The sequence below is a fragment of the Streptosporangium sp. NPDC048886 genome (genome assembly GCF_055586905.1).
Window position 1 is genome coordinate 245,094 of record NZ_JBVJHH010000007.1, and the last position, 50,206, is coordinate 295,299.

The 50,206-nt window shown below is 71.5% G+C and carries 49 protein-coding genes and 2 pseudogenes (1 of these 51 running past the window's edge); 14 read left to right on the forward strand and 37 right to left on the reverse strand.

What is annotated here, in order from left to right; all coding sequences use genetic code 11:
• Positions 1-146 carry the 3' portion of a hypothetical protein gene (locus ACZ6R6_RS11200; RefSeq protein WP_470092263.1) on the forward strand. The gene continues 1,018 nt to the left of window position 1, outside the view, so only the last 146 of its 1,164 coding nucleotides appear in the window; the start codon falls outside the window, past its left edge; its stop codon occupies positions 144-146.
• A 25-nt stretch (positions 147-171) separates the two neighbouring features.
• On the opposite strand, the gene ACZ6R6_RS11205 is transcribed toward ACZ6R6_RS11200, so the two are convergent.
• Both ACZ6R6_RS11205 and ACZ6R6_RS11210 read right to left on the reverse strand, forming a co-directional pair.
• Complete coding sequence (locus tag ACZ6R6_RS11205) at positions 172-450, reverse strand: hypothetical protein (RefSeq protein ID WP_470092265.1); 279 nt, start codon at positions 448-450, stop codon at positions 172-174.
• 73 nt (positions 451-523) lie between these two features.
• Complete coding sequence (locus tag ACZ6R6_RS11210) at positions 524-1,717, reverse strand: carboxylesterase family protein (RefSeq protein WP_470092355.1); 1,194 nt, start codon at positions 1,715-1,717, stop codon at positions 524-526.
• A gap of 71 nt (positions 1,718-1,788) precedes the next feature.
• On the opposite strand from ACZ6R6_RS11210, the gene ACZ6R6_RS11215 reads away from it, so the two are divergent.
• The gene (locus ACZ6R6_RS11215; RefSeq protein ID WP_470092267.1) at positions 1,789-2,088 is read left to right on the forward strand and encodes a hypothetical protein; all 300 of its coding nucleotides are present in this window, start codon (positions 1,789-1,791) and stop codon (positions 2,086-2,088) included.
• A gap of 292 nt (positions 2,089-2,380) precedes the next feature.
• Here the strand turns inward: ACZ6R6_RS11215 and ACZ6R6_RS11220 are convergent, their stop codons facing one another.
• The 3 genes from ACZ6R6_RS11220 to add all read right to left on the reverse strand — a co-directional run bounded on the left by ACZ6R6_RS11220 (position 2,381) and on the right by add (position 4,174).
• Positions 2,381-2,713: a YnfA family protein gene (locus tag ACZ6R6_RS11220; protein WP_470092269.1), complete on the reverse strand. Its 333-nt coding sequence runs from the start codon at positions 2,711-2,713 to the stop codon at positions 2,381-2,383.
• 5 nt (positions 2,714-2,718) lie between these two features.
• Entirely contained in the window at positions 2,719-2,868 is a 150-nt protein-coding gene (locus tag ACZ6R6_RS11225) for a hypothetical protein (RefSeq protein WP_470092271.1), read from the reverse strand.
• 238 nt (positions 2,869-3,106) lie between these two features.
• Positions 3,107-4,174, reverse strand: coding sequence for an adenosine deaminase (add, locus tag ACZ6R6_RS11230; RefSeq protein WP_470092273.1), 1,068 nt, complete (start codon positions 4,172-4,174; stop codon positions 3,107-3,109).
• Positions 4,175-4,423: 249 nt separating this feature from the next.
• On the opposite strand from add, the pseudogene ACZ6R6_RS11235 reads away from it, so the two are divergent.
• Positions 4,424-4,960: pseudogene (locus tag ACZ6R6_RS11235) on the forward strand (Clp protease N-terminal domain-containing protein); the annotation flags it as partial.
• 117 nt (positions 4,961-5,077) lie between these two features.
• Here the strand turns inward: ACZ6R6_RS11235 and ACZ6R6_RS11240 are convergent.
• Entirely contained in the window at positions 5,078-6,112 is a 1,035-nt protein-coding gene (locus ACZ6R6_RS11240; RefSeq protein ID WP_470092275.1) for a GNAT family N-acetyltransferase, read from the reverse strand.
• A gap of 167 nt (positions 6,113-6,279) precedes the next feature.
• On the opposite strand from ACZ6R6_RS11240, the gene ACZ6R6_RS11245 reads away from it, so the two are divergent.
• From ACZ6R6_RS11245 to ACZ6R6_RS11260, 4 genes are all read left to right on the forward strand, one after another.
• Entirely contained in the window at positions 6,280-7,680 is a 1,401-nt protein-coding gene (locus ACZ6R6_RS11245; protein ID WP_470092277.1) for an NAD(P)/FAD-dependent oxidoreductase, read from the forward strand.
• A gap of 55 nt (positions 7,681-7,735) precedes the next feature.
• Positions 7,736-9,349, forward strand: coding sequence for an amidohydrolase (locus ACZ6R6_RS11250; RefSeq protein WP_470092279.1), 1,614 nt, complete (start codon positions 7,736-7,738; stop codon positions 9,347-9,349).
• A 114-nt stretch (positions 9,350-9,463) separates the two neighbouring features.
• Positions 9,464-10,723, forward strand: coding sequence for an MFS transporter (locus ACZ6R6_RS11255; RefSeq protein WP_470092281.1), 1,260 nt, complete (start codon positions 9,464-9,466; stop codon positions 10,721-10,723).
• A 41-nt stretch (positions 10,724-10,764) separates the two neighbouring features.
• On the forward strand, positions 10,765-11,127 hold the full coding sequence (locus ACZ6R6_RS11260) for a DUF488 domain-containing protein (protein ID WP_470092283.1): 363 nt from the start codon (positions 10,765-10,767) through the stop codon (positions 11,125-11,127).
• 42 nt (positions 11,128-11,169) lie between these two features.
• Here the strand turns inward: ACZ6R6_RS11260 and ACZ6R6_RS11265 are convergent, their stop codons facing one another.
• From ACZ6R6_RS11265 to ACZ6R6_RS11275, 3 genes and pseudogenes are all read right to left on the reverse strand, one after another.
• Positions 11,170-12,339: a UDP-N-acetylglucosamine--N-acetylmuramyl-(pentapeptide) pyrophosphoryl-undecaprenol N-acetylglucosamine transferase gene (locus tag ACZ6R6_RS11265; RefSeq protein ID WP_470092285.1), complete on the reverse strand. Its 1,170-nt coding sequence runs from the start codon at positions 12,337-12,339 to the stop codon at positions 11,170-11,172.
• Between the two features lie 295 nt (positions 12,340-12,634).
• Positions 12,635-13,693, reverse strand: a pseudogene (locus tag ACZ6R6_RS11270) (RNA polymerase sigma factor); the annotation flags it as partial.
• Positions 13,657-13,869 carry a hypothetical protein gene (locus ACZ6R6_RS11275; protein ID WP_470092287.1) on the reverse strand — a complete coding sequence of 71 codons (213 nt, stop codon included), beginning with the start codon at positions 13,867-13,869 and terminating at the stop codon, positions 13,657-13,659. The pseudogene ACZ6R6_RS11270 and the gene ACZ6R6_RS11275, both read right to left, overlap by 37 nt.
• A gap of 117 nt (positions 13,870-13,986) precedes the next feature.
• Here ACZ6R6_RS11275 and ACZ6R6_RS11280 point away from each other — a divergent pair, with 117 nt between their 5' ends.
• The gene (locus ACZ6R6_RS11280) at positions 13,987-14,634 is read left to right on the forward strand and encodes a TetR/AcrR family transcriptional regulator (protein ID WP_470092289.1); all 648 of its coding nucleotides are present in this window, start codon (positions 13,987-13,989) and stop codon (positions 14,632-14,634) included.
• Positions 14,635-14,890: 256 nt separating this feature from the next.
• Here ACZ6R6_RS11280 and ACZ6R6_RS11285 read toward each other — a convergent pair whose 3' ends face one another.
• The 12 genes from ACZ6R6_RS11285 to uvrA all read right to left on the reverse strand — a co-directional run bounded on the left by ACZ6R6_RS11285 (position 14,891) and on the right by uvrA (position 28,330).
• The gene (locus ACZ6R6_RS11285; RefSeq protein ID WP_012892502.1) at positions 14,891-15,238 is read right to left on the reverse strand and encodes an RNA polymerase-binding protein RbpA; all 348 of its coding nucleotides are present in this window, start codon (positions 15,236-15,238) and stop codon (positions 14,891-14,893) included.
• Between the two features lie 96 nt (positions 15,239-15,334).
• Positions 15,335-15,565: a preprotein translocase subunit SecG gene (gene secG / locus ACZ6R6_RS11290; RefSeq protein ID WP_306868819.1), complete on the reverse strand. Its 231-nt coding sequence runs from the start codon at positions 15,563-15,565 to the stop codon at positions 15,335-15,337.
• A gap of 134 nt (positions 15,566-15,699) precedes the next feature.
• Complete coding sequence (gene tpiA / locus ACZ6R6_RS11295; RefSeq protein ID WP_470092357.1) at positions 15,700-16,461, reverse strand: triose-phosphate isomerase; 762 nt, start codon at positions 16,459-16,461, stop codon at positions 15,700-15,702.
• A 121-nt stretch (positions 16,462-16,582) separates the two neighbouring features.
• Positions 16,583-17,770 (reverse strand): phosphoglycerate kinase, encoded by a 1,188-nt coding sequence (locus ACZ6R6_RS11300; RefSeq protein ID WP_470092292.1) that lies wholly within the window; start codon positions 17,768-17,770, stop codon positions 16,583-16,585.
• Positions 17,770-18,774, reverse strand: a complete 1,005-nt coding sequence (gap, locus tag ACZ6R6_RS11305; RefSeq protein WP_470092359.1) for a type I glyceraldehyde-3-phosphate dehydrogenase — start codon at positions 18,772-18,774, stop codon at positions 17,770-17,772. The genes ACZ6R6_RS11300 and gap overlap by 1 nt, the downstream gene beginning before the upstream one ends.
• A 650-nt stretch (positions 18,775-19,424) precedes the next feature.
• Positions 19,425-20,405, reverse strand: coding sequence for a DNA-binding protein WhiA (gene whiA, locus ACZ6R6_RS11310; protein ID WP_012892507.1), 981 nt, complete (start codon positions 20,403-20,405; stop codon positions 19,425-19,427).
• A gap of 92 nt (positions 20,406-20,497) precedes the next feature.
• Positions 20,498-21,433 carry a gluconeogenesis factor YvcK family protein gene (locus ACZ6R6_RS11315; protein ID WP_470092295.1) on the reverse strand — a complete coding sequence of 312 codons (936 nt, stop codon included), beginning with the start codon at positions 21,431-21,433 and terminating at the stop codon, positions 20,498-20,500.
• The gene (rapZ, locus tag ACZ6R6_RS11320; RefSeq protein WP_306868812.1) at positions 21,430-22,305 is read right to left on the reverse strand and encodes an RNase adapter RapZ; all 876 of its coding nucleotides are present in this window, start codon (positions 22,303-22,305) and stop codon (positions 21,430-21,432) included. Before rapZ ends, ACZ6R6_RS11315 begins: the two co-directional genes overlap by 4 nt.
• Entirely contained in the window at positions 22,302-24,275 is a 1,974-nt protein-coding gene (gene uvrC, locus ACZ6R6_RS11325; protein WP_470092361.1) for an excinuclease ABC subunit UvrC, read from the reverse strand. The genes rapZ and uvrC overlap by 4 nt, the downstream gene beginning before the upstream one ends.
• A gap of 139 nt (positions 24,276-24,414) precedes the next feature.
• On the reverse strand, positions 24,415-24,852 hold the full coding sequence (locus tag ACZ6R6_RS11330) for a Rieske (2Fe-2S) protein (protein ID WP_470092297.1): 438 nt from the start codon (positions 24,850-24,852) through the stop codon (positions 24,415-24,417).
• Between the two features lie 122 nt (positions 24,853-24,974).
• Positions 24,975-25,382, reverse strand: a complete 408-nt coding sequence (locus tag ACZ6R6_RS11335) for a Rieske (2Fe-2S) protein (RefSeq protein WP_470092299.1) — start codon at positions 25,380-25,382, stop codon at positions 24,975-24,977.
• Between the two features lie 107 nt (positions 25,383-25,489).
• Positions 25,490-28,330, reverse strand: a complete 2,841-nt coding sequence (uvrA, locus tag ACZ6R6_RS11340; RefSeq protein ID WP_470092301.1) for an excinuclease ABC subunit UvrA — start codon at positions 28,328-28,330, stop codon at positions 25,490-25,492.
• Positions 28,331-28,560: 230 nt separating this feature from the next.
• Between uvrA and ACZ6R6_RS11345 the strand changes: the two genes are divergently transcribed.
• Positions 28,561-29,367, forward strand: coding sequence for a maleylpyruvate isomerase family mycothiol-dependent enzyme (locus ACZ6R6_RS11345; protein ID WP_470092303.1), 807 nt, complete (start codon positions 28,561-28,563; stop codon positions 29,365-29,367).
• On the forward strand, positions 29,364-30,005 hold the full coding sequence (locus ACZ6R6_RS11350; protein WP_470092305.1) for an MBL fold metallo-hydrolase: 642 nt from the start codon (positions 29,364-29,366) through the stop codon (positions 30,003-30,005). Before ACZ6R6_RS11345 ends, ACZ6R6_RS11350 begins: the two co-directional genes overlap by 4 nt.
• Before the next feature lie 211 nt (positions 30,006-30,216).
• Here ACZ6R6_RS11350 and pssA read toward each other — a convergent pair whose 3' ends face one another.
• The 12 genes from pssA to ACZ6R6_RS11410 form a co-directional block, all read right to left on the reverse strand.
• The gene (gene pssA / locus ACZ6R6_RS11355) at positions 30,217-31,047 is read right to left on the reverse strand and encodes a CDP-diacylglycerol--serine O-phosphatidyltransferase (protein WP_306868802.1); all 831 of its coding nucleotides are present in this window, start codon (positions 31,045-31,047) and stop codon (positions 30,217-30,219) included.
• Positions 31,034-31,681: a phosphatidylserine decarboxylase gene (locus ACZ6R6_RS11360; protein WP_470092307.1), complete on the reverse strand. Its 648-nt coding sequence runs from the start codon at positions 31,679-31,681 to the stop codon at positions 31,034-31,036. Before ACZ6R6_RS11360 ends, pssA begins: the two co-directional genes overlap by 14 nt.
• Positions 31,682-31,809: 128 nt before the next feature.
• The gene (locus tag ACZ6R6_RS11365) at positions 31,810-32,802 is read right to left on the reverse strand and encodes a TerC family protein (protein WP_470092309.1); all 993 of its coding nucleotides are present in this window, start codon (positions 32,800-32,802) and stop codon (positions 31,810-31,812) included.
• A 196-nt stretch (positions 32,803-32,998) separates the two neighbouring features.
• Positions 32,999-34,120, reverse strand: coding sequence for a glycosyltransferase family 4 protein (locus ACZ6R6_RS11370; RefSeq protein ID WP_470092311.1), 1,122 nt, complete (start codon positions 34,118-34,120; stop codon positions 32,999-33,001).
• Positions 34,113-35,762, reverse strand: coding sequence for a murein biosynthesis integral membrane protein MurJ (murJ, locus tag ACZ6R6_RS11375; protein ID WP_470092313.1), 1,650 nt, complete (start codon positions 35,760-35,762; stop codon positions 34,113-34,115). Before murJ ends, ACZ6R6_RS11370 begins: the two co-directional genes overlap by 8 nt.
• Positions 35,759-36,625: a hypothetical protein gene (locus ACZ6R6_RS11380; RefSeq protein ID WP_470092315.1), complete on the reverse strand. Its 867-nt coding sequence runs from the start codon at positions 36,623-36,625 to the stop codon at positions 35,759-35,761. The genes murJ and ACZ6R6_RS11380 overlap by 4 nt, the downstream gene beginning before the upstream one ends.
• Positions 36,626-36,629: 4 nt before the next feature.
• A complete protein-coding gene (locus tag ACZ6R6_RS11385) occupies positions 36,630-37,601 on the reverse strand; it encodes a copper transporter (protein WP_470092319.1) in 972 nt (323 codons plus the stop codon).
• The gene (steA, locus tag ACZ6R6_RS11390; RefSeq protein ID WP_470092321.1) at positions 37,598-38,809 is read right to left on the reverse strand and encodes a putative cytokinetic ring protein SteA; all 1,212 of its coding nucleotides are present in this window, start codon (positions 38,807-38,809) and stop codon (positions 37,598-37,600) included. Before steA ends, ACZ6R6_RS11385 begins: the two co-directional genes overlap by 4 nt.
• 118 nt (positions 38,810-38,927) lie before the next feature.
• The gene (gene recN / locus ACZ6R6_RS11395; RefSeq protein WP_470092323.1) at positions 38,928-40,640 is read right to left on the reverse strand and encodes a DNA repair protein RecN; all 1,713 of its coding nucleotides are present in this window, start codon (positions 40,638-40,640) and stop codon (positions 38,928-38,930) included.
• A 90-nt stretch (positions 40,641-40,730) separates the two neighbouring features.
• Positions 40,731-41,636 (reverse strand): NAD kinase, encoded by a 906-nt coding sequence (locus tag ACZ6R6_RS11400; protein ID WP_470092325.1) that lies wholly within the window; start codon positions 41,634-41,636, stop codon positions 40,731-40,733.
• Between the two features lie 25 nt (positions 41,637-41,661).
• Entirely contained in the window at positions 41,662-42,480 is an 819-nt protein-coding gene (locus ACZ6R6_RS11405) for a TlyA family RNA methyltransferase (protein WP_470092327.1), read from the reverse strand.
• The gene (locus ACZ6R6_RS11410; RefSeq protein WP_470092329.1) at positions 42,477-42,650 is read right to left on the reverse strand and encodes a hypothetical protein; all 174 of its coding nucleotides are present in this window, start codon (positions 42,648-42,650) and stop codon (positions 42,477-42,479) included. Before ACZ6R6_RS11410 ends, ACZ6R6_RS11405 begins: the two co-directional genes overlap by 4 nt.
• Positions 42,651-43,195: 545 nt before the next feature.
• Between ACZ6R6_RS11410 and ACZ6R6_RS11415 the strand changes: the two genes are divergently transcribed.
• The gene (locus ACZ6R6_RS11415; protein ID WP_470092331.1) at positions 43,196-43,543 is read left to right on the forward strand and encodes an SCP2 sterol-binding domain-containing protein; all 348 of its coding nucleotides are present in this window, start codon (positions 43,196-43,198) and stop codon (positions 43,541-43,543) included.
• A 79-nt stretch (positions 43,544-43,622) separates the two neighbouring features.
• Here the strand turns inward: ACZ6R6_RS11415 and ACZ6R6_RS11420 are convergent, their stop codons facing one another.
• Both ACZ6R6_RS11420 and ACZ6R6_RS11425 read right to left on the reverse strand, forming a co-directional pair.
• Positions 43,623-44,639, reverse strand: coding sequence for an HAD-IIA family hydrolase (locus ACZ6R6_RS11420; RefSeq protein ID WP_470092333.1), 1,017 nt, complete (start codon positions 44,637-44,639; stop codon positions 43,623-43,625).
• A 25-nt stretch (positions 44,640-44,664) separates the two neighbouring features.
• Positions 44,665-45,114, reverse strand: coding sequence for a tetratricopeptide repeat protein (locus ACZ6R6_RS11425; protein WP_470092363.1), 450 nt, complete (start codon positions 45,112-45,114; stop codon positions 44,665-44,667).
• A 101-nt stretch (positions 45,115-45,215) separates the two neighbouring features.
• Here ACZ6R6_RS11425 and ACZ6R6_RS11430 point away from each other — a divergent pair, with 101 nt between their 5' ends.
• On the forward strand, positions 45,216-46,526 hold the full coding sequence (locus tag ACZ6R6_RS11430; protein WP_470092335.1) for a DUF1015 family protein: 1,311 nt from the start codon (positions 45,216-45,218) through the stop codon (positions 46,524-46,526).
• A 93-nt stretch (positions 46,527-46,619) separates the two neighbouring features.
• Here the strand turns inward: ACZ6R6_RS11430 and ACZ6R6_RS11435 are convergent, their stop codons facing one another.
• Positions 46,620-47,135, reverse strand: coding sequence for a single-stranded DNA-binding protein (locus ACZ6R6_RS11435; RefSeq protein ID WP_470092337.1), 516 nt, complete (start codon positions 47,133-47,135; stop codon positions 46,620-46,622).
• 110 nt (positions 47,136-47,245) lie between these two features.
• Here ACZ6R6_RS11435 and ACZ6R6_RS11440 point away from each other — a divergent pair, with 110 nt between their 5' ends.
• Positions 47,246-48,172, forward strand: coding sequence for an MBL fold metallo-hydrolase (locus tag ACZ6R6_RS11440; protein WP_306868772.1), 927 nt, complete (start codon positions 47,246-47,248; stop codon positions 48,170-48,172).
• A 51-nt stretch (positions 48,173-48,223) separates the two neighbouring features.
• Here the strand turns inward: ACZ6R6_RS11440 and ACZ6R6_RS11445 are convergent, their stop codons facing one another.
• Complete coding sequence (locus tag ACZ6R6_RS11445; RefSeq protein ID WP_470092339.1) at positions 48,224-49,174, reverse strand: hypothetical protein; 951 nt, start codon at positions 49,172-49,174, stop codon at positions 48,224-48,226.
• Between the two features lie 138 nt (positions 49,175-49,312).
• Between ACZ6R6_RS11445 and ACZ6R6_RS11450 the strand changes: the two genes are divergently transcribed.
• On the forward strand, positions 49,313-50,206 hold an 894-nt coding region (locus ACZ6R6_RS11450), incomplete at its 3' end, for a hypothetical protein (protein ID WP_470092341.1).

A 50,206-nucleotide genomic window follows, 5' to 3' on the forward strand; every position in this document is an offset into this window, starting at 1 on the left:
GAAAGGTGCTGGTCACCGGCCTCGTGACGGTCCTGGGGCATGACGGGCAGAACGGTTATGAGGTCCGTGACGCCACACCGGCCGAGGCAGCCCGCCTCCGCTGTGCGGAGGCGGCGTGGAGCGGGCCGGGCGAGATGACCGGATAACCCAGCCGTCAACCAGGGGTGCTGGTCATATCCGGCCGGAAACTCCCGCCAAGGGAGGGGTGCAAGTCGGTGGGATCCGTCGCAGGCGGTCCAGCCGTGCTGGGCGATGGAGCTTGGCCGGTGCGTTGCGGAGCTGGTTGACGCGTTCTCGGGCATCGGGGCCTTGGATGCCGGTGGTGACGGCGGAACCGGTGGCGCGGTAGGTGGTGTGCTGAAAGCCGCGAGCGATGCCGGGCGGCACGGCGTGCGGCTGCATGTCGCTGACGGATGCGCCCGTGAGGAACCCGGAGATCAGAACTGCCACAGCAGGCAGTACGGCGATGAGGACAGCCAGCCGCCACCTCGGCGAGATGGCGGATCCGGGTGTCGAATCGAGATCATCGGGGAGCGGACTCGGACCGTCGGTTTCGGTGGTCGGCCGCGAGATGTTCATGAGTCGTCGCGGCTGGTCTCGGTGCTTTCCGACGAATATCGGCGGGATGGGGCCAACAGGCGGCGTTCGCTGCGGTGACGAACGTGTCGAAGCGCATCGTGCAGCGGCGCGGTTCGGTGTACGCCTCCCACACCGGGACGCCCGGGGCGTTCGGATTCCCGGTGCGGACAAAGGCTGCCACGGCCCGCCGGAAGGCGTCGCCGATCGGTTCGACGCCGGCCAAGTCGACACCGCGGAACATGGGGGACGCCGACCAGGCAGGAAGATTGTCAAACAGCAGCGGAATGTCCACGATATGGCAGGCACCGAGGGCCGGTGATCTCCAGTCCACCTGGTAGACGGAGCCCGGATGACCGTGACGCGCACGCGCCTCGGCGACCTGAAGGGCCGGAAACCTGACTAGGCGATCGGTGGTGACATCGGCCAGGACTTGAGACGCGGACGCGCCCGGCCGCCGGGCCGCGTAGTGGCCATAGACCACCTGTGGGGCCGCGGCGGGCGCCAGGCGTTGAACGAGTCGCAGGACCGTATCCCGGGTAATGGCCGCGGACGCGGGGTCGATAGCCAGGAACGGGTTCATCTCCTCGGCGGTGGCGCCGATCAGGACGTCGACGCCGGGGGCGGCGCCGGCGGCGACGGCGACGGCGGGCAGAACAGGCCCAGGCAGCCCTGGGGCACCGGCAATCGGATGCATCGGCGGGGCCGGGGCGCCGATGCGTCGCCGGCCACCGTCGGCGACGAGCCGCTGGTATCCGATGACCAGCTCTTCGACCGGAAGGTCCCGCGAGCGGTGGGCCGTCGCGACACTCAGGCCCAGGAGACGCAGATACTCCTCCGCGACCTGTTCGGCTCCGTCCCGGGACGGCATCTCAATGCCGACAGGTCCGCTCTGGGCGAAGACCCGATGAAACAGGCCTGTCGCCACGGGAGAACTCAGGAGCGCCACGGCGGTCACCGCGCCTCCGGACTGACCCGCCACGGTGACGCGGCCGGGGTCGCCACCGAAGTCGGCGATGTTCTCCTGTACCCAGCGCAGCGCCGAGATCGCGTCCAGAAAACCCATGTTGCCCTCGGCGATGCCCGGGACACACAGGAAGCCCAGCGGACCGAGCCAGTAGTCCGGCGTGACGACGACGATGTCCTCGGCGACGGCAGGTTACGGCCGTGGTAGCCGGGCCAGGCGCTGGCGCCGCTGAGCCAGCCGGAGCCGTGGATCCAGACCAGCACGGCCCGGGGCTCGCCAGTGACGCCAGGAGTCCACTCTTCGCCGAGGCCATCGCACCCGTCAGACAGTGGTTCGTCCAACTCGTCGGAGCCCACCAGCACCGTGGCCTCGTCTCCGGCCAGGTGTCACCGGAACACCTGGCCAATGTCCTGCTCGGCAGCATCCACGGGTTCATCGTCCAAAGAGCACTGCTCAAGCTCGATGCGGCCAGCTATGCCGAAGGCCTGCGCGGCATGCTCGCCGCCCCGGCCGACCCTCGAAACACGGCAAGCGGAACATCTTGACCTCCGGCTCCCCGCCGACCGGAGACAGGCGTAGGCGCGGGCAGTGTCGGCGTTGTCGATGGTGGCCGGGAACGCCTCGGCGGCCGCGTTGAGCGCGGCCGCCTGCGGGCGCGAGCCGAGCCGGTGAACCGCCCCCACGGGTCCCCTCCAGCGCTGTCGCAGACAAGCGGCGGGAGTCGCCGGTGCCGCAGCGGGTGTTCTCCCCGGACGGCACTCACGCTGTCGCAGACAATCACCGACTGTCCGCGACAGCTCCTGCCACTGCTTGCTCACCTTCATGAGCCAGAGGACATCAGGCCCGCGGCGCATACATGATCGTCAAGACTCCGGCCAGGCAGATCAGCGCCCCGATCACGTCCCAGCGATCGGGCCGGAAGCCGTCGGCGACCATGCCCCACGCCAGGGAGCCGACCACGAACACGCCTCCGTAAGCGGCCAGCACGCGGCCGAAGTTCGGGTCGCTCTGGAAGGTCGCGACGAACCCGTACAGGCCCAACGCGATCACGCCCCCGCCGATCCAGATCAGGCCGCGCTGCTCGCGCACGCCTTGCCAGACCAGCCAGGCGCCCCCGATCTCGAACAGCGCGGCCAGGGCGAACAACAGCAGAGAGCGGACGATCGTCATGGGCGTTATTGCACCAGGTCGGCCGGGAGCACACGGCACCCGGGCCGCCGGCCGGCAGCGGTGAGCAGCCCGGCGGCGATCAGCAGCGGCAGCGCGCAGCAGGCGGCGCACGCCAGCACCGCCAGGGCGGCCGTGACCTTGTTGCCGGTGGACACTGCGGCGTCGGGGGCGGGGCGGACCGCACCGTGCCGTGGGCCCTCACCAACGCCGCCCACAACAAGCAGTCCCGCAACGAGAAGGCCGTCACAGAGATCGTCGAGCTCCCCGGCCGCGGCCACGCCCTGACCGTCGACAGCGGCTGACGCGAGGTCGCCGAGACCACCCTGGCCTTCATCCGCCGCTTCCACTGACCCTTCACCGCCACGCGGCACCGGCTCGCCGTCGTCGTCGTCCTCAGCGACAGCCGCTGTTCCTGCCCTCCTCGGCCCCGAGGCCGGTCATGGAGCCGGCCCCGTCCAGCGCGTCGATCTCGTCGAGGATCGCCCGCTTGCCCGACGGGTCCAGGCAGGAGGCGTTGACGGCGTTGCGGGCCAGCGCCGCCAGCGCCCGCCGGTCCAGACCGAAGACCTCGGCGGCGACCCGATACTCCTCGCTCAGGGTGGTGGCGAACATGGGCGGGTCGTCGCTGTTCAGGGTGACGTACAGCCCCTCCTCCAGCATGCGCGGCAGGGGATGGTCCTTGATGTGGGCGACCTGGCCGGTGCAGACGTTGGAGGTGGGGCAGACCTCCAGGGGGATCTGGGTGTCGCGGAGGTGGGCGACCAGGCGGGGGTCGTCCAGGCAGGCGATGCCGTGGCCGATCCGCTCGGCACCCAGCCCGTCGAGGACCTCCCAGATGGTCTCCGGGCCGGTCATCTCCCCCGCGTGCGGGAGGCTGCGCAGCCCGGCGGCGGTGGCGGCGCGGAAGGCGTCTCTGAAGGCGTCCCGGTACGGCGGGCGCTTCTGCTCGATACCGGCCAGGCCAAAACCTACCAATCCCTGGGGAGGTTCCTGAAGGGCATGGTCCAGTGTCACCCGGGCGGCCTCGGCCCCGTACTCGCCGGGGATGTCGAAGATGTAGCCGACCCGGACGCCGTGTTCGGCGGCCGCGCGCCGGGCGGCCAGGTCGAGCGCCTCGGTGACCGCGCGCATGGGCATGCCCACCACATGGTGGGCGTAGGGGGTGACCGTCAGTTCGACGTAGCGCGCGTTCTGCGCCGCCAGGTCCCCGGCCAGGCCGACCACCAGCGTCTCCACGTCCTCCGGCTCGCGGACCAGGGCGTTGACCGCCCCGTAGACCTCGGAGAAGTGCGGGAAGTCGCGGAAGGCGTAGAACTCGCGGAGCTCCTCCTCCACGGTGGGCACCCGGCTGCCGGGGTGACGCCGGGACAGCTCCAGGACGGTGGGGACGGAGGCGGAGCCGATCAGGTGGACGTGGAGCTCGACCTTGGGGAGCAGGTCGATGAAGGCGTCGATCGTCATGGGGCGACCCTACGCACGCCATGTCGGCACACGGTAGAGATAGCGCCTTAATCTCACATAAAAATGTGAGACTATGGTTGGCCTGCCAGGACAGCCGGGCTCCCGACCGGCGGGCGCCGGGAATCGGGCGGATCGGCGGGCACCCCGCCGGCGGGTGGAGCGGGATTCCGCACCGGGATGCCCCTCCCTTCGCGGGAAACCTGACGCATAGTGGGTGCTAGGAACCCGGCACCCCCACGGAGGCCACTCGTGTTCGAGCGCTTCACAGACCGTGCCCGCCGTGTCGTGGTCCTGGCCCAGGAGGAGGCCCGGCGGCTCGGCCACGACCACATCGGCACCGAGCACATCCTGCTCGGCCTGCTCGGGGAGGACGGCGCCGCCGACCGCGCGCTGCGGGCCGTCGGCATCAGCCGCGAACAGGTCCGCGACGAGATCGAGGAGATCATCGGCCGGGGCGCCGACACCCCGCCCGGCCACATCCCGTTCACCCCGCGGGCCAAGAAGGTGCTGGAGCTGTCCCTGCGGGAGGCCCTCAACCTGCACCACGGCTACATCGGCACCGAGCACATCCTGCTCGGCCTGATCCGCGAGGGCGAGGGCGTCGCGGCCCAGGTCCTCACCGGGCGGGGCGCGCGGCTGGAGGCCGTACGCGCCCAGGTGCTCACGCTCATCGGGCGGGGCGGCCCCGACCGCCCGCCGGTCGCCGAGGAGGGCCTCCACGGCGCCGCGCACTCGGCCGACGCGCGGCTGGATCGGATCCAGGAGAGCCTGGACCGCATCGAGCGCCGTCTGGACGCCATGGGCGCGCCCGCGGACCCGGACCCGGACCCGGGGGACGACGGCTAGCGCCCGCCCGGTCCGGGGCCCCTGAGCGATCCCGGACCGGGCGGACCTGTGATGGGTTCAACTCGGGGATGCCGTCGCCATCACACCCACGGCCAGCCTGGCTTCCACCACGCCGGGGTCCTCGGTGTGGCCCAGGGTCGCGCCCAGCGAGACCAGGAGCCTGCGCATGCGCGCGTTGTCCGCCAGCAGGGTGGCCCTGACCTCGGCGAAGCCCAGGTCACGGGCCTCACCGACGATCATCCTGGCCAGCGCCGAGCCCAGGCCCCTGCCCTGCCAGCGGTCCTCGACCAGGAAGGCCATCTCGGCGATGCCGGGGTCGGGGGTGAACATCAGGTTGGCCAGCGCGATGACCTGGCCGTCGTGCCCGGCGACCAGGGAGTGGCCGCGGGTGCGGTCGCAGAGCCGGTCGAAGACGCGGGGCGGCAGCATGGGCATCGAGGTGAAGTAGCGGAACCGGCGCGCCTCGGGTGAGCAGCGGTCGTGCAGGTCGCGGACCGCCTCGCGGTAGAGCTGCGTCAGCGGGCGGATCTGCGTCTGGGTGCCGTCGGACAGCTTGACGGCCCGCTCGGTGGCCGCCGGCCGGTGGGGCGGGGGCTGCGCCAGCCGTACGAAGGCGGCGGCCCGGGCGGCCTCGGTCAGCGTGAAGGGCAGCTCCGCCCGGCGCAGCCGGATGGCGCGGCGCGGGGCCACCGGCACGGTCAGCAGCGTCGGGTCCGGCAGGTCGCTCATGTCCGCACCGTAGACCCACCGGGAGTCGTCGGCGCGCAGCAGCTCTCCCAGCAGCTCGGGCAGGCGCCAGGGCATCGCGCGCAGGCGGGAGGCGAGCAGGAGCGCGCGGGTGGGCTCGTCGGTGAGCTGGTGGGCGGTCGCGGCGACGACCTTGACCTGCCGGCCGCCGGCCGCCTCCAGCGCCTCGCGCACGGCCTCGGGCCCGGCGGGGATCTCGGCCATGAACTCGTCCACGGTGCCGTCCGCGTCGGATTGGACGCTCAGGCCCAGGATGTTGCCACCTTTCTCGGCGAGTGCGGCGGCCAGTGACGCCAGCCGTCCCGGACGCTCGTCAACCGTCGTACGTATCCTCAGAAACCCCATCAGAAACGCTCCCTCCGTCAGGCACAGCCTGCCGGAGTCCTGTTACAGACCTGCTACACATGAGTGAGCCCGCCGTTACGTCAGAGATGATCACTCATGACGCGGTTCTACAACGGTTTCCGTCGGATGCTGCGGCGTAATTGACGGATATAGAAGGATATGTGGCCATGAGCACGCGTGTTCCCCTGTCCGGGGATTTTGTCAATGGAGATGTCTCCTTCTGGTACCGCTCCCTCGGCATCCCCACGGCCGGCGCTCCTCTCGACGGCGACCGCGACGCGGACGTGGTGATCGTCGGCGCCGGCTACACCGGCCTGTGGACCGCCTACTACCTGAAGAAGGCCAGCCCGAGCCTGCGGGTCGTGGTGCTGGAGAAGGAGTTCGCCGGCTACGGCGCGTCCGGACGCAACGGCGGCTGGCTGGTGGGCGAGCTCGCGGGCACCCCGGAACGCTACGCCCGCACGCACGGCACGGACGCGGCCAAGCGGCTCCAGCGGGTGATGTTCGAGGCGATCGACGAGGTCATCGCGGTCGCCAAGGACGAGAACATCGACGCCGACATCGTCAAGGGCGGCGTCACCACGGTCGCCACCAACGCCGCCCAGGACCGGCGGCTGCACCGGCTGCTCGCCCACGAGCGCCACTGGGGCTGGACCGAGGAGGACGTCCGGCTGCTGGACCCGGCCGAACGGGAGAGCCGCCTGCGGGTCGACGGCGCGCTCAGCGCGATCTGGAGCCCGCACTGCGCCCGGATCCAGCCCGCCAAGCTGGCCCGCGGCCTGGCCCGGGCGGTGCGCGACCTGGGGGTGGAGATCTTCGAGCGCACCCCGGTCACCGAGATCGCCCCCCGCGAGGCCCGCACGCCGTACGGCACGGTCCGCGCCGACCACGTCATCCGCGCGACCGAGGGGTTCACCGCCGAGCTGAAGCAGTATCACCGGACCTGGCTGCCGATGAACAGCTCGATGATCGTCACCGAGCCGCTGGGCGAGCTGTGGGACGCGATCGGCTGGGAGGGCTGCGAGCTGCTCGGCGACATGGCGCACTACTACATGTACGCCCAGCGCACCGCCGACGGCCGGATCGCCTTCGGCGGGCGCGGCAAGCCCTACCTGTACGGCTCCCGTGTGGACGACCGGGGCCGCACCCACGAGTGGACCGTCGAGGCGCTGTGGGAGCTGCTGACCGGCATGTTCCCCGCGGTGAAGGCCTCCAGGGTGGCGCACGCCTGGTCCGGGGTGCTGGGCGTGCCGCGCGACTGGTGCGCCACCGTGCACCTCGACCGGGCCACCGGCGTCGGCTGGGCGGGCGGCTACACCGGCCACGGGGTGACCACCGCCAACCTGGCCGGCCGCACCCTGCGCGACCTGATCCTGCGCGAGGACACGGAGCTGACCGCGCTGCCCTGGGTGGACCGCAAGGTGCGAGGCTGGGAGGTGGAACCACTGCGGTGGATCGGCGTGCACGCCATGTACGACCTGTACCGGCGAGCCGACGCGAGGGAGAAGGCCGGGCTCGGCCGGACCTCCGTCCTGGCGAGCGTCGCCGACTCCATCACCGGACGTTAAGGAGAGTCATGATCTGCCTGCCCAACGCCTTTCCCCGCGTCTCGACGGTGACCGAGTGAGCGACGTCCTGTTCCGCGGCGGACGGGCCTTCCTGGCCGCCGACGCCTTCGCCGAGGCGGTGCTGGTCCGCGACGGCCGGATCGCCGCGGTGGGCACGGAGGCCGACGTCGTACGGCGGGCGGCCCCCGGCCACGAGACCGTCGACCTCGGCGGCGGCCTGCTGACCCCCGGCTTCACCGACTCCCACATACACCCGGTCCAGGCCGGGCTGGAGCGGGCCAAGTGCGACCTGGCCGAGGTCTACGGCCTGCCGGAGTATCTGGAGCGGATCGCCGCCTACGCCGGGGCCAACCCCGGCCACGCGTGGATCGACGGCGGCGGCTGGGACATGGCCGCCTTCCCGGGCGGCCTGCCGCACCGCTCCCAGCTCGACTTCGTCGACCGCCCGGTCTATCTGATCCAGCGCGACCACCACGCCGCCTGGGTCAACACCCGGGCGCTGGAGCTGGCCGGGATCACCCGCGACACCCCCGACCCGGCCGACGGCCGGATCGAGCGCGACGCGGACGGCACGCCGAGCGGCGTGCTGCACGAGGGCGCGATGGACCTGGTGGGCCTGCTCACCCCGCGCCCCACGGCGCGGGACCTGTCCGAGGCGCTGCTCTCGGCCCAGGCCCACCTGTTCTCCCGGGGCATCACCGGCTGGCAGGACGCCATCGTCGGCTCCTACGCGGGCTCCGACGACCAGCTGCCCACCTACATCGCGGCGGCGGCCTCCGGGCGGTTGAAGGCCCGCGTCGTGGGCGCGCTCTGGTGGGACCGCACGCGCGGCGCCGAGCAGATCCCCGAGCTCATCGAGCGCCGCCGGTCGACCGAGGGCCTCGAACGCTTCCGCGCCACCTCGGTGAAGATCATGCAGGACGGGATCGCCGAGAACTTCACCGCCGCGGTGATCGAGCCCTACTGCCGCTGCGGCGGCACCGGCCTGTCGTACGTGGACCCCGCGCTGCTGAAGGGCTACGTCGCCGAACTGGACCGGCACGGCTTCCAGGTGCACTTCCACGCGATCGGCGAGCGCGCCGTGCGCGAGGCGCTGGACAGCTTCGAGGGGACCGACCCGGCCAACCGGCACCACATCGCGCACCTGCAGATCATCGAGCCGTCCGACGTGCCGCGCTTCGCCGCCCTCGGCGTGACGGCCAACCTGCAGCCGCTGTGGGCCACCCACCACGCCCAGATGGACGAGCTGACGATCCCGTTCCTGGGCGACGAGCGCTCGGCCTGGCAGTATCCGTTCGCCGACCTGCTGAAGGCGGGCACCCGGTTCTGCGCGGGCAGCGACTGGCCGGTCTCCGACGCCGACCCGATCCAGGGGATGCACGTGGCGGTCAACCGCACCGAGCCGGGCGGCTCGGTGCACGCCGGCTACCCGACGGCGCAGACGCCGTTCCTGCCCGGCCAGAGCCTGGACCTGGCCACCGCGCTGACCGCCTACACCGCCGGCTCGGCATGGATCAACCGCGACGACGACGCGGGGACCATCACCCCGGGCAACCGCGCCGACCTGGTGGTGCTGGACCGCGACCCGTTCACCGAACCGGCCGCCGACATCTGGCGGACCAAGGTGGCGATGACCTTCGTCGGCGGGGAACAGGTCTACCGGCGCTGACCGGCCGCTCCCGGTGAGCCCCCGTGCGCTCCGCCACCCGCCCGCCGGCGGCCGAGCGCCCGGGGGGCGGGAAAACGGCTTTGACCATCGCCGGAGATGGGCGATAGTCGCCCCGTGACACAGACAGAGGGAACCGGCCGCCGTCCCGCCCGATCGCTCTGGCGCGACCGCGACTTCGGCGTCTTCTGGGCCTCCCAGACGCTCTCCGTCGCGGGAGACTCCTTCGCCTACATCGCCGTCCCGCTGCTGGTGCTGCACGTGACCGGGTCGGTCGCGCAGATGGGCCTGCTGACGGGCGTGGCCGGTGCGGCGTCGGTCTGCGCCGGGATCTTCGCGGGGGTCCTGGTGGACCGCCTCGACCGGCGGACCCTGATGATCTTCTGTGATCTCGCCCGGACGGTGCTGTACGGACTCGTCCCGCTGGTCTGGGCGTTCGGCCCGCAGGTCTGGCTGCTGTACGTGGTGCTGCCGGTGGCCGAGGCCGTCGGGATGGTCTTCCAGGTCACCTACGTGACCGCGGTGCGCGACCTCGTCCCCGGCGAGCGCATCACCGAGGCCAACGGCCGGCTCTACGCGACCTCCGCCGCGGCCGGGATCGGCGGCCCCCTGCTCGCCGGCGTGGTCTCGGGGCAGTACGGCCCGACCGCGGCGATCGCCATCAACGCGGCGAGCTTCGCGGTGTCGGCGGTGGGCATCTACTGCCTCCGGTTCTCCCGGAACGGGGGCGCCGCGCCCGCGCCGCCGCGCCAGCGGCCCTGGCGGGAGCTGCTGGCCGGGGTCCGCTTCCTCTGGGGCCATCCGGTGCTGCGCGCCCTGACCGTCCTGCTGTCCTTCTTCATCTTCCTGACGCTCGGCCTGACCGACGTCCTGATCTACCGTCTCAAGCACGATCTCGGCCAGTCCGACGGCACCGTCGGCACGGTCCTCGCGGTCGCGGCGGTGGGCACGGTCGCCGGTTCGCTGATCGTGGCGCCCATCCGCCGCAGGCTGGGTTTCGGCGCGTCGTGGATCGGTGCCCTGGCGGTTTCCGGGCTCGCCGTGGTGGGTGTCGGCGTGTCCGGCAGCGTCCCGGTGATCGCCGCCCTGATGGCCGTCTACCTCGGCGGCGTCAGCGTGGCCGGGATCTGCTCGATGTCACTGCGGCAGCAGGTCACCCCGGACCACCTGCTGGGCCGCGTCACCTCGGCGTTCTGGACCATCCACTTCTCCCTGGGCCCGGTGGGCGCGGCCGTCCTCACCTGGGGAGTGAGCCGCTACGGCGCCACCACGATCTACCCGCTCGCCGGCGCCGGCTGCCTGCTGATCGCGGTGACCGCCCTGTTCACCCCCATCCGCCGCCCCGACCCCGAGCACACGGGACACGCCGTCCCATGACGCGCCCGCTTCGGCGCCCCCTGCCGGGGTAGGCACCGAAGATGGGGGACATCGTGATCAGGCGGGTGTACGACACGGGACCGGGCGAGGGGGCGACGTTCCTCATCGACGGGATGTGGCCGCGCGGCGTCCGCAAGGAGGATCTCAAGCTCGACGGGTGGGCCCGCGACCTCGCCCCCTCGGCGGAGCTGCGCCGCTGGTTCGGGCATCGACCGGAGCGCTTCGAGGAGTTCCGCCTCCGTTACCGGCAGGAGCTGGACCACAACCCGGACGCCCTGCGCCCGCTGCTGGAGGCCGCCCGCCGGGGGCCGCTGACACTCCTCTACGCGGCGAAGGACACCGAGCACAACAACGCCGTGGTGCTGCGGGACCACCTGCGGGACCGGCTCGCGGCGCCCGCCTAGGGAGGGCACGGCGAGCCGGGGACCGCACGGAGCGGGAACGGCTCATCCGAGACCGTTGGCGTCCGCCTCGTGGAGGATCAGCTGGGCCAGGGCGGCGGCGGCGTCGAGACGGCCGAGCGATCTGGCGGCCTTGGCCATGGTGACGCGGGCCTGCGGGTCGGCGAGCAGGGCGTCGAGCTCGGCCAGGAGCCGGCCGGCGTCGGGACCGGTCTCCAGCAGCGCCCGGGCCGCCCCCGCCTCGACCAGGTAGCGGGCGTTCTGGCGCTGCTCGTCGCCCGCCGACGGGACCAGGGGGATCAGCACGGACGGCTTGCCGACGGCGGTCAGCTCGGCGATGGTGCCCGCGCCGCTGCGGGAGACCACGATGTCGGCGGCGGCGTACACGTGGGCCAGCTCGTCGCCGACGTAGGGCACCGGCTGGTAACGCCCGGCGAGCTCGGCGGGCAGGCCGGCCGCGGTCCGCGTGAACTGGTCGATCCAGCCGGGACCGCACTGGTGGAGCACCTGCGCCCGGGTGAGCAGCGCGGGCAGGACCGCCTCGACCATGGTGTTGATCTGCCGGCTCCCCTGGGCGCCGCCGGTGACGTAGACGAGGGGCAGCTCGGGCGAGAAGCGGAAATGCCACCGGCCGGAGGGGGCGTTGCCGTTCAGCAGGTGGGGCCGGACGGGGTTGCCGGTGACCACGGCCCGCTCGCGCGCCGGGGCGGGCAGGTGCTCGACCGACGACGGGTGGGTGAGCGCGATCCGGGTGGCGAACCGCGCCAGGATGCGGTTGGCCAGGCCGAGCGCGGTGATCTGCTCGTGCATCACCAGCGGGCGGCCGAGCATCCGGGAGGCGACCCCCAGCGGCACGCACACATACCCTCCGGTGGACAGCACCACGTCGGGGCGGTAGCGGGCGGCGACGCCGAAGGCCTGCATGACCCCGACCGGGATCCGGAACATGTCGGCGAGGTTGGTGAGCAGCTCGCGCGGGCTGGGCGAGCGCCGCAGCTTGCCCGCCTTGATCGCCTGGAACGGGATGCCGTGCTCGACGGCGATGCGGGCCTCCAGGCCGGTGGCGGTGCCCACCCAGAGCACGTCGAGATCGAGCCCGCGGGCGGCGGCCTGCTCGCGGACGGCCGCGACGGTGGTCAGCGCGGGATAGGTGTGCCCGCCGGTCCCCCCTCCCGTGACGAGCATCCGCAGGGGGCGGTGGTCTCCGGCGTTCATGCGTGCGTGTCCTTCCAGCATTGCGATCATCCGTGCGACGTGGCCGCGCCGAAACGCTCGACGGCCCCGGGCACGCTACCCGGAGTCGCGGGAAGATCCAATTTCCGGCGGACAGCGGGGGCGCGGAGCGCTGGACGACCGGCCCGCCCGGACCGCCGGCGCCGGTCTCCCGCCGCGCCGTCAGCGGCGCCGAGACGACCGGTGTCAGGGGTCCCGGGGTGGACGGGTCCGTCCAGCCTACCCGGTATGCGGCGGCGGCCTGGATGAGCGGCCCCGGCGCCCCGCCGGGCCTTTCTCAGTCCAGGTAGTCACGCAGGGGCTCCGACCTGGAGGGGTGACGGAGTTTGGACATGGCCTTGGCCTCGATCTGGCGGATCCGCTCGCGGCTGACACCGTGGGCCCTGCCGATCTCGTCCAGGGTCCGGGGCCTGCCGTCGGCCAGCCCGAACCGCATGGAGATCACGTCCGCCTCGCGCCCGGCCAACGTGCCGAGCAGGGCGCGCACCTGCTCCTGGAGCAGGGTGAAGGCGGCCGCCGCCTCCGGGGTGACGGCCCCGGCGTCCTCGATCAGGTCGCCGAGCTCGCCGTCGCCCTCGTCACCGAACGGCGTGTGCAGGGAGATCGGCTCGCGGCCGTATCCCTGGATCTCGGCGACCTTCTCCGGAGTCAGGCCGAGCTCGGCCGCCAGCTCCTCCGCGGCCGGCTCGCGGCCCAGGTCGCGCAGGAGCCGCTGCCGCGCCCGGGCCACCTTGTTGATCATTTCGACCATGTGGACCGGGACGCGGATGGTCCGCGCCTGGTCGGCCATGGCCCGGGTGATCGCCTGCTTGATCCACCAGGTGGCGTAGGTGGAGAACTTGAACCCCAGCCTGTGGTCGAACTTCTCCACCGTGCGGATCAGACCCAGGTTGCCCTCCTGGATCAGGTCCAGCAGGGACATCCCGCGTCCGGCGTAGCGTTTGGCGATCGAGACCACCAGCCGCAGGTTGGCCTCCAGGAAGCGGTCCTTGGCGCGGCGGCCGTCCTCGGCGATGTGCTCCAGCTCGGCCCTCAGATCTGCGGGGAGCCGCCCGGCGTCGAGGCGCTCCTGGGCGAACAGGCCCGCCTCGACGCGCCGGGCCAGCTCGACCTCCTGCTCGGCGGAGAGCAGGGGGATCGTGCCGATCTGCTTGAGATAGGCGCGGACCGGGTCGGCGCCGGCGCCCGTGCCGGCCGCCGTGGTGGCCAGAGCTCTGTCATCGGACCGGGTGAGGGTGGAGCTGAGAGACAAAGCGGATACCTCTCCGTGGGGGAACGAGGGGGCGGCGGGGGCTTGGCTCAGTAGGTGCGCCGCGTCTGCTGGAGGGGGCGGCGGGAGGGGACCGTCCTGCCGGTGGAGCGCGCCTCGTCGCGCTCGCGACGGCGCGGCCGGTACGGCCCGGGCCCCTGGGCCAGGGGACCACGGGCAGCCCCGAGGTCGAGGCCGTCGAGCCTGACCGTGGCGGGACCGGCGGCCGGGGAGTGGGAGGGGGCGAGCGGCTGGATGTTCACACGTTCTCCGTCCGTAGATCTTGTGACGGACATAAATTTAGGTCCAACCGAGGTGAGTGTCAACATAAAATCAGGTCCGACCTAAAAAAATGTCGAACCTATGAGAGGGTGGGGGGCATGAGCACAGAGACACTGGGTCTGCGGGAGCTGAAGAAGCGCGAGACCCGCCAGGCCATCTCGGACCAGGCCACACGGCTTTTCATCGAGCGCGGGTTCGACAGGACGACCATCGCCGACGTCGCGGCGGCGGCCAGGGTGGCCAAGATGACCGTGACCAACTACTTCCCGCGCAAGGAGGATCTGGCCCTCGACCACCACGAGGAGTTCGTCGCCGGTCCCGCCCGTACGGTCGCGAGCCGAGAGCCCGGCCAGTCGGCCCTCGCCGCGCTCGCCGGGGCGTTCCTCGCGGCGGTGGAGCGCCACGACCCCGTCATCGGCTTCTCCGGCGTCCAGTTCGCCCGCATGATCGCCGACAGTCCGACTCTGGTGGCCCGCATCCGCGATCTGCACGACCAGCGCGAGGACGCCCTGACCGAGATCCTGGCCGCCGAGACGGGGGCCGGACCGCACGACATCACCCCGCGCGCGGTGGCCACCCAGCTCGGCGGCGCCCACCGCGTGCTCTTCACCGAGGTCCAGCGCCGCACCCTCGACGGCCTGAGCAACGAGGAGATCGCCACAGCCGTCGCCGGATCGGCCCGCCGTGTCTTCGAACTGCTGGAGCCCTCCGTCGGCGGCTACGCCGTACGGCAGGCGGCCGGCTGACCGGCACCTCCTCGCCGCCGCGGCTCCCCCGGCGAGGAGGTGCCGGCCCCGCACGGCGGCGTGCCCGCGTGATGTCCGCTCCGCGCGGCGGTGGCGTGTCCCTGTGACGGTCCGCTCCGCACAACGACGGCATGCCCCTGTGACGGTCCGCTCCGCACGGCGGCGCGTCCGTGTGGCGGGCGGGCCCGCGTCCCCCGCGCGGACATGCCGAAGGCCCCCGTGGAGAAGTTCCACGGGGGCCTTCGGCGGGCGGTGCCTAGTAGATCGGGCGCGAGGAGGAGCGCAGGCGCTCCAGAGCCTCAGCCAGGATCTGGGCGCCGTCCTTGTCGCTGCGACGCTCCTTCACATAGGCGAGGTGCGTCTTGTAAGGCTCGTTACGCGGCGGCGCGGGCGGGTTGGCCTCGTCCTGACCGGCCGGGAGACCACATCGGGGGCAGTCCCAGAACTCCGGCACGGCCGCGTCGCTGGCGAAGCTGGGACGCGTCTCATGCATGTTGGCGCACCAGAACGGGACCCTCACACGGGGAGCCGCCTCGCCCCGCTCCGCCTCCCCCATCGGGCCCGCGCCGACACGGCTGCCACGGATCGCGTTGCCACTACCCACGGATGAACTCCTCGCTCGATGGCCCCGCCGCTCGGTTGGATGCGGGGGGCTGAACCACTGTCACGCTTCGCGAAAGCCAGGTCAGGGCCTTCAGGGTCAGGGCTTAAGGAGCAGGCCCAGCGCGATGATGCAGACGAACCAGACCACCCCGGTGATGATGGTGAGGCGGTCAAGGTTGCGCTCCACGACCGAGGAGCCTCCGAACGACGACGAGAACCCGCCACCGAACAGATCCGACAGGCCACCGCCCTTGCCCTTGTGAAGCAGCACAAGCAGTACCATCAGCATGCTCGCCAGAATGAGGGCGATGGAGATTCCGATTGTCACCGTTGACCTGTTCCCTGTTTACGCGCGGCCCGCGTCCGGGGCGCGCCCCTTGTATGACGCCTGTGGCGTGACGATTCAAACTTGCTCTAAGAGGGTACGACGTGCTGTCAAGTCGTACCCTCCGAACAGCCTACTCAGACGGACATCTCGCCGAAGCGGCAGAGCTTGACGAACTCCCCCGGATCGAGGCTGGCGCCGCCGACCAGGGCACCGTCGACATCGGGCTGCTCCATGATGCCGGCGATGTTGTCAGACTTGACCGAGCCCCCGTAAAGGATACGGACCGCGGCGGCCACCTCACCGTCATACAGCTCGGCGAGTCGGGCACGCAGCGCCGAGCAGACCTCCTGCGCGTCGGCCGGGGTGGCCACCTCCCCGGTGCCGATCGCCCAGACCGGTTCGTAGGCCACCACGACGGACCTGGCCTGCTCGGCGGTGACCGTACGCAGCGCCCCGTCGAGCTGCGAGACGCTGTGGGCCACCTGACCGCCGGCCTGACGGACCGGCAGGCCCTCCCCCACGCACAGGATCGGCGTGAGCGAGTGCCGGTAGGCCGCCAGCACCTTGGCGTTGACCAGGTCGTCGTCCTCGTGGTGGTACTGGCGCCGCTCGGAGTGCCCGACCAGGACGAAGGTGCAGCCGAGCTTGGCGAGCATCGCCCCGGAGACGTCTCCGGTGTAGGCGCCGCCGTCGTGCCGCGACAGGTCCTGCCCGCCGTACACGATCCGCAGCTTGTCGCCGTCCACGAGCGTCTGCACGCTGCGCAGATCGGTGAACGGCGGCAGCACCGCCACGTCGACCCTGTCGAAGTCCTTGTCGTTCAGTGCGAACGCCAGCTTCTGGGTGTGGGCGATGGCCTCCAGGTGGTTGAGGTTCATCTTCCAGTTACCGGCCATGAGCGGCCTGCGCGCCGTGGTCACCTGTCGCTCCTCGATCCTCGCTCGCTCGTCGGACGGCCCGCCCCCGCCGTCCCGGGGCGCCCCGGGACGGCACGATGCTCACTGCGTCGGTCCACTCCTAGGCCTCCAGCGCGACGAGTCCGGGCAGGGTCTTGCCTTCCAGGTATTCGAGGCTGGCGCCGCCACCGGTGGAGATGTGCGAGAACCCGTCCTCGGGGAGGCCGAGCTTGCGCACGGCCGCGGCCGAGTCACCGCCGCCGACGACGGTGAACGCCTCCGACCCGATCAACGCCTCGGCGACGGCCCGGGTTCCGCCGGAGAACGCCTCGAACTCGAAGACGCCCATCGGGCCGTTCCAGAACACGGTCGCGGCGTCGGCCAGCTCGGCCGCGAACAGCTCGCGGCTGCGCGGGCCGATGTCGAGCCCCTGCCGGTCGGCCGGGATCGCGGTGGCGTCGACCACCTCGTACTCGGCGTCCTCGGCGAAGTCCACGGCCGCCAGCACGTCGACCGGCAGGACGAGCTCCACACCGCGCTTGGACGCCTCGTTGAGGAACTCGCGGACCTGGTCGAGCTGGTCGCGCTGGAGCAGCGAGCGGCCCACCTCGTAGCCCTGGGCGGCCAGGAAGGTGTAGGCCATGCCACCGCCGATGATCAGCCTGTCGACCTTGGTGAGCAGGTTGCCGATGACCCCGAGCTTGTCGGAGACCTTGGCTCCGCCCAGCACCACGGCGTAGGGCCGGACCGGTTCGTCGGTCAGCTTCCTGAGCACCTCGACCTCGGCCACGACCAGCCTGCCCGCCGCGTGCGGCAGCAGCAGCGGGACGTCGTAGACGCTGGCGTGCTTGCGGTGCACGGCGCCGAAGCCGTCACCGACGTAGATCTCCGCCAGCGCGGCCAGCTTCTCGGCGAAGGCCGCCCGCTGCCCGTCGTCCTTGGACTCCTCGCCCGGCTCGAAGCGCAGGTTCTCCAGCAGGGCCACCTGGCCGTCCTGGAGCGCCGCCACGACGCCCTGCGCCGACTCCCCGACCACGTCGGTGGCGTGGGCGACCTCGGAGCCCAGCAGCTCACCCAGCCGCCTGGCCACCGGGGCCAGCGAGTATTTCGGATCCGCCGTCCCCTTGGGGCGCCCCAGGTGGGCGCAGACGATCACGCGCGCGCCCTTGCCGACGAGCTCCTGGATCGTCGGCACCGAGGCGCGGATGCGGCCGTCGTCGGTGATGACGTCCCCGTCGAGGGGGACGTTGAGGTCGGCGCGGACGAGGACGCGCCGACCCTTCACGTCGAACTCAGACAGGTCCTTCATCAGAGGCCGGTGCCGACCAGCTCGATGAGGTCGCCGAGGCGGTTGGAGTAGCCCCACTCGTTGTCGTACCAGCCGACGACCTTGACCTGGTTGCCGATCACCTTGGTCAGGCCCGCGTCGAAGATGCAGGAGGACGGGTCGGTGACGATGTCGCTGGAGACGATCGGGTCCTCGGTGTAGGTCAGGAAGCCCTTGAGGTCGCCCTCGGCGGCGGCCTTCATCGCGGCGTTGACCTCCTCGACGGTGGTCTCACGGCCGACCTCCACGGTCAGGTCGGTGGCCGAGCCGGTGGGGATCGGCACGCGCAGCGCGAACCCGTCGAGCTTGCCCTTGAGCTCGGGCAGCACCAGGCCGATCGCCTTGGCGGCGCCGGTCGAGGTCGGCACGATGTTCAGCGCGGCGGCGCGGGCGCGGCGCAGGTCGCCGTGCGGGCCGTCCTGCAGGTTCTGGTCCTGCGTGTAGGCGTGGATGGTGGTCATCAGACCCTTCTCGATACCGAAGGTGTCGTTGAGGACCTTGGCCATCGGAGCCAGGCAGTTGGTGGTGCACGACGCGTTGGAGATGATCGTGTGGTTGGCCGGGTCGTACTTGTCGTGGTTGACGCCCATCACGATGGTGACGTCTTCGTTCTTGGCCGGGGCCGAGATGATGACCTTCTTGGCGCCGTTGTCGGCGTGCACCCGGGCCTTGTTGGCGTCGGTGAAGAAGCCGGTGGACTCCACCACGACGTCCACCCCGAGGTCGCCCCAGGGCAGCTTGGCGGGGTCGCGCTCGGCGAACGCCTTGATCGACTTGCCGTCGACGACGATCTCGTCGGCGGTGCTCTTCACCTCGTACGGCAGGCGGCCGAGGATGCTGTCGTACTTGAGCAGGTGGGCGAGCGTGGCGTTGTCGGTCAGGTCGTTGACCGCAACGATCTCGATGTCCTTGCCGCTGGCAGCGACCGCACGCCAGAAGTTGCGACCGATGCGGCCGAATCCGTTGACGCCTACGCGGATGGTCACGGTGCCGATCTCCTCGTACGTCGGTGCGCCGATCCACCGGACCGGCGACTTGGGGCGGGCTGAAACCTCAACCACGAACCCTATCGGACCCAAATTGGTGTAGACCACTGGCGGGGTGGGTCTGTTCTCCGTTAACCCATGGGTAGGTATCGTGCCGTTCAAGCGAAGTGCCCGACTCGTCACTGTAGATACCCGCAATACCCTCAGGACCAGCCGTCATGCGGCCGATCCGCAGCCCCGGGGACGGCCTCGTCCCGGTGCCGGGCCGGGCCCGGCGGCCCCACCGCGCGCAGCGGTCCGGCCGGCCGGTGACGTCATCTCCTCGACGGCCGGGGTCTGCGGGGTGCTCGACACCTCCTCGACGGCCGGGGTCTGCGGGGTGCTCGGCACCTCCTCGACGGCCCGGGGCCGACGGGCTGCTCGGCGCCGGCCGGGCACGGTCCGCTCCCCGCGTCAGGGGTCACCTGGCGGCCCGGCGCCGTCGCGCCGACCCGGACCATCCGGCGTCCCACCGCGGTGAACAGCGCCGTCCTGCCGTCCGGATCGGCCGGCCACCGGCCGCGGGCCGCGCCGGACAGGCGGCAGGCCACGTGGTAGGGGCCGGGCACCGGATCGGCGGGGGCTGGCTCCTTCCGTACGCCAAGGGGCGTCTACGGCGCCAGCATGTCCACCGTGAGGTTCGCCTCGGTGTTGGGGATGCCGATGTCCTGGGCGCGCTTGTCGGCCATGGCGAGCAGGCGCCGGATGCGGCCGGCGATGGCGTCCTTGGTCAGCGGCGGGTCGGCGAGCTGGCCGAGCTCCTCCAGGGAGGCCTGCTTGTGCTCGACCCTCAGGCGGCCGGCGATCACCAGGTGCTCCGGGGCCTCCTCGCCGAGGATCTCCAGGGCGCGCTGTACCCGGGCCCCGGCGGCGACCGCGGCACGGGCCGAGCGGCGCAGGTTGGCGTCGTCGAAGTTGGCCAGGCGGTTGGCCGTCGCCCGCACCTCGCGGCGCATCCGCCGCTCCTCCCAGGCCAGCACGCTGTCGTGGGCGCCCAGCCGGGTCAGCAGCGCGCTGATCGCGTCACCGTCGCGGACCACGACCCGGTCCACGCCCCGGACCTCGCGGGCCTTGGCGTGGATCTTCAGCCGCCGGGCGGAGCCGACCAGCGCGAGCGCCGCCTCCGGCCCCGGGCAGGTGACCTCCAGCGACATGGAACGGCCCGGCTCGGTCAGCGAGCCGTGTGCCAGGAAGGCTCCCCGCCAGGCGGCCTCGGCGTCGCAGGTCGCCCCCGCGACGACCTGGCGCGGCAGGCCGCGGACCGGGCGGCCGTGGTTGTCGATCAACCCGGTCTGGCGGGCCAGGGCCTCCCCGTCGCGGTAGACCCGCACCACGTAACGGGAGCCCTTGCGCAGCCCCGCGGGGGCCAGGACGAGCACTTCCGCCTTGTGGCCGAACACCTCGCCGATGTCCTTGATGAGCCGCCTGGCCGTGACGTTGGTGTCGAGCTCCGCCTCGATCACGATCCGCCCGCCCACCAGGTGCAGTCCGCTCGCGAACCGCAGGAGCGTCGACACCTCGGCCTTACGGCAGCAAGGCTTCAGGACCGGCAGCCTGCTCAGCTCGTCCTTGACCACACCTGTCATCGCCATGTGCGTTCGTCCTCCCCCATACAGACCTCATGCGACCCGATAAAACCAGGCTCACAGAAGTTTCTCGCACTCCTGAGCACCGCTGACCAGGATCAACGCTTCTCACGGAAAATCTCGTCCAGGACGGAGGCAAGACGTTGCGCATCGTGCCGCGGCGAGCCGTCCTCGTCCGCCACGGCCGCCAGGACGAGCCGGCCGCCGAGCTCGGCCGCCGCCTTGGCCAGCTCCTCCCCGTCCTCGGCCACCCCGGTGTCGGCGAGCACCACGTCGATCTCCAGGGCGGGGGCGTGCTGGCGCAGCACCTCCAGATGCTTCTGGGGGGAGAAACCGTCGGTCTCCCCGGGCTGCGGCGCGAGGTTCAGGGCGACCAGGCGGCGCGCCCGGGTGGAGTGCAGGGCCTGGGCCAGCTCGGGCACCTTGAGGTGGGGCAGCACGCTGGTGAACCACGAGCCGGGGCCGAAGACCACCCAGTCGGCGTCCAGGACCGCCTGGACCGCCTCGGGGCAGGCCGGCGGATCCTCCGGGACCAGCGAGATGGCCTGGACCCGGCCGGGGGTGAGCGCGCAGGCCACCTGGCCGTGCACGGTGCTCACCTGGCCGTCCAGCTCCACCTCCGCGGCGATGTCGAGCGGCACCGAGGACATGGGCAGCACCCGCCCGTGCGCGCCGAGCAGCCTGCCGACCCAGTCGAGGCCGGCGACCGTGTCGCCGAGCCTCTCCCACAGCGCCACGATCAGCAGGTTGCCGATCGCGTGGCCGTGCAGGTCGCCCTCACTCCGGAAACGGTGCTGGACGACCTCGCTCCAGGTCCGCCCCCACTCGTCGTCACCGCAGAGCGCGGCCAGCGCCATCCGCAGATCTCCCGGGGGCAGCACGCCGAGCTCCCGGCGGAGCCGGCCGCTCGACCCCCCGTCGTCGGCCACGGTGACCACCGCCGTCAGCCTGGAGGTGACCCTGCGCAGCGCCGACAGCGACGCGTACAGGCCATGCCCTCCACCCAGCGCGACGACCTTGAGACCTTCGATCACTCCCGGCCCACATCCCGATGACTTACCTGCACCTCCATGCCACCCCGGTCCCGCAGCCGGCCGCCGATCTGCTCGGCCATCGCGACGCTGCGGTGCTTGCCGCCGGTGCAGCCGACGGCGAGCGTGGCATAGCTCTTGCCCTCGCGGGTGTAACCGGCCGCGATGATGCCGACCACCTCGTCGTAGGCGTCCAGGAGCTCCTTCGCCCCCGGCTGGTTGAGAACATACTCCCGGACGGGGGTGTCCAGCCCGTTCATCGGGCGCAGTTCCGGAACCCAGTGGGGATTGGGCAGGAAGCGGCAGTCGACGACCAGGTCGGCGTCGACGGGCAGGCCGTACTTGTAGCCGAAGGAGACCACGTTGACCCGCAGGCCGGGCCGGTCCTCGCCGCCGAAGAAGGCGACGATCTTGCCGCGGAGCTCGTGGACGTTGAGGTTGGAGGTGTCGATGACCAGGTCGGCGTTTGCCCGGACCTCGCGCAGGATGCCCCGCTCGCGGGCGATCCCGTCGACCAGCCGGCCCTCTCCCTGAAGCGGGTGCGGGCGGCGGACGTTCTCGAACCTGCGGACCAGCTCCTCGTCGCTGGCCTCCAGGAACACCACCCGGACGGCGACGCCGCGGCCGTCCAGCTCCTCGATGGCGGCGTTGAGGTCGGTGGTGAAGGCCAGGCTGCGCACGTCGACGACCGCGGCCACCTTGTCGGCGGCCAGCTTGACCCGCCCGGCCTCCTCCGCCATGGCGAACAGCAGGCCGGGCGGCAGGTTGTCGATGACGAACCAGCCGAGGTCCTCCAGGGCCTTGGCCGCGGTGCTCCGTCCCGCCCCCGACATGCCGGTGACGATGACGAACGCGGGTTCTCTTCCGTTGTTCATGGGTTCTCCCCCTTCAAGGCCGAAACGATCGTCTCGGCCGTGGCGGGGCCGATCCCGGGAATCTCGCAGATCTGGGCCGCGGTGGCCTCCCGCAGCCGTTTCACCGATCCGAAATGCTTGATCAGGGCCTGTCTGCGGGCCGGGCCGAGCCCGGGGACCTCGTCCAGGGCGCTTTCCTTGACGCTCTTCGACCGCTTCGAACGATGGTAGGCGATGGCGAATCTGTGGGCCTCGTCGCGCACGCGCTGCAGGAGGTAAAGGGCCTCACTCGACCGGGGAAGGATCACCGGCAGGTCCTCACCCGGCAGCCAGACCTCCTCCAGCCGCTTGGCCAGCCCGCAGACCGCCACGTCGTCCACGCCCAGCTCGTCCAGCGCGCGCCGGGCTGCCGCCGCCTGGGCCGGGCCGCCGTCCACGACGACCAGGTTGGGCGGGTAGGCGAACTTGCGCGGCCGGCCGGTCTCCGGGTCGATGGGCGATCCGGCGCCGGGGTCGGCGTCGGATCCGAAGGCGGCGTCGGATCCGGGGGCGGCGTCGGCCTCGGAGGCGGCCTCGGCGTCGAGCTCCCCGGTGGCCGAACGCTCCTCCAGATAGCGCTTGAACCGGCGCGAGATCACCTCGTGGATCGAGGCGACGTCGCCCTCGGTGGAGCGGACGGCGAACCTGCGGTATTCGCTCTTGCGGGCCAGGCCGTCCTCGAACACCACCATGGAGGCCACCACGTTGGTGCCCTGGGTGTGGGAGACGTCATAGCACTCGATGCGTAGCGGCGCCTGGTCCAGGTCGAGCGCGTCGGCGACCTCCTGCAGCGCCCTGCTCCGGGTGGTCAGGTCGCTGGCCCGCTTGAGCTTGTGCTGCTTCAGAGCCTCCAGGGCGTTGCGCTCGACGGTCTCCATCAGCGCCTTCTTGTCTCCGCGCTGCGGGATGCGGATCTCCACCCGGGCCTTACGGTGCTCGCCGAGCAGCTCGGTGACCGCCTCCACGTCAGGGGGGAGGGCGGGCACCAGCACCTCCCTGGGCAGCGCCTCGGGGGTCGCCTCGCCGTACATCTGCAGCAGGAACTGCTCGACCAGCTCGCCGGGCCCGGCCTCCTCGACCTTGTCGACCACCCAGCCGCGCTGCCCCCTGATGCGTCCGCCGCGGACGTAGAACACCTGCACCGCCGCCTCCAGCGGATCCTCCGCCAGCGCGATCACGTCGCAGTCGGTGCCCTCCCCCAGCACCACGGCCTGCTTCTCCATCGCCCGCAGCAGCGCCTGGATGTCGTCGCGGAGCCGGGCGGCCCGCTCGTATTCCTGCTCGGCGGCCGCCTGACGCATCTCGCGCTCCAGCCGCTTGGTGAAGCGGCCGGTGTTGCCGGCCATGAAGTCGCAGAAGTCCTCGGCCAGCGTCCGGTGCTCCTCGGCGGTGACCCTGGCGACGCAGGGCGCCGAGCACTTGTCGATGTAGCCCAGCAGGCAGGGCCGGCCGATCTGCCCGGCGCGCCGGAACACCCCCGCCGAGCAGCTCCTGATCGGGAACACCCGCAGCAGCAGGTCGACCGTCTCCCGGATCGCCCAGGCGTGGGAGTAGGGCCCGAAGTAACGGGTGCCCTTGCGCTTGGCCCCGCGCATCACCTGGACCCGGGGGAACTCCTCGCCCATGGTGACCGCGAGGTAGGGATAGGACTTGTCGTCGCGGTATTTGACGTTGAACCGCGGGTCGTACTCCTTGATCCAGGAGTATTCGAGCTGGAGCGCCTCGACCTCGGTGCCGACGACCGTCCAGTCGACGTCGACGGCGGTCGTGAGCATGGTCTGGGTGCGCGGATGGAGCCCGGCGAAGTCGGCGAAGTAGGAGTTCAGCCGCTGGCGCAGGCTCTTGGCCTTGCCCACGTAGATGACCCGGCCGTCGGCGTCTCTGAACCGGTAGACGCCGGGGGATTCGGGGATCGACCCCGGACTCGGCCGGAAACTCGCCGGACCAACCACAGATCTCGCCACACCGGAAGCCTATCGGCCTTCACCGACAGGATCCCTTCGCCGGAACCCCTACCCGCCCCCGCTTCGCGGGATGTCCGCGGCGCCGGCGCCGCTCTCCCGGCGTCGGCGCCGGCGCCGCGGACCTCGCTCAGGCGAGGGTGATGGAGTCGCCCTCGACCTTGATCGCCTTCTCGGCCAGCGGCTTCTTGGCCGGGCCGCCGGCGACGGAGCCGTCCTCGATCTTGAACTTGCTGCCGTGGCACGGGCAGTTGATCGTGCCGCCCGAGACGCTCTCGACGTCACACCCCTGGTGGGTGCAGACGGAGGTGAAGGCCTTGAACTGCCCGGCGGTGGGCTGGGTCACCACCACCTTCTGGTCCTTGAAGACCTTGCCGCCGCCCTGGGGGATGTCAGCGGCCTTTGCCAGCGCCCCCGCCCCCGCCTCCGCGTCGACCGGGGCCGCCGGCGACGCCGGCGCCGCGCCGTCGGCGGCCGGTCCGCCGTAACCCGCGCACGCGGTCAGCACCGCCGCCATCCCGGCGCCTCCCGCCCCCAGCATCACCGCGCGACGTGTCGTGTCAGTCATGAGTCACCCTCCAAGATCCTCGTCCTCGGGTACGGCCGGCCCCGATGCCGGTCCAGCATGCCGTACCCGGCGTCAGAGAACTGTGAAGGATTCCACTTTCGGCGCGTCCTGGGCTGGAGGGCTCAGATCATCACGATGCCGTCGCCGTCGACCTTCAGCGCGAACTCCACCAGCGGGGCCTCCGCCGGACCCTTGAGGCACTTGCCGGAGTCGGCGGCGAACTCACTGCCGTGGCAGGGGCAGCGGATGACGCCGTCGGCCACCCGGCCGACCGCGCAGCCCTTGTGCGGGCAGCTCGCGGTGAACGCCTTGAACACCCCGGCGGTGGGCTGGGTGATCACGATCTTCCACTTGCTGATGACCTTGCCGCCGCCCACCGGTATGTCGGCGGTCTGGGCGATGACCTTCCCCTTGACGCCCGGCGGCACGATGCCCGGACCGGGTCCGCCCGCGTCCGCGGCACAACCGGTGAGCGCCGCCCCGCACGCCACGGCCGCCGTGGCGCCGATCACATGTCTGCGCGTGGGCATGGCGGAACCTTCACTGCTGCTCATCGTGGCCCTTCTCGCAACGTCCCCCGCATACCGGGCTCCCGCCTAAAGGGTATTGAGGCGGGGGCCCGGTCCTCCATCCGGCCTCAGGTGCCGAGGATCTTGCGCAGGAAGCGGCCGGTGTGGCTCTCGTCGACCAGGGCGACCTCCTCGGGCGTGCCGGTGGCGAGCACGGTGCCGCCCCTGGAGCCGCCCTCGGGCCCCATGTCGATCAGCCAGTCGGCGGTCTTGATCACGTCGAGGTTGTGCTCGATGACGATGACCGTGTTGCCGCCGTCCACCAGCTTGCCGAGCACGCCCAGCAGCCGCCGGATGTCCTCGAAGTGCAGGCCGGTGGTCGGCTCGTCCAGCACGTAGATCGTCCGTCCGGTGGAGCGGCGCTGCAGCTCGGAGGCGAGCTTGACGCGCTGGGCCTCACCGCCCGAAAGGGTCGTGGCCGGCTGGCCCAGCCGGACGTAGCCCAGGCCGACGTCGTTCAGCGTCTGGAGGTAGCGCTTGATGGACGGGATCGCGTCGAAGAAGCCGAGGGCCTCCTCGATCGGCATGTCGAGCACCTCGGAGATCGTCTTGCCCTTGTAGTGGACCTCCAGCGTCTCCCGGTTGTATCGCGCCCCGTGACAGATCTCACACGGCACGTAGACGTCCGGCAGGAAGTTCATCTCGATCTTGATGGTGCCGTCGCCCGAGCAGGCCTCGCAGCGGCCGCCCTTGACGTTGAAGCTGAACCGGCCCTTCTGGTAGCCGCGGACCTTGGCCTCGGTGGTCTGCGCGAACAGGTCGCGCACCTTGTCGAAGACACCGGTGTAGGTCGCCGGGTTCGAGCGGGGGGTGCGGCCGATCGGCGACTGGTCCACGTGCACGACCTTGTCGACGAGGTCCATGCCGTTGACCCGCGAGTGACGGCCGGGGACGGTGCGCGCGCCGTTCAGCTCCTTGGCCAGGGCGTTGTAGAGGATGTCGTTGACCAGCGTGGACTTGCCCGACCCCGAGACGCCGGTGACCGCGGTGAACACCCCGAGGGGGAACTCCACGTCCACGCCCTTGAGGTTGTGCTCGCGGGCGCCCTTCACCGTGATCTGCCGCTTGCGGTCACGCTTGCGGCGTTTGGCGGGGATGGCGATGCTCCTGCGCCCGGACAGGTAGGCGCCGGTCAGCGAGCCCTCGGAGGCCAGCAGGTCGGCGACCGTGCCGGAGACGACGACCTGGCCGCCGTGCTCACCGGCGCCGGGGCCGATGTCCACCACCCAGTCGGCGGCGGCGATGGTGTCCTCGTCGTGCTCGACCACGATGAGGGTGTTGCCCATGTCCCGCAGCCGGATCAGGGTCTCCAGCAGCCGCTGGTTGTCACGCTGGTGCAGGCCGATGGACGGCTCGTCGAGCACGTAGAGCACCCCGACCAGGCCCGAGCCGATCTGGGTGGCCAGCCGGATGCGCTGGGCCTCGCCGCCGGCGAGGGTGCCCGAGGCGCGGTCCATGGTCAGGTAGTCGAGACCCACGTCCAGCAGGAAGCCCATCCGGGCGTTGATCTCCTTGACGACCCGCTCGGCGATCTGCATGTCCCGGTCCGACAGCCTGAGCCCGGCCAGGAACTTCGCGCAGTCGCCGATCGACATCGCCGAGACCTCGGCGATCGAGCGGTCCTCCACCGTGACGGCCAGCGAGACCGGCTTGAGCCTGGCCCCCTTGCAGGCCGGGCACGGGATCTCCCGCATGTAGCCTTCGTATTTCTCCCGCATGCCGTCGCTCTCGGCCTCGGCGTGGCGGCGCTGCACCCAGGGGATGGCCCCCTCGAAGGTGGTGTAGTAGGAGCGTTCGCGGCCGTAGCGGTTGCTGTAGCGGACGTGGACCTGCTCGTCGTAGCCGTGCAGCAGGGCGTTGTGCGCCTTCTTCGGCAGCTTCTCCCACGGGGTGGTGAGCTTGAAGCCCATCGCGAGGCCGAGCGCCTCGACGAGGCGGATGAAGTAGTCGCTGGTGTGCCCGCCGGCCCACGGGGAGATCGCGCCCTCGCCCAGGGTCTTGTCCGGGTCGGGCACGACCAGGTCGGGGTCGACCTCCATCCGCACCCCGAGACCGGTGCACTCGGGACAGGCGCCGAAGGGCGAGTTGAAGGAGAACGAACGGGGCTCCAGCTCCTCGAACGACAGGTCGTCGTAGGGGCAGTAGAGGTGCTCGGAGTAGAAGCGCTCGCGGTTGGGGTCGTCCTCGGGGAGGTCGACGAACTCCAGCGTGATCGTGCCGCCCGAAAGCTGCAGGGCGGTCTCCACGGAGCCGGTGAGGCGGCTGCGCGCGCTCTCCTTCACCGCCAGCCGGTCGACGATCACCTCGATGTCGTGCTTCTCCTGCTTCTTCAGCGTCGGCGGCTCGTCCAGCCGGACCACCGTGCCGTCGACACGGGCCCGGGCGAAGCCCTTGACCTGAAGCTGGCTGAAGAGCTCGGCGTATTCGCCCTTGCGTCCGCGGATCACCGGGGCGAGGACCTGGAAGCGGGTCCCCTCGTCGAGCTCCATCACGCGGTCGACGATCTGCTCCGGGCTCTGCCGGGCGATCGTCCGGCCGCACCGGGGGCAGTGCGGCTTGCCGATGCGCGCCCAGAGCAGCCGGAGGTAGTCGTAGACCTCGGTGATCGTGCCGACCGTCGAACGCGGGTTGCGGCTCGTCGACTTCTGGTCGATCGACACCGCGGGCGAGAGCCCCTCGATGAAGTCGACGTCGGGCTTGTCCATCTGCCCGAGGAACTGGCGGGCGTAGGCCGACAGTGATTCGACATAGCGACGCTGACCTTCGGCGAAGATGGTGTCGAAGGCCAGGCTGGACTTGCCCGAGCCGGACAGGCCAGTGAAAACGATCAGAGAGTCTCGCGGCAGGTCCAGCGAGACGTCCTTGAGGTTGTGTTCGCGTGCGCCACGCACGATGAGGCGGTCAGCCACAGCAATCCCGACGTCGTTGTAGAGGGTTAAGAGCGGTCGCGGGAAGACTAGCGAGGGGGCCCGACAATTTCGGAGCGGCGCCTGGGGGCCGAACTTCCCGGCCCTCTCCAGACTACGGTCTTCCCGTGAGCCTTACAGGTCACTTGATGCATCGACCACATGTTCCAACCGCGGGGACACGGTGTTTTATGCCCTGGCCCACCTCCCCACCCGGGTGATGGAGTGAAGAGATGGATGTCGTAGAAGCTTTCCAGGCCGAGCTGGCCGCCTCCACCGGCCGGCTGCTGGCCACCGCCGCGAGACTGTCCGACGCCGACGTCTCGGCCCCCTCCCGGCTGCCCGGCTGGACCCGCGGGCACGTGCTCGCCCATGTCGCCCGCAACGCCGACAGCCACGTCAACCTGATGACGTGGGCCAGGACCGGCGTCGAGACCCCGCAGTACCCCGATCCGGGGGCGCGCGACGCCGGAATCGAGGCGGGAGCCGCACGGCCGGCGAAGGAGCAGCTGGCCGACCTGGAGGAGAGCGCGGCACGGCTGGCCGCAGCGGCCGCCGCGGTGCCCGCCGAGGGATGGGCGACGATGATCAGCGGCACCAACCCGCCCAGCCATCCGGCCTGGTACGTGCTGGTCCGCCGGCTGCGTGAGGTCGAGATGCACCACGTGGACCTGGGGGCGGGCTACGAGTGCGCCGACTGGCCGGAGGCGTTCGTCCGCAGGGAGCTGCACGACGCGATGGTCTCCTGGCCGCATGAGCTCGGCACGGTCAGCGAGATCGTCGTCGAGGAGGTCAAGGACGGCGAGGAGCATCACCAGGTCTGGCCGGACCTCGGGACCGGGCCGGTGCTGCAGGGCGACGCCTGGGCCCTGCTGGGCTGGCTGACCGGCCGCTCGCCGGGGGCGGGGCTTAGGGTGATGCCCGAGGGGACCAGCGGCAACCGGCCCGCCGGCGCCGGGCGGGTGCCCGCGCCGCCGCCGTGGCTGACCACGTCCGCGCCTCCTCACCTGCCCGCTACCCCGCCCGAGGAGTATCCGTGACATACACAGGTGACGTGCAGGTCGGCGGCCCGGCCGACGTGCGCGAGCTGCCCGCGCTGACCATCTCCAAACTGGCCGTCGGCCCCTTCGACAACAACGCCTACCTGCTGCGGTGCAACAAGACCGGGGACGGCGTGCTCATCGACGCCGCCGCCGAGCCGGACCGCCTGCTGGAGCTCATCGGCGACCGGCCGATCAGCAAGATCGTCACCACCCACCAGCACGGCGACCACTGGCAGGCCCTGGAGCAGGTCGCCGCGGCGACGGGCGCGGCGGTGGTCGCCCACCCGCTCGACGCCGCCGCGCTGCCGGTGCCGGTGGACCTGGAGGTCGGCCACGGCGACGGGGTCACCGTCGGGGTGGTCACGCTGGAGGTGATCCACCTGCGCGGGCACACGCCGGGCTCGATCGCCCTGCACCATCCCGGCCACCTGTTCACCGGCGACTCGCTGTTCCCCGGCGGCGTCGGCAACACCAACAAGGACCCGGAGCGCTTCACCCGGCTCTTCACGGACGTGTCGGAGCGCGTCTTCGACCGGCTGCCCGACGAGACCTGGGTCTATCCGGGACACGGCAGGGACACCACGCTGGGCGCCGAGCGCCCCTCCCTGCCGCAGTGGCGCGAGCGCGGCTGGTAGCCCGCATCCGGCCCGCCCGGCGCCCTCCAGGCGGACGGGCGGGGCCCCAGCGGGAACGCGGCCGCCGGGCGGGCGGGCGGGGTCTCAGGTTGCGCCCCAAGGGGAACGCGATCGGGCGGGGCCCCGGGCCGCGCCCCAGGGGGAAACGTGCCCGGCGGGCGCGGAGACCGGCGCACGGCGGTCCTGGCCCGCGCGCCGGTGTCCGGAGCCGTCAGGTGATGCTCGCCGACTCCTTGCGCTCCTTGCGCTTCTCCCGCTTGAACATCAGGATGCGCAGCGGGATGGCGGCCACGATGGCCACCTGCATGATGGCGCCGACCTTGATCAGGGTGTCACCGCCGGGCAGGCCCGCGGCCCAGATGGTCAGGCAGGCGACGTTGATCATCATCCAGGCGAGCACGACGGCCGCCAGGTTGCCCTTGGGCTTGGGATACTCGATCCGGCTCACCATGAGGTAGGCCACGCCGAAGATCGGCAGCAGGGTCACGAGCGACGGCGGGAACAGCAGCACGATCGAGACCACCGTCATGGCGCCCATCGGGATGGGCAGGCCCATGAAGTCGCCGCTCTTGGTCTTCACGCAGGCGAAACGGGCCAGCCTGATGACGCCGGCCAGCAGCACCGACGCCGCGGCGACCATCACCAGCGGGAACGGCACCCGCTGGGTGAAGCCGCCCCAGATGACCACCATGAAGGCGGGGGCGAAGCCGAAACTGATCACATCGGCCAGGTTGTCCAGCTCGGCCCCCATGGCCGAGGCACGGAACTTACGGGCCACCAGGCCGTCGAACAGGTCGCAGGTGGCACCGATCAGCAGCAGCACCACCGCGGTGCCGAAGAACTGGGGGACGGCCGCGAACTTCCCGCCCGCCTGGAGCTGGTTGATCGCCGACCAGGCCAGCACGCAGACCGCGAGGAAGCCGCACAGCGCGTTGCCGAGGGAGAGGGAGTCAGCCGCCGAGAGCCGGAACGCCTTGCCGACGGGCCCCCGGGGCTCGTCGTCCGTCTCGTCCAGCGGCCAGCTCGCGTCAGCCGTGGTCAAGAGCCGTCACCCCCGCGACGGTCCGCTGGCCGACCGACACGGCGGGTGCGATTCCCTCGGGGAGATAGAGGTCCACGCGCGAGCCGAGCCGGATGAGCCCGATCCTGTCGGCCTTGGCCACCTTCGCCCCGGCCGCCAGGTAGGGGATGATACGGCGCGCGACCGCACCGGCGATCTGGACCAGCTCGATGTCACCGAGCGCGGTGTCCAGGTGCCATACGACCCGCTCGTTCTTGTCGCTGTCCTTGTTGAAGGCGGGCAGGAACCCGCCGGCCACGTGCTCCACCGAGGTGACCGTACCGGCCAGCGGCGCACGGTTGACGTGCACGTCGAGGGGGCTCATGAAGATGGCCACCCTCGTGCGGCCGTCCGGCCAGGGGTCGATGCTCTGCACCACGCCGTCGGCGGGCGACAGGATCCGCGCGGAGCCCGGCGTGCGCTCCGGATCGCGGAAGAACCAGAGCATGCCACCGGTGAGCGCGGCCAGAGGTGCCGCCGCGAGCGCCCAGCGCCGGTCACGGCGGCTGAGCAGCGAGGTCACTGCGGCGGCGGTCACGGTCGGGAGCAACCACGGGGAGACGCCACGTGCCAGCCGTATCCGGCCTGGCTGCTGGCTTGCTGAATCGTGGGACACGGGGAACCTTTTGTGATGTCTTGCGGCATTAGACCGGTATGTCTACCCGCCCTGGGGCAGGATGCTACCCATCTCTCAGCCCTTATACGGCGCAACTACACAAGCAAAGCTCCTCACGCGCCGATCCGCTAGCCCTGCTTGCCACTCGCGGAGGTGGTGATTTCCTTGCTTTCGCGTCCGTCGCGACGGGTCTTGATCAGGCTGGCCACAGTGGTGATCACCATGGTGACGCCGATGACCGACAACGACAGCCAGATCGGCACCTCGGGTGCCCAGGACACGCCACTGGAGTGCAGCGCCTCGAGAATCAGCTTAACCCCGATAAAACCAAGGATGAACGCCAGACCGTAGCTCAGGTAGACCAGACGCTGCAGCAGACCGCCCAGCAGGAAGTAGAGCTGACGTAGCCCCATCAGGGCGAACGCGTTGGCGCTGAAGACGATGAAGGCGTCGGTGGTGAGGCCGAAGATCGCGGGAATCGAGTCGAGGGCGAACAGCAGGTCGGTGGTGCCGATGGCGACCATCACGATCAGCAGCGGGGTGACCATGCGCTTGCCGTCGACCTTGACGACGACCTTGGAGCCCACGTAGTCGTCGGTGTGCGGCAGCACCCGCCGCGCCCAGCGCAGGACCGCGTTCTCCTTGAGCTCGTCGTCGTCGTGACCGTGCTGACGGACGAGCTGCACCGCGGTGTAGATCAGGAACAGGCCGAAGACGTAGAACAGCCAGCTGAAGCTCGCCAGCGCGGCGGCGCCGACGGCGATGAAGACGCCACGCATGACCAGGGCCAGCAGGATGCCGACCAGCAGCACCTTGTGCTGGTGGATCTTGGGCACCGCGAAGCGGGTCATGATGATGTAGAAGACGAAGAGGTTGTCGACGCTCAGGCTGTATTCGGTGATGTAGCCCGCGAAGAACTGGCCCGCCGGGGTCGGCCCGGCGAAGATCCACAGTGCGATGCCGAACAGGACCGCGAGCGTGACGTAGAAGCCGACCCAGAAACCCGCCTGCTTCATGGAGAACTCTCGGGGCTCGCCCCGGTCGACGATCCAGAGATCAACGGCGAGGACGACCAGCAGACCGCCGATGACGGCGATCCATGCCCAGAAAGGAACAGTCACGATAGATAACCCTCCGGCGGCGTGCACGACTGACTGCCGGAGGTCTCTCCCGCCCGCGGAAGTCTGGCGCGGACCGACAGCCCCGGGGGCCTCGTGGAGCGAGGCAGCACCGTGATGACGAGACTGTCACGAAGGGATACTCCCCCCCTAACCAAACCAGTATAGGTGTGCGGCTTGGCAGCACCTAACCGAACAATCAGGCCCGGCCCGCTGTTCCCCGCCGCGGCAGGCCCCCGTAGACCGCCAGCACGGCCTCCAGCGCCTGCTCCCGTCCAGGTAGGTCGCCGCCCCTCTGCGCGGCCGCCGCGGCCAGGGCGGCGGCGAGATCGTCGTCGGCGAGCACTCTCTCCACCGCCGCGCGCATCGCGGCGACGTCTCCGTACGGCACCAGCAGCCCGGCCTCGCCCACCATCGGGGGGATGCCGCCCACCGCGGTGGCGATCACCGGTGTCCCGGCCCGCAGCGCCTCCTGCACGGTCAGCGGCTGTCCCTCCCACCGGCTGGGCACCAGCAGGGCCCGCGCGATCCCGAGCAGATCCCCGACGTCGCCCCGGTCGCCCAGCAGACGCACCGGCAGGTTCTCGCGGTCGACGCGTTTCTGGAGCTCCTGGCGGAGCGGCCCCTCCCCCGCGACCAGGAACACCGCCCGCGGCGCGGACGCCCGGCCGGAGCCGAAGGCCGCCGCGACGTCGAGCAGGGTCTCCAGGCCCTTCTGCTGGGCGAGCCTGGCGACCGTCAGGAAGACGGGCCGCTCCCCCGTGCCGAGCTCGGCCCGGACCTCCTGCGGCCCGCGCCCGGAGGGGGGCAGCTCGGGCGCCGGGACGACGGCGGCCTCGACATGCCGGGCGCCCAGTCCGGCCATCCGCTCCCCCAGGTCGGGAGAGACCACCAGGATCCGGTCGGCGCGCCGGGCGACGATCCGCTCCAGAACCCCGTAGACCGCGCCGACCACGCCGCCCGCGGTGGCGGCGTTGTGCAGGGTCACCACCAGGCCGGTCCGGGTCCCGGCCAGTGCCAGCGCGGCCAGGGCCCCGGCCCGCAGCCCGTGGGCGTGCACGGCGTGCGCCCCGCGCAGCGCCCGCAGCGCCCGCGCCGCCCGCAGATCATGGAGCGGGCGGGGCCGGTCCGAGATCGGCACCGGTACGAACCGCGCCCCGGACCGGCCGAACCCGAAGGTCTCCTCGGTCTCCGGCGGCCCGGCCACGACCACCTGGTGCCCCCTGCGCACCAGCCCCTCGGCCAGCATCGCCACATGCCGTCCGACCCCGCCCGCGCTGGTCCCCAGCACCAGCGCCAGCCGTGCGCCCGAGTCAGTCATCGCCACCGGTCCTTCCTGCAATGGGCATCCGCCTGAAGCGGCCCAGCAGCATCTTGGCGTCCGGTCCGTCGACCACCGCGGCCACGGCCGCGAACGCCGCCGCGCCGGCCACCGCCGCCCCGGCCCCGACCGCCACGCACATCCACCTCGACACGCCGGCGGCCGCCGTGACGACGGCCAGCCCGGCCCCGTAGGCGGCGGCCCCGCCGAGCACGGCGGCGAGCACGGCCCGCCACGTGCCGGCCAGCCCGCCGGCGCCCCTGGCCCGGAAGACCGCCAGCGCCAGCAGCACCCCGCCCACGGTCATGCCGACGGTGCTGCCCAGCCCCAGCCGTCCCACCACCTCGGACGGGTCACCGGCGGCGCGGGCCAGCAGGATCTGAGCCAGCAGCGCCACCGTCCACCCGGTCACGGAGGCGACCGCCGCCGACCGGCCCCGGCCGCAGGCGTACAGCACCCGCGCGAGATGGAGCATCAACCCGTATCCCACCAGGCCAGGCGCGGACAGCAGGACGGCCCTGGCCATCTCCGGCGGGTCGCCGCCGTCGGTGCCCTCGAGGAAGATCCGGGCCACCGGCATGGCCACCGCCGCCATCACCCCCGCCGCCAGCCCCGTCACCAGCAGGATCGCCCGCGTGGTGGAGGAGGCCAGGCTGTCGAAACCGGCCCGGTCCCCCTCCGCCGCCCGGGCGGACAGCACCGGGAACGAGCTGGTGGCGATCGGCACCACGAGCACCGCGAAGGGGAGCTGGTACAGCGCCCACGCGTAGGTGTAGACGCCCGTCGCCCCCGCCCCGCCCAGCTCGTTGGCCAGGCGGACCACGACGGTCAGGGCGACCTGCTGGGCGATGAGCACGGCGATGCCCGCGGTGGCCAGCCGCCGCGCGCGGGCCGCGACTCCGGGGGGGAAGGACAGCGACGGCCGCAGCCTCAGCCTGAGCCGGGCCACCGGGCCGGCCACGGTGAGCACCATCGCCGCGGCCGCGATCGTCGCGCCGAGGGAGAGCGTCAGCATCCCGGCTGTCGTGAGATCCGACAGCTCGTCCGCGGCTCCGTCCGCGACCGGCGCGAACACCAGGTAGGAGGCGACGATGAGCAGGCTGGAGACCAGCGGCGCCAGAGCGGGCCCCATGAAGCGCCGGTGGGCCTGGAGCACGCCGTACAGGACCACCGCGAGTCCGAAGAAGATCATCCGGGGGGCGAACACGACGAGCATGTCCGTGCCGACCTCGATCACCAGGGAGACGTCGCAGTCCTTGACCTTCCCGACCAGCAGCGTGACGATGGGCCCGGCGAACGCGGTGATGAGCAGGGTCAGCGGCACCAGGGCGAGCATCGCCCAGGTGAGCAGGGCCGAGGTGGTCCGGCTGACCTCCGCCCTGGCCTCGGGGTCCTCGGCGGTCCGGGAGGCCGCCGAGGCCAGCACCGGCACCACCATCCCGGCCAGCGCGCCCCCCGCCACCAGCTCGAAGACGATGTTGGGCACGTAGTTGGCGGTGTTGTAGGCGGTGCTGAGGCAGAGGTTGCCCACGGTCTGCGACTGGACGAGATAGCGGCCGGACCCGACGAGCCGGGCCGCGACGGTCACGATCCCGATGAGGAGCGCCGCCCCGGCGACCCCCTGCCCGATCTTTCTGATCATCGGTCGCCGGGCGCCTGCTCCACGGGACGGCGGCCGAGCATGTCGATGCGGTTGAGCAGGGGGTTGCCCGCGATGACCCGGGTGAAGCTGATCTTCTCCGAGGCGGCGGTCAGCGCGACCACGGTGCCCAGCACGGCCAGGCGCCCGGGACGGCCGAGAGCGACCGAGGCGGCCAGGCCGAGCAGCGCCCCCAGGGCGTTGGCCCCCGCGTCGCCCAGCATCGCCCGCTCCCCGAGGTCCTCGGGCAGGAGCGCGACGGCGGCGCCGATCGGCAGCGCGGCCAGGGTGGCCGGGACCGGGGTGTCCCGGCTCAGGCCCACGGCCAGCAGCGGCAGGCCGGCGAGCAGGCCGGCCTTGATGGCACGGCCCGGACGCAGGTCGAAGAGGTTGGCCAGGTTCGCGCCGCCGGCGACCAGCGCGCCGTTGACCGCGAGGTCGACGGGGCCGCGGGAGGTCGCGGTGGCGGCGGCCAGGCCCGTCGCGCCGATGCCCAGGAGCTTGACCGCGCCGCTGGTGACCTCGCCCTTGGCCAGGGCGCTCAGATGGCCCTTGAACCCCTTGGAGGACGTCGCGCCGTACAGGTCGTCGTAGGCGCCGAGGCCGCCGGCGCCGGCCACGGCCAGCAGGACGGCCGCGCGGACCCGGGCGGGCAGGCCCGGGACCACCGCGGCGGCCACCCCAGCGCCCGCGACGACGGCCGGGCCCTCGAGCAGGGTGATCGGCTCGCCCCGGTGGTTGGTCCGCTCCCAGGTCTCCGTGTCGCCGACCGGCGGCCTGCGGGTGAAGGCGGCGTAGGCGGCGCGGGCGGCCGCCGCGCCGAGAAAGGCGCCGGCCAGGGCGCCGAGAAAAGCACGACGGGCCATCGGGTCATCCTCCGGAGGTGGCCGTGGGGGTGGGGGCGGGGGGCGCACTGGGTTCGGTGCCCGAGACACCGGGACCTATGCCGTAATGCCCGGCGACCCCGGACAACTGCTCCCGCAGAGCGTAGACCACCACGATCCGGCCCGCGGGCATATCGATGTTGTCGACGCTGGAGACCTTCTCCGCGGCGGCGGTGTCCTCGCGCAGCGCGGCGATGGCCCCGCCGGCCGCGGCGCCGGTGGGCGGGCCGGTCAGCACGGCGCCCCGGCCGGCCTCGTCCAGCCCCAGGGCCATCGACACGATCGCGCCCGCCTGCTGGGCGGCGCTCTCCCCGGTGTACGGCTCCGCGGGCGCGACCAGCACGGCCAGGCCGGCCCGCTTGGCGGGCTGGTCGGTGACGGTGATCAGGCCGGCGCGCTGGAAGGCTTCGAGGACTCCGGTCGCGGTCGGGTCGACCTTGCCCAGCTGCGCGGGGTCACTGGTCACGATCGCGCCGGCGAGCAGCGCGGCGGCCCGGTCGTAGGTCGTGCCCTCGACCGGGAGGGTCATGTCGACGGGCTTGGCGTCGGTGACCAGCTTGTCGATGAGGGCCGACTGGCTGACGTCGACGTAGTCCTCGCCGAGGATGACGCGGCCGGTCACCGTGGCGCCGGACTTGGCGATCACCTCCTGCACCGCCTCTCGCATGGCCGTCGTGGTGCCGGGGGCCTCCACGATCACCACGCGCTCGGTCGCGAGGGCGTCCTGGACCAGCCGGGAGGTGTCGGTGGTGACGAAGGCGTCGTTGGCCGCCTCACGCTTCTGCAGGGTCTCCAGCTCGGTGCGGTATTCGTCGTTCCTGATGCGGAGCTGGTTGGCGAAGGTCTCGGCCGTCTTGATGGCCGGGTCCTCCAGGAAGCTGGTGCCCAGCACGATGCCGACCGACAGCGCGAGGAAGATGGCGACGATGGAGACGAGGTGATAGCGGAAATCGATCACGAGAAGAGTCCGACCAGCCAGAAGATGAAGCCGTTCCAGACGTCGCGGACACTGTCCAGCCAGATCTTGCCGACCGGGGAGACGATGATCGCCACCCCCATGGTGATCAGCGTGGTGGCGACGAGCAGGAGCAGGGACGGGGTGGAGATCCGGCTGCGGTAGAGCCGGCTGACGCCCTTCGCGTCGATGAGCTTGCTGCCCACCCGGAGCCGGGTGAGGAAGGTGCTGGCCATGCCCGAGCGCCCCTTGTCGAGGAACTCCACCAGGGTCGCGTGCGTGCCGACGGCGACGATCAGGTCGGCTCCCTTGTCGTCGGCCAGCAGCATCGCGATGTCCTCGCTGGTGCCGATCGCCGGGAAGATCACGGCGTCGCGGCCGAGCTGCTGGACCCGCTCCAGGCCCGGCGCCCGGCCGTCCCGGTAGGCGTGCACGACCAGCTCGGCGCCGGAGGTGAGCGCCTTGGTGGAGACCGAGTCGAAGTCGCCCACGATGATGTCGGGCAGGTAGCCGGCCTCGATGAGCGCGTCGGCGCCGCCGTCCACCCCGATCATGATCGGACGGTATTCGCGGATGTAGGGGCGCAGCGCCGCGATGTCCTCCTTGTAGTGGTAGCCGCGCACCACGATGAGGACGTGCCGCCCCTCCATGACCGTCCGGACGTCGGGCACGCCGACGCCGTCGATGAGGAGGTCGCGCTCGCGCCGGACGTATTCCATGGTGTTCTCGGCGAACGCCTCGATCTGGACCGTCAGCCCGGCCCGCGCCTCGACCATCGCGGCCTCGACCGACTCGGCCGTCTGCACGTCGCCCTTGCCCACCACCTCGTCCTCGAGGTAGACCGCCCCCTCGTGGACCCGGACCAGATCGCCGTCCTTGATCCGCTCGAACAGCTCGGGGCTGGCGTTGTCGACGAACGGCACCCCGGCGTCGACGATGATCTGCGGACCCAGGTTGGGGTAGCGGCCGCTGATGCCCGCGGCAACGTTGACCACGCTCGCCGCGCCGCACGCGACAAGCGCCTCCGCGCTCACACGGTCGACGTCAACGTGATCGATAATCGCGATCTCCCCGGGCCTGAGGCGTTTGGTCAGCCCCTTGGTCCGCCGATCGATTCTCGCCACTGCCGTCACCCCTGGAAGGCCGGTGACCTTCCTGCGGCGGAGGTAACCGGTGAGCCTGCTCTGAAGCTCGTCAATCGGCACCTTCATCACGACCATCCTGCCAGAGCGAATGACCCGGCAAGCCAAACCCACGGCAGCACGTCGGATTCGTCACGGAAGATCCTCACCCGCTCCTGCTCCCCCGAGCATCCGAAAACAGTCCTCCTCAGGCCTTGTCCGCCGCGGCGATCGCGAGGAGCTCCTCCGCGTGCGCGCGGCCCAGCTCGGAGTCCTCCAGCCCCGCCAGCATGCGGGACAGCTCCCGCGCCCGCCCGTCCTTGTCGAGCGCCACCACGCCGCTGCGGACCACGCTGCCGTCGCCGGCCTTCTCCACGACCAGGTGCTGGTCGGCGAAGGCCGCCACCTGGGGCAGATGAGTGACGACTATCACCTGGGCGGTGCGGGCCAGACGGGCCAGACGGCGGCCGATCTCCACCGCGGCCTTGCCGCCCACGCCCGCGTCGACCTCGTCGAACACGAAGGTCGGCACCGGGTCGGCACCGGCGAAAACGACCTCGATGGCGAGCATCACCCGGCTGAGCTCACCGCCGGAGGCGCCCTTGTTCAGCGGCAGGGGCGGTGAGGCCGGATGCGGGGACATGCGCAGCTCGACCTCGTCGAGGCCGTGCGGGCCGAAGTCGTCGGCGGCCGTCATGCCGACCACCACCCGGGCGTGCGGCATGGCCAGCGCGGTGAGCTCCTCGGTGACGGCCTGCCCGAACCGCTCGGCGGCGGCAGCCCGGATCCGGGTCAGCTCGGCGGCCAGGTCGGTGAGGCGCCCGGTGAGCTCCTCGTGCTCCCGGGCGAGGTCGGCGATCCGCTCGTCGTCGCCTTCGAGCTCGGTGACGCGCTGCGCCGCCTGGGCGGCCCAGGCGAGCACCGCCCCGGTGTCCTCGCCGTATTTGCGGACGAGATGGGCGAGCACGGCCTGGCGCTCCTGCACGACCGAGAGCCGGACCGGGTCGGCCTCGACCGACTCGGCGTAGGCGGCCAGTTCGGTGGCGACGTCGGAGATGAGATATCCCGCCTCGGCGAGCCGGTCGGCGATCCCGGCCAGCGTCGGGTCGAACTCCCGCACCGCCTCGACGGCCGTGCGGGCCTGGCCGACCAGCGTGACGGCGTCCTGCATGACCTGCTCGCCGGACATCGGGTCCCCCAGCAGCGCCCGGTGCGCCGTCTCGGCCGCGCTCCGGAGGGAGTCGGCGTGGGAGAGCCTCTCCACCTCCTCGCGGAGTTCGGCGTCCTCGCCCGCTCTGGGGTCGGCCTTCTCGACCTCGTCGAGCCCGAACCTGAGCAGGTCGGCCTCCTGCGCGCGCTCCCGGGCCCTGGCGGTCAGCTCTGCCAGCTGGTCGGCGACCTGCTTGTGCCGCTTGTAGGCGTGCTCGTAGGCGCGCAGCGGCTTGACCAGGTCCTCACCCGCGTAGCGGTCGAGGGCGGCCCGCTGGCGGCCCGGCTGGAGCAGCCGCTGCTGGTCCATCTGACCGTGCACGGCCACCAGGTCCTCGGCCAGGTAGGTGAGCGTGCCCACCGGGACGGTGCGGCCGCCCAGCCAGGCGCGGCTGCGGCCCTCCGCGGAGACGGTGCGCGAGATGATCAGCTCCCCGTCTTCGATCTCGCCGCCCACGTCCTGCACCTGCTGGGCCACCCGGCCCGCCGGGTCCACCATGAGCGTGCCCTCGACGGTGGCCTTGTCCGAACCCGGACGGACGCGGGCGGGATCGGCCCTGCCGCCGAACAGCAGCCCCAGACCGGTCACCACCATGGTCTTTCCCGCACCGGTCTCGCCCGTGAGCACGGTGAACCCCGGCGACAGCACCAGGACGGCCTCGTCGATCACGCCGAGCCCTTGGATGCGGACCTCCTCGACCCTGGGTCGCACTGGTCCCTCCCGTCACATCGAATTCACCGAACATCAGTGCGGTGCGCGGGCACGATCCTACGCTCTCGGGACGACGATCGCCCGGACGCGCTACGACCGCACCCTGCCACGCCACCCCTGCACCGGGAGGTCGAATTTGGCGACCAGCCGGTCGGTGAAGGGCGCTCCGGTGTCCTCCACGCCGTGCAGCCGCGCCAGCCGTACCGGGACCGCGCCCCGGCGGACCTCGACCCGTGCGCCGGCGGGCAGGTCGAACCGGCGGCGGCCGTCGCACCACAGCACCGCCCCGGCCGTCTCCGGCTGCACCTCCAGCGCCACCGTGGAGCGAGGGGAGATCACCAGCGGCCGGGCGAACAGCGCGTGGGCGCTGATCGGCACCAGCAGCAGCGCCTCCACCTCCGGCCAGACCACCGGCCCGCCGGCCGAGAAGGCGTAGGCGGTGGAGCCGGTCGGCGTGGCGCAGATGATCCCGTCACAGCCCCAGCGCGACAGCGGGCGCCCGTCGATCTCGGCGACCGCCTCCAGCATCCGGTCGTTCTTCTCCACGGTGGCCTCGTTGAGCGCCCAGGTGTCGGCCAGCAGCTGCCCGTTGAGGCGGGCGGTGACCTCGACGGTCATCCGCTCCTCCACGTCGTAGCGGCCCTGGACCACGCAGTCCACCGTGACCGCCAGGTCCTCGACCTCGGCCTCGGCCAGGAACCCGACGTGCCCGAGGTTGACGCCCAGCAGCGGCACGCCCGCCGGACGGGCGAGCTCGGTGGCCCGCAGCAGGCTGCCGTCGCCACCGAGGACGATCATCATCTCGGCGTCCTGGACCGCCGCGGCGCTGGCGGGCACCACGTCGGCCCCCGCGCAGGCGATGGCCTCGGCCTCGGCGTTGAGGATGCGCACGGTCAGCCCGGCGTCCACCAGCCGGCCGATCACCGTCCGGGCGGCCTCGACGGCCGCCTCCCGTCCGGTGTGGGCGGTGACCAGCACGGTGCGCTTGGTAGTCATGTTCCACTCTTTCGGGGGATAACCACTACTGGGGGCCTTGCTCCACCGCGCGTTCGATCTCGGCGCCGAGGTCCTCGACCGGCGGCGCGCCCTCTCCCTTGCCCAGCCAGATGACGTACTCCACGTTGCCCGACGGACCCGGCAGCGGGCTCGCGGTGACGCCCCGCACGGTCAGGCCGAGCGCCTGCGCGGCCTCGGCCACATCCTGCACGGCCTGCGCCCGCAGTGCGGGGTCGCGCACGACCCCGCCGGCGCCCACCCGCTCCTTGCCGACCTCGAACTGCGGCTTGACCAGCATCGCGAAGTCGGCCCGGTCGGCGGCGCACCGCGCCAGGGCGGGCAGCACCAGGCGCAGCGAGATGAAGGAAAGGTCGCCGACGACCAGGGTGGGAGCCTCTCCGACCATGTCCGGCGTCAGATCCCGGACGTTGACCCGCTCCATGACCGTGACCCGCTCGTCGGTCCGCAGCGACCAGGCGAGCTGGCCGTACCCGACGTCGACGGCGAGCACGTGCGCCGCGCCGGCGCGCAACAGCACGTCGGTGAAGCCGCCCGTCGAGGCTCCGGCGTCCAGGCAGCGGCGCCCCTCGACGGTCAGCCCCCGTGGGCCGAACGCCTCCAGGGCGCCGAGGAGTTTGTGCGCCCCCCGCGAGACGTAGTCAGGGCCCTCCGCGGCCTCGGCGACCACGATCGCGGAGGCGGTGTCGACCTGGGTCGCGGGCTTGGCCGCCACCTGGCCGCCGACGCTGACCCGGCCCGCCTCGATGAGCTGGGCCGCCTGCTCCCGGGACCGGGCCAGTTTGCGGCGCACGAGCTCGCTGTCAAGACGCGTCCGCCGGCTCACGGCTGCCGGTCCACGGCGCTGTCCACCGAGGCGAGCGCCTGCTCCAGCCCGGTGAAGACCTCCTCGAACACGCTCACGTGCGCCGAGACGGGCACCGTGCCGAGCCGGGCGAGCCCGCCCAACGCCGTGTCGACCCGCTCCTCGCCGGTCTCTTCCGGCAGGTCTGTCATGCGCCCCCTCCGGAGGTGCTCTTGGCCGTCTTGGTGGTCGTACGGGCGCGCGGCGCGCGGGCCGCCCCGCCCGTGGACGCCTTGACCGTATCGGAAGCCGCGGCGCCCGTCGCCCTGGCACCCCCGGCCACGCCCTCGGCGCCCTTCCGCACCCCCGGCGCCCTTCCCCGTCTCCGCCCCCCTCTGCGACCTCACGCGCGCCCTTGTCGTCCGCCCCCTGCGACCTTCCGGGCCCCTGGCGCCCTCCCCCCGGTCTCCGCCCCTCTCTGCCACCTGGCCGGGCATGTGGGACAGGCCGGTCTCTCCGGAAGCAGACATGTCACTCTCTCCGGAAGCGGGCATGCCGCGAACTATCGAGGGGGCTCCGCTCGTTGTCACCTCATTGAGATTCTCCCGCCCCTCGAAAGACTCCGAACGCCGTGGCGGAAGCCTCCCCCTCCGGCGCGCCCCCCGCGCGCCGGATCGCACGCTGTATTCATGTGGAACGCTACCGTCCGTAGGTTCAAGGGATTCGGGTCGGCCCGAACAGAAGGGAGCGCCGCGCGATGGCGACCGTCGACGAGTGCCGGGTGGCACTACGCAAACTCGCCGAGCAGTTCGACGAGGTTGACCAGGAGAGCCGCAGCAGGCACGTGGTCGAGCGCAGCATCAGCTGCCACATCCGCGATCTCGGCGTCACCTTCCACGGCCGCATCCACCACGGCGGCCTGGGTCCCTTCGACGACTCGCCCCCCACCGACGGCAGGCCCGCCGAGGTGAAGCTCACCATCGGCAGCGACGACCTGGTCTCCCTGGTGAACGGCGAGCTCGACATGGGACGGGCGGTGTTCAGCGGCCGGGTCAAGATCGACGCGAGCTTCGGCGACCTTCTCCGTCTCCGCAAGCTCCTCTGAGCGGTCCGGCTCCGGAGAGTGCGGACAGGACGCACCGGGTCTCCGCCCGGGGCGTTCCTCCCGTCCTGAGGCGGGCGGCCTATCCGGCGGGCGTGTGACCGGACAGCGAGGAGTCGAGCACGGCCTTCACCGCGTCTTCGTCCGCCTGTCCCTCTCCGGCGGCCTCCCACGTGGCGGCGGCGGCCGCCCGGAGCCCGTCGAGAGGGTCCCCCCGCCCGTCGAGGCGGAGCCGGTCGGCCTCCCACCGGGCGCTCCACCCCTCGCAGGCCCAGCCGCTCCCGTTGCGCTCCACCCGCGGGTAGGGCCTGTGCAGGGCCGACAGGTCGGCGGCGACGTAGGTGGGCCGATGCCGGGGACCGGCGGTCAGCAGATCCAGAGGGGTCGCCACCCCGGTCAGCACCAGCAGGCTGTCCACTCCCGCGTTGGTCGCCCCCTCGATGTCGGTGTCGAGGCGGTCGCCGACCACCAGCGGCCGCTCCGAACCGGTCCGCAGCATCGACTCGCGGTGCAGCGGCGGCTCGGGCTTGCCCGCGACGATCGGTTCCACCCCGGTCGCGGTGGCGATCACCCGGGCCATCGCGCCGTTCCCCGGCAGTTCGCCCCGATCGGTCGGCATGGTCGAGTCGGCGTTGGCGGCCACGAACAGCGCGCCCTGCCGTACGGCCAGCGCGCCCTCCGACAGCAGGCCGTAGGTGAGACCGGGCGCGATGCCCTGCACCACCGCGGCCGGACCGTCCAGGGCGGTGCTGACCGGGCGCAGGCCGTGCGCGCGCAGGGCGCTGCGCAGCCCCATCCCGCCGACCACCAGCACCGCCGCGCCCGGCCCGAACCGCTCGGCCACCAGCCGCGCGGCGGCCTGGGCCGAGGTGACCACGTCCTCGGGGGCCGCCGGGGCGCCGAGCGCGCTCAGGTGTTCGGCGATCGCCCCCGGGGTGCGCGAGGCGTTGTTGGTGACGTAGGCGAGCCGCACACCACGCTCCGCCGCCTCGCGCAACGACTCGGGAGCCCCGGGCACGGCGTCGCGCCCGAGGTACACCACGCCGTCGAGGTCAAGAAGAAGGGTGTCATACGGGGTTATCAGCGTCTCTGTAGTCACCTGCCCATTTCATCACCCATGAGGATCACGTCCGGCGGGCGCGTAACGTGGCCCGGACGCTTTTCAACGCCGACACGTAGTGCCGCTGGTCGGGACGCATGGCCGCGGCGATGGCCAGCGGCTCCTGGGCTCCTTCCATGTCTCCGGTGCGCCACAGGGCGAGGCCGAGCCCGAAATAGGCGTAGTCCTCGGCCGGATTGGCATCGACGATCCAGCGGAAACTGTCAACCGCATCGGCGTACTGCCGGGAGTTGAACTGGGCGCGGGCGAGCGCCTCGCGGATACTCCGTGATTCCGGCTCGGCGTCGGCGGCGCGCTCCAGCAGCGCGACAGCCGCCGCCGGACTCCCCTCCGCCAGAAGTTTCATCCCTCGCTGGAACCAGTCATAGACGTCCCCGGCCGGAGCGCCCGTCTCGGGGCTGGGGGAATCAGACGGACCGCTACGTCCTTGGACCATACGTGAGGCCTCCTTCATCGACAGACGACAGCTCTGGCCGATTTCCTGACGGCCCGGGCACCACCGCGCCATCGGAGCGGTCCCTGGACGTTTCAGGCCTTTATGGCAGCATGCCCCCTATGGCGAATCCTGAACTGCCGGTGCCGGACGGGCTGGTGCTACGCCCGTTTCACGGCGTGAGGTTCACGGTCGACGATCTGGCCAGGGTGACCTCCCCGCCCTACGACCTGGTCGGAGAAGCCGACGTGCGAGACTTGCTCGACTCCCATCCCAACAACGTGGTGCGGCTGATCCTTCCCGGAGCCGACCGCCACCGTTACGCCGAGGCCCGGGAGACCCTCCAAGCCTGGCTCTCCTCCGGTGTGCTGGTCCCCGACGAGGCACCCGCCGTATATGTCTACGAGCAGATCGGCCCGGGGGTCGTGCAACGTGGCCTCATCGGCGACGTGGGCCTGGCAGACCCGGAGCAGCATGTCATCCTGCCGCACGAGGACGTCATGCCCGGACCGGTCGCCGACCGGCTGGCGCTCATGCGCACGACCGAGGCCAACCTGGAGCCCATCTTCCTTCTCTACGAAGGCGCCGGCGGCGCCGCCAGCCTCCTGGTGGACCAGGTCGCTCTCTCCCGGCAGCCGCTGGCCGAGGCGGAGACCCGTGACGGTCTCAGGCACCGGCTGTGGGCCATCACCGACCCCGGCGAGCTCGCCTCCCTCAACGCCGATCTCCGCACCCGTCAGGCCCTCATCGCCGACGGCCACCACCGCTACGCCACCTACCTCGCCCTCCAGCGTGAGCACCACGCCCTCCTGCGCGGGCAGCGGGGCACGGACGGCACGGCCGTTCCCCGGCACCCGGCGGAGCCCGGCCCCCGGGACTTCGGCCTGGCGCTCCTGGTGGACTCCACCTCCTATCCGCCGGATCTGAAAGCCATCCACCGCGTCATTCCAGGACTGCCGCTGGAGGAGGCACTGGCCAAGGCCAAAGGGTCCTGGCAGGTGCGCGAGCACGCCGACCTCGCCGAAGGACTGGCCGCGCTGCGCGAGGCAACCGGCCCGGCCTACCTGTTGTCGGCCGGGGGCCCGGCGCATCTCCTCACCGACCCCGACCCCGACCAGCTCGATCAGGCCATGCCCGTCCACCGCTCCGCCCGCTGGCGCGCGCTGAACACCTCCGTTCTCGCGGAGTTCCTGCTGCCGAAGGTCTGGGGGATGAACGACGACGAACGGTCGGTCCGCATCGTGCACCACGACCCGGAGGCGGCGGTACGGCTGGCGCGGGAGTCGGGGGGGACAGCGGTGCTGCTGAACCCGCTGACGGTCGACGACGTGCTCGCGGTAGCGGCCCAGCAGGAGCGGGTGCCCCGCAAGTCCACCTCCTTCGGCCCCAAGCCCCGCACCGGACTGGTGCTGCGCACCTTCGCCTTCGACTGATCTCTCCACTGTCTCCACCCTCCGGCCCGGACGGTCACGGAGCAGACGACCGGCGGCGGGCGGCCACAGGGCGGGTGGTCACGGAACGGGCGGTCACCCCAGGGACGGCACCTCCACATGCCGCGGGACGGACGCCACCGGGGTGCTTTTCTCGGCCGTGCGGGACGGCTCCGGACAGGTGGGCCCGACTGCTCTGGACTCCTCCGCCGGGACGGTCTCGGCGCGCGTGAGCGAGCACACCGGCCTGGGCGGAGTGGGGGCCGGGATGCCCTCGTCACCGGTCAGGACCGTGGTGATCCGGCGTTCGAGGCGTCTCACCGAGCGGACCTCGACCTCGTAACCGGACGACTTGGCCCCCTCACTCCCCCACCATCGACGGCGCAGGGAGCCCACCACCTCCACCATGTCGTCGGGCAGCCAGTCGGCCACGGCCACGGTGACCTCGGGCTCGAATGACACGCACGGAATGGTGTCCACCCGGGTCCCGCGGCCCCGCTGATGGCGTCGGACGATCAGCCTCCAGGCGCTGAGCGTGCTCCCGCTCTGCAGCGACCTGACCCGCACCACTTCGGGCAGGCGGCCCACCAGGGTGACCTCGTTGCGATCCATCGAATCCTCCTTCGATCTCTGCCGATCGAAGACGACTCTTTACGATATGGACTATGCCGGGACGGTCGAACGCCGTTCTGGGGACGCCGGTTCCAACTCTGAGGTGGCCTGTGGACAACATCACCGCCCTCGGCGGAGACGTCTATGAGATCGACACAAGGATGGCCGGGCACTCCGGCATCACGGCGGGATACCTCATCCTCGCAGACCGCCCCTGTCTCGTGGAGACGGGAACCTCCACCTCCGCCCCCGTGGTGCGCGACGCCCTGACCTCACTGGGCGTCGGCCCGGACGACCTCGCCACAGTCGTCGTCACGCACATCCATCTGGACCATGCGGGCGGAGTCGGCGACATCGCCGGTTTCTACCCGCAGGCGGAGATCGTGGTCCACGAGAAGGGTGCGAGACATCTCGCCGATCCTTCCCGGCTGATGGCCAGCGCCCGGATGGTCTGGGGCGACAAGCTGGACACCCTGTTCGGCGAGCTGTCCCCCACCGAATCGGCGCGCATCCGCGCGCTGGGCGACACGGGAGCCGTCGACCTCGGCAACGGGCGCACGCTGAACAGCCACTACTCTCCCGGCCACGCCAAGCACCACGTAGGGTTGATCGACTCGGGCACCGGCGACCTTTACGTCGGCGACGCCGCCGGGGTCTACCTTCCGGAGACAGGTGACCTGCGCCCCGCCACTCCGCCGCCGGACTTCGACCTGCAGGCCGCGCTGGACTCGATCGGCCTGTTCGAGGCCCTCGGCCCGCAGCGGCTGCTGTTCAGCCACTACGGGCCGGTCACTGACGTGGAGGAGACCCTGGGGCGCTCGGCGGAGGAGCTGCGCGTCTGGGTCGACCTGACCCGGCAGGCCCATTCGGAGGGAATGGACCTGGACCACGCGGTAGCCATGGTCATGGAACGCACCCGGGAACGCTACGCGGCGCTGAAGGCCGACGACGCGACCGCCGAGCAGTTCGAACTCCTCAGCGGCGCCCCGTCCAACGTGGCTGGAATCCTCCACTGGCTGAACCGGATACAGCCGTAGAAAATCGCCCGCCTCGGGCGGACGGCTCCGTTCACCCGAGGCGGGACCAGATCACTTCTTCTTCTCGACCTCGTCGACGTCGACCTCGGCGGGGTCGTCGGCCGGGTCGTCGAGAATGTCACCGAAGTCTGGCTCGATGAAGGCCGGGCCGACACCGGTCTCGACCTTCTCGCCGGACCTGTCCCGGGCCGTCACCTCCGCGGCGCCAGCCCCGTTCTCATCAGAGTCGCCGATGATGAGTTCATCGTCCTCGAGGTCGTCCTCAGCCTCGATCTCCGCGTCGAGGGTGGCGACATCGTCGATTCTGACGTCAGCCTCCTCTTCGATGTCCTCGTCGTCCTCGTCGTCCTCGTCCCCGAGGTCAGCGTCGATCTCCGTGTCCTCGAGATCGACGTCGAGCTCGTTGTCGAGGTCCTCGTCGTCCTCTTCGAGATCCTCGATGACCGCGCCGGTCAGCTCCGCGTAGCGCTCGGCCGCGTCGGTCTCTCCGTCCTCGTCGAAAGCCATGGCACGGCCGAACCACTCGGTGGCGGGCTCCTCATGGCCTGCGTCGGCGAGGGCGTCGGCATAGGCGAAGGCGAGACGGGCCGACCAGGGCTGCGGACGGGGGTCACGCAGTTCCGGAAGGCGCTGCAGCGTGATGACTGCGGCGTCCTTCTGGTCGAGGTCCCGGCGGGCGCCGGACTCCACGATGGCAAGCTCGATCTTGCCCATCCGGTCGAGGCGCTCGGCCTCCTTGGAGCGGACCAGGTCGAGGGCGCGCTCGGGACGGCCGAGGCCGCGCTCACAGTCCGCCATGATCGGCAGGAACGAGTCGGAGCCGGTCATGCGGCGCGCCGCGCGCAGGTCGCTCAACGCCTCGGCGAAGTGCCCGGCACGGTAGGCGGCGATGCCCACGGCCTCGCGGATCACACCGATCCGGGCTGCGAAGCGACGGGCGACCTTGGTGTGCTCATAGGCCCGCTCGGCGTCCTCCTCGCCAAGAGCACGCTCGGCCGCCACGAGATGACGGGAGATCAGGTCGGCAAGGTCGAGCGGGAGGGAACGCAGCTCGTCCCGGATCTCCTTGTCGAGCTCCTCCGAGGTGATGTCCGGAGCGAGAGGAGGCAGCTCCTCACGTTCCCGGCTCGGAGCCTCGTCGTGGAAGGCGGGACGGTCGTCCCGGCCGTAGCGGGCGCGGAAGCCATCGCCCTCGCCACGGGATCCACCGTCGCGGTCGTCACGGCTGAACGGCCGGCCGCCACGGTCGTCGCGGCTGAAGGAGGGACGGCCGCCGCGGTCGTCGCGGTCGCCGTAGGGACGGCGCTCACCGCCGCCACGGCTGTCACGGAACCCACCACCGGGACGGTCGTCACGGTTGAACGGACGACGCTCACCCCGATCACGCTGACCGTACTGGCTACGCGCCTGGTCACGGTCACCGTACTGAGCCCGCGTCTGGTCGCGGTCGCCGTACTGGCTGCGCGCCTGGTCACGGTCACCATAGGAACGGCGCTCACCACCACCGGGACGGTCATCACGGTTGAACGGAGGACGCCCACCACGATCGTCACGGTTGAACGGAGGACGCCCGCCGCGGTCGTCACGGTTGAACGGAGGACGGCCCCCACGGTCGTCGCGATCGCCGTAGGGACGGCGCTCACCGCCACCGGGACGGTCGTCACGGTTGAACGGAGGACGGCCCCCACGATCGTCGCGGTCGCCGTAGGGACGGCGCTCACCGCCGCTGCGGCTGTCGCGGAACCCACCACCGGGACGGTCGTCACGGTTGAAGGGGGGACGCCCGCCCCGGTCGCGGTCGCCGTACTGGCTGCGCGCCTGGTCGCGGTCACCGTAGGAACGGCGCTCACCACCACCGGGACGGTCATCACGGTTGAACGGAGGACGCCCACCACGATCGTCACGGTTGAACGGGGGACGCCCGCCCCGGTCGCGGTCGCCGTACTGGCTGCGCGCCTGGTCGCGGTCGCCGTAGGAACGGCGCTCACCACCACCGGGACGGTCGTCACGGTTGAACGGAGGACGCCCACCACG

Coding starts and splice junctions, on each gene's coding strand:
- ACZ6R6_RS11220 (WP_470092269.1), bottom strand. CDS start 2,713: ATGACGATCGTCCGCTCTCTGCTGTTGTTCGCCCTGGCCGCGCTGTTC.
- add (WP_470092273.1), bottom strand. CDS start 4,174: ATGACGATCGACGCCTTCATCGACCTGCTCCCCAAGGTCGAGCTCCAC.
- ACZ6R6_RS11240 (WP_470092275.1), bottom strand. CDS start 6,112: ATGGGGTTTCTGAGGATACGTACGACGGTTGACGAGCGTCCGGGACGG.
- ACZ6R6_RS11245 (WP_470092277.1), top strand. CDS start 6,280: ATGAGCACGCGTGTTCCCCTGTCCGGGGATTTTGTCAATGGAGATGTC.
- ACZ6R6_RS11260 (WP_470092283.1), top strand. CDS start 10,765: ATGGGGGACATCGTGATCAGGCGGGTGTACGACACGGGACCGGGCGAG.
- ACZ6R6_RS11265 (WP_470092285.1), bottom strand. CDS start 12,339: ATGAACGCCGGAGACCACCGCCCCCTGCGGATGCTCGTCACGGGAGGG.
- ACZ6R6_RS11280 (WP_470092289.1), top strand. CDS start 13,987: ATGAGCACAGAGACACTGGGTCTGCGGGAGCTGAAGAAGCGCGAGACC.
- tpiA (WP_470092357.1), bottom strand. CDS start 16,461: ATGGCCGGTAACTGGAAGATGAACCTCAACCACCTGGAGGCCATCGCC.
- ACZ6R6_RS11300 (WP_470092292.1), bottom strand. CDS start 17,770: ATGAAGGACCTGTCTGAGTTCGACGTGAAGGGTCGGCGCGTCCTCGTC.
- whiA (WP_012892507.1), bottom strand. CDS start 20,405: ATGGCGATGACAGGTGTGGTCAAGGACGAGCTGAGCAGGCTGCCGGTC.
- rapZ (WP_306868812.1), bottom strand. CDS start 22,305: ATGAACAACGGAAGAGAACCCGCGTTCGTCATCGTCACCGGCATGTCG.
- ACZ6R6_RS11330 (WP_470092297.1), bottom strand. CDS start 24,852: ATGACTGACACGACACGTCGCGCGGTGATGCTGGGGGCGGGAGGCGCC.
- ACZ6R6_RS11335 (WP_470092299.1), bottom strand. CDS start 25,382: ATGCCCACGCGCAGACATGTGATCGGCGCCACGGCGGCCGTGGCGTGC.
- ACZ6R6_RS11345 (WP_470092303.1), top strand. CDS start 28,561: ATGGATGTCGTAGAAGCTTTCCAGGCCGAGCTGGCCGCCTCCACCGGC.
- ACZ6R6_RS11370 (WP_470092311.1), bottom strand. CDS start 34,120: ATGACTGACTCGGGCGCACGGCTGGCGCTGGTGCTGGGGACCAGCGCG.
- murJ (WP_470092313.1), bottom strand. CDS start 35,762: ATGATCAGAAAGATCGGGCAGGGGGTCGCCGGGGCGGCGCTCCTCATC.
- ACZ6R6_RS11380 (WP_470092315.1), bottom strand. CDS start 36,625: ATGGCCCGTCGTGCTTTTCTCGGCGCCCTGGCCGGCGCCTTTCTCGGC.
- steA (WP_470092321.1), bottom strand. CDS start 38,809: ATGAAGGTGCCGATTGACGAGCTTCAGAGCAGGCTCACCGGTTACCTC.
- ACZ6R6_RS11400 (WP_470092325.1), bottom strand. CDS start 41,636: ATGACTACCAAGCGCACCGTGCTGGTCACCGCCCACACCGGACGGGAG.
- ACZ6R6_RS11410 (WP_470092329.1), bottom strand. CDS start 42,650: ATGACAGACCTGCCGGAAGAGACCGGCGAGGAGCGGGTCGACACGGCG.
- ACZ6R6_RS11415 (WP_470092331.1), top strand. CDS start 43,196: ATGGCGACCGTCGACGAGTGCCGGGTGGCACTACGCAAACTCGCCGAG.
- ACZ6R6_RS11425 (WP_470092363.1), bottom strand. CDS start 45,114: ATGAAGGAGGCCTCACGTATGGTCCAAGGACGTAGCGGTCCGTCTGAT.
- ACZ6R6_RS11430 (WP_470092335.1), top strand. CDS start 45,216: ATGGCGAATCCTGAACTGCCGGTGCCGGACGGGCTGGTGCTACGCCCG.
- ACZ6R6_RS11435 (WP_470092337.1), bottom strand. CDS start 47,135: ATGGATCGCAACGAGGTCACCCTGGTGGGCCGCCTGCCCGAAGTGGTG.